Genomic DNA, 57,671 nt, shown 5'->3' with positions numbered 1-57,671 from the left:
GCCTCCGACACCTCGAACACCTGGATCCGTCGGGTGCGGTCGGCGCTGTAGTAGTTGACCACGTCGATCCCGTACTTGGAGCTCACCTCCTCGCGGGTCCAGCCCTCGGGGCGGACGATGGTGAAGCCCTCGGGGTCGGTGAACAGCCGGTATCCGGCGGGCGGTTCGTCGACGAGAGGGGACGGGGCGGAGGCGGTTCCGTCGCCGGCCGGGGCGGACGGCGGCTGCCCCTGCGTGTCGGCCTCCGGGGACCCGGCCGTCGGCGACGGGCTCGCCGAGACCGCCGGCTTGTCCGCCCGCTCGTCGGTGTCGCCCCCCGACCGCGCGGCCAGCGTGGCCACCAGCCCCAGGGTCACGCCGACGGCCGCGGCCCCGCCCACCACCAGCCAGAGCCGCCGCCGGCCGGTGCCCGGAGCGGGCGCGGGCAGCGGGGTGCCCGGCGGGTGGGATCCGGAGGGGTAGGGATCGGCCGGTGTCCAGGGCGGCGGGGTGACCCCGCCGGGAGGCGGGGGCGGTACGGGGCCGGACCACTGAAGGCCGGTGAGGGTCGGCGCCGACGGCGAGACGTCGGGAGCGGCGGGCACGGCGGGAGCGGTCGGCACTCCGGGCGCGGCGGCGCCGGTGCCGTCCGACGCGGGCGCTCCCGGGGCGCCGGGGCCCGCTCCCCCGCCGCTCGGCGCGAGGGGGCCGCTGCCCGGGTCCCCGCCGGAGACCACCGTGGGTGTGGGCCACACGACCGCCGGGGTGCCGCCCTCGCCGGCCGCCGGCTCTCCCGGCGCTCCGGCGCCGGGGCCAGGGCCGGGGCCGGCGCCGGCGCCGGCGCCGGGGCTGGGGGCACCGTCCCCGTCCGCCTCCTCCCACCGCTGGGAGTCCTCGTTCCAGTACCGCGGTCCCCCGGTCATGACATCCCCCTCGTCTCGCTCGCCGCCCGCGTCACATGCCGAGCAGTCCCGCAACGGTAGCGGCCGAAGCCAGCACCGCCGTCAGGGCCTGGGCGTCCGTCAGGAGCTCCCGCACCCTGCGGCGGCGGGGCTCGCCCACCGCACCGGTCCGGTCGATCTCGTCCTCGGTGTCCGCCAGCGCCTCGTCCAGCTGTGCGGTCTGCTCACTCTGCCGCACCCGGGCCAGATCCGCCCGCAATTCACGGACGGCCCGGAGAAGTTCCTCGGCGCTCTCGTCCGCCCGGTCCGGGGCGTGGTGGTGGCTGACCGCCCGGGCGTGGCTGCCGACGGCGAAGGTGCTGCCCGTGACGTCACCGATGCGGACGCCCGGCTCCTCAGGTGTCATCTCTGCTGGGTCCTCTCTGCGGCCCCGGGCCGCGGTGGCCGGCGCGGGCGTGGTCGCCGATGGCGAAGGTGGACCCCTCGACCCGGCCGATGTGCACGGCACCGTTGCTGACGTTGACGATCTTCTGCACGAACTCGCCGGTCTCGTAGCCCGCTTCGGCCAGGGCCCGGCGGACCCCTCGTCCGACGCGGTCCTGGATGCTGCGCAGGTACCGGTCCACGTCCATCGTCTGGAACGTGGATCCGGAGGTCGCCGCCAGTTCCCGTACGGACATCTCCGGCCCCTCGGGGGGCAGGTCGGCGTGACCGTCGGTCAGCAGCCGCCACTGCTCAGCCGCACCCCGCCACAGGGCGACCAGCGCGGGGCCCGCCGAGGCGGGCACCTCACCGAGTGCCGCGGCCGCCCTGGCGAACGCGGGGGCGCTGCGCGCCCGGAGCGCGTCCCGTTCCACGTCCTTGAAGGCGGCCCGCACGGGGGACAGCACATGCGGGGCGATCTCCAGCATGAGCATCCCGCCCTGGGTGTGCACCCGCACGAAGACGGTGACGACCAGTTCCTCCTCCCAGCCGCCGACGCGGATGCGCAGGAAGTGCCGCCGCCGCTCGCCGCCCTCCTCGACGGCCCGCGCGCGGTGCTGCTCGAAGTCCCGCACGGACAGGGGCGCCTCGTCGCGCCGGGCCAGCCCGTCGACGGGCAGGAACACGCACTCGTCGATCTCCAGCCGGCGCAGCCGGTCTCGGACGAGCGCCGGATCGGCGTGCGCGGCGGGCACCCGCAGCTGTTCGAGCATCGGGCGGATCTTGTCCAGGACGGCCCGGTTGCTGAGCGGCTGCTGCGCGGTGTCGGGGACCGGCCGCAGTTCGACGGCGAGCACCCAGGTGTCGCGCCGCGCTCCCGCTCCGCGGAACGGGGCGGCCTCGTCGTACAGGACCAACGGCGCGTGCTGCTCCCGGCGGATGCGTTCCATCACGCGCCGGAACCGCTCGCCGCCGGCCCGCTCGGCGGGGTCGTCGGCGAGTTCCATGAAGCCGCCCTCGGACAGTTCCTCCACGAAGACGCGGGTGTACCGCTCCCGCCGGGTGGCGGCGCACAGTCCGACAAGGGCGAGCGTCCCGAGCCCGATCCAGGCCTGCCAGGGCTCCGCCCCGCCGCCCCCGAGCACCGACGGCAGCTCGTCCAGCGAGTCGGACGTCCCGCCCGAACTGCCGTAGTACGACGACGAGCTGTCGCCGTACGGGGAGGACGAGCCGTAGGTCGCCCCGGAGCCGTTCGAGGAGTCCGGCCCGGACGAGGAACCGCCCCCGAACGCGACGCCCAGCAGCACGGCGAGGGCGGCGACGAACAGGACCCACCCCACGACCAGGACGAGCGGCCGGTAGGCCGGGGCGGGGCGACCGCCCTTGCGTCCGGGGGCGAGCGCGAGCACCGCACCGGCCAGCAGCGGCCCGACCAGCAACCCGCCGCTGAGCGGCAGGCCCACCGCCCAGAGGCCCAGCACGGCGCCGGACCACTTCAGGTGCTCCCGCCGGGCCCGCAGCGCGTGCGCCAGGACCCGGGCCGCGTCGTGACCGAGCGCGGGCGCGGCGATGTGGTGCTCCTTGACGTAGAGCTCGTCGATGACGCGCCGGCGGTACGCGGCGTCCTGGTAGGTCCCGGCGCACATCAGCCGGGTGGCCTCACTGCTGTGCGGCGGAACGGGCGGCGGGTCCGGGGGCGCGGGGCTGCGCGGGTGCGGCGACTGTCGCGGCACGGGAGCGGTGCTCATGCCGATCCTTCGGGAGCATGGGGCCGGAGGTGGCCCGGGGGTGAAGGTGCATCAGCATAGAGGCTGGAGGAGAACGACAGGAATCAGAATGTCAAGATTGTGATCGTGTGATATGCGTCAACCTCTGGCCATAGGTGACCTCGCGCGTCGCGCCCGCCGCTCGCGGACCGCCGACCGCCGAGTGCCGACCGCCGACTACCGACTGCCGACTGCCGACCATTGGTCGCTACCCGTCTTCCGTCTTCCGCCGGAGTACCCGTTCCCGCCTGCCGCCGGAGTGGCCGTTCCGCCCGGTGCCGGGTTCCGTCCGCGCCGCCCGCACCGGCGGAACGGCTGCGGAAACGGCGGCGGAAACGGCGGAGCCCCGCACCGGCCGGAACCGGTGCGGGGCTCTGGACCCGCGGGGACGCGTCGCGCCGGGCCGGGGCCCTGCGCCGCGTCGGATCAGATGAGGCCGAGGCCGCGGACCGCCTCGCGCTCCTCCTCCAGCTCCTTGACGGAGGCGTCGATGCGCGCCCGGGAGAAGTCGTTGATCTCCAGGCCCTGGACGATCTCGTACGTGCCGTCCTTGACGGTGACCGGGAAGGAGGAGATGAGGCCCTCCGGAACGCCGTAGGAGCCGTCCGACGGGATGCCCATGGAGGCCCAGTCGCCCTCGGCCGTGCCGTTGACCCAGGTGTACACGTGGTCGATGGCGGCGTTGGCGGCGGACGCGGCCGACGAGGCACCGCGGGCCTCGATGATCGCGGCACCGCGCTTGGCGACGGTCGGGATGAAGTCCTCGGCCAGCCACTTCTCGTCGTTGACGACCTCGGCGGCGTTCTTGCCGGCGACGGTGGCGTGGAAGATGTCCGGGTACTGCGTCGCCGAGTGGTTGCCCCAGATCGTCAGCTTCTTGATCTCGGAGACCGGGACGCCGGTCTTCTTCGACAGCTGGGTCAGCGCGCGGTTGTGGTCCAGCCGCGTCATCGCGGTGAACCGCTCGGCGGGCACGTCCGGCGCGGCGGCCTGGGCGATGAGGGCGTTGGTGTTGGCCGGGTTGCCGACGACCAGGACGCGGATGTCGTCCGCGGCGTGGGCGTTGATGGCCTGGCCCTGCGGCTTGAAGATGCCGCCGTTGGCCTCCAGGAGGTCACCGCGCTCCATGCCCTTGGTGCGCGGACGGGCACCCACGAGGAGCGCGACGTTGGCGCCGTCGAAGGCCACGTTCGGGTCGTCCGTGATGTCGATGCCCTGCAGGAGCGGGAAGGCGCAGTCGTCCAGCTCCATGGCCGTGCCCTCGGCGGCCTTGAGGGCCGGGGTGATCTCCAGCAGGCGCAGCCTGACCGGCACGTCCGCGCCGAGCAGCTGGCCGGAGGCGATGCGGAAGAGCAGGGCGTAACCGATCTGGCCGGCCGCGCCGGTGACGGTGACGTTCACGGGAGTGCGGGTCATGGCGTTCTCCGTATGACAGCTGGCGGTGGGGCGGTCCCTGCCCCGGGGTGCGGGATCCCGCTTCCGGCTCGTGACCGGCGTCCGCCGTGACGACCGATCACCGGAACGGGAGGACCGCCGACGGATGATCGATCTCTTGGCGTCAAGAGAGATCCAGCGGTCAGGCTATCGCGCATCCGTCCACCCGGACGGCCGGGCTCTCTGTGGCCCACCCCACAGAGCGACGGCGTGGTCCACGCAGCGTGAGCGGTCGCTCCGGTGCCCGCACGGATCGGGCCCACGACGGGAAGAGGCGGCCGCCCGTCCGGGGAGAGGGGGGACGGGGCGGCCGCCGTCGGGGACCGCTGCCGGCTCCCGTGGGGGTACTGGTTCGCCTGCCCCCGGGGAGGCGGCCCATACCCGTCACCACACATCCCCCACGAAGCCCGTTCGAGACCCCCATGCCCGCCCGGCGGACACCGGGGTTCCACGGCACCGGCCGGGCCGGAACCCGGTGGGAGGCGTGTCACCGGCGGGCCGGCCGCCGGCGCGCCGCCCGCGTCACTCGGTGCAGCCCTCCACGCCGGAGGCCAGCACCGCGCAGGCGTTCGCCTGTTCCGCGTTCTTCACGGCCACCATCGCGGTGTACGTGACGGTGTCGCCGGCCTCGGTGATGTCGTTGGTCTGCTTGGCCTTGCCCGCGCTGATCTCGACCGCGTCGCCCTGGGCGGCCTGGGTGATGCGACCCCAGGCGGCGGCGCAGGTCTCGCTGTAGCGGACCTCGACGGTGGCGGTGCCGACGGTGGCCGTCTTGGCCGTGGTCACGAGGTCGCCGCTGCACCCCATGTTCTCCGCGTCCTTGCCGGTGCAGCTGTCACCGCTGCACTTGACCCCGGGAGGCAGGTCCGCGTCGGCGGACGCGCTGGGCGACGGGGACGTGGCGACGGCGTCCTTGTTCTTGGCGTCCTCGATGCTGCTGACGTAGAGCCCGGCGGCGACCACCACCAGGGCGCCGATGGCGCCCGCGACGAACGTCGAGATGCGCCGCTTGCCGCCCGGTCCACCCGGTCCACTTGGACCGCCCGAGCGCGTGCGCCCCGCGGTACCCGCGGGCGGTGCGCTGTGCGCGCCGGAGGACCCGGGGGTGCGCCCGCGCCCCGCGGGCGGCGTGGCGCCCTGGCCGGGACGGCCGTACTGCGACGGTCCACCGGGGCCCGTGACCCCCCAGGAGTTCACGTCGGAGGCACCCTCGGGCCCACCGACGGCGTCCCGGACGTCCGAGGCGGTCGGCTGCGGAGGAACGGACGGCGAGACGCCGGCCGGACCGGCGACACCCGGCCGGACCGCGGCGCCGCCCTTGCGCGATCTGCCGCCGCTCCCGGGCCCGGCGAGTTCGCTGAGCGCCGCGCGCGCCTGGGAGATCCGGATGGCCTCCATGGTCATGTCGTGACGCATCTCCGAGCGGCTCCAGGCACGCTCGGCGAGCTCCCACATGGTGGTGAGGTGCGTCGGGTTGGTGCCGGTGACCTCGGCCAGCGCCACGATCGCGCCTTTGGGCGCGAGCAGGCGGCCGTTGAGATACCGCTCCCAGGACGTCTTGCTGTAACCCGTCCGGTCGGAGACCGACGCGACGCTCAGGCCGCTGCGGTCCACCACCCGCCTGAGCTGGCTGGTGAACTCCCTGATCTGCGGATCGAGTTCCTCAGGCAAGGCCTTCCAACGAGGCATTGCTTCCCCCCTCTTCCCCCCGGTACGTGCTGGTGTTTCCCTCGCGCATGGTGCCCTTTGGCCGAGTCCGGTTCTGGCTACCCACAGGGATGCCGCCAGTGAGGATCTCAGTTCCCGGGGTGGGGGCGCACGGGAGCGTCAGGGCGCGGGCGTGCACCCTCGCACGCCTACTTGCTGGGACCCAGTCTCCCACCGGCGACCCCCTGTTCCGAACGGAACCCGGCACAAGCGCACGGAACGCCCCGCAACTTCCGAATTGTCCGGGACGGGATGACCGCATCCTCTTGACCCCGGAGCCGGGGCCGACCCCGGCACCGGGCCGCGACGGAAGCATCTCGGGAACACACCCGGGTCCACGCTCGGGGGTTCCGCGTCGGCACCCTCCCCGCCCGGACACGAGGCTCTCATGGCCCTCATCGCCCGCCGCGAAGGTCGCGAGGCGGTCCGGGGGATCCGGGGCGCGTAGCGGAACGGTCACTTCCGTGCCACAGCGGCACCACACCCGTTGAACAGGCCGTTCGACGTACCGGAAGGTTGTTCCCGACGGCGGCCCGTCCTTTCACGGGGGTGAGGGCGGGCCGCCGCCGTACGACCCGCCGAGGCCCGGTGTCGGGACCAGGGCGCGGGGAACGGGGAACGGGCGGTGACGGGAGCGTCCCGAACGAGAGGCCCTAGCCGCTGACGGTGAAGTGCAGCAGGTCCTTCAGGAACGGGATCTGCAGTTTGGGATCCGGCTGGACCATCAGCGCCAGCACCACGATCCCGATGCCGAGCACCCCGTACGTGACGATGTCCGTGAACCGGGAGCGCACGGCGAGCATGCCGACGTCCGGCACCACCCAGCGCAGCACGGCGCCGGTGAGCAGCGCCACCCCGATCAGCAGGGTGCCGAGCCGGAACAGATCGGACGCGGTCAGCAGCAACCCCAGCGCGACCAGGAACAGCACGGCCAGGATCGGCCACTGCCGGGCGGGCGCCGGGGCGTCACCGGCAGCCGCCCGGCCACCGCCCTCGGGGCGCGCCGTGTCCCGGGTGAACAGCGGGAAGCGGCGGGTGGCGCGCCGGGGCCGCCCCCGGGCGTCGGGCGCGCTGACGGGGTCCCGCACGACGATCTCCTCGTCGGAGGCGTCCTCCGCGGGAGCGCCGGGAGCCTCGGCCCCCTCACCGCCCCGGGCGCCTTCCCGGGAGCCGTCCGGGGCGCCGTCCGGGGCGCCGTCCTGCGCTCCGTCCTGCGCTCCGTCCCGGGCGAGGGCGTCCTCGCCCTCGGCGCCGGGGCCGTCGGCGGAGCGTTCGACGGCGGCCTCCGTCCGGTGCTCGTCATCACGGGCGCCGGGATGCGCGGCGCGGTCCTCCACGGGCTCGTCGCCGGCGTCACGCACCCGCTCCCCGGCGCCGCGGGTGCTCCGGTCAGCCGACACTGCGCTCCGCCGCCTCGACCACGTTGACCAGCAGCTGGGCCCGGGTCATCGGACCGACGCCGCCGGGGTTCGGGGAGATCCAGCCGGCCACCTCGGCCACGTCCGGGTGGACATCGCCGACGATCTTGCCCTCGGCGCTGCGGGAGACGCCGACGTCCAGCACGGCCGCGCCCGGCTTGACGTCCTCCGCCCGGATCAGGTGCGCGCTGCCCGCGGCGGCGACGATGATGTCGGCGCGCTTGAGGTGGGCCGACAGGTCACGGGTGCCGGTGTGGCACTGGGTCACCGTGGCGTTCTCGCTGCGCCGGGTCAGCAGCAGCGGCATCGGACGGCCGATGGTGACACCGCGGCCGACGACGACGACCTCGGCGCCCTTGATCTCCACGCCGTAGCGGCGCAGCAGGGTCAGCACGCCGTTCGGGGTGCAGGGCAGCGGGGCCGGCTCGTTGAGGACGAGCCGCCCGAGGTTCATCGGGTGCAGGCCGTCGGCGTCCTTGTCGGGGTCCATCAGCTCGAGGATGCGGTTCTCGTCGATGCCCCGGGGCAGCGGCAGCTGGACGATGTAACCGGTGCACGCCGGGTCCTCGTTCAGCTCGCGGACGACCGCCTCGATCTCGTCCTGCGTGGCCGTGGCCGGCAGCTCGCGCTGGATGGAGGCGATGCCGACCTGCGCGCAGTCCCGGTGCTTGCCGGCGACGTACTTCTGGCTGCCGGGGTCCTCCCCGACGAGGATCGTGCCGAGGCCGGGCGTGACGCCCTTCTCCTTCAGCGCCGCCACGCGGGCGGTCAGATCGGACTTGATCGCGGCTGCGGTGGCCTTGCCATCGAGAATCTGGGCGGTCATGACCCCATCCTCCCGGATGACGGGCCCCCGGTTCCAATCAGCCCTGACGACGCACGGCAGCAACGTCCGCGAACGCGCACACCGCGACCGCCGCACCCCCCGTCCGCCCTTGTCCCGGGCCGTTCCGCCGTGCGGCCGGACATGATCGACGATGTTGCACTTGCACAACACCTGCCGCGCGCGGCTGGACAAGTAAGAGAAAGGTCAAGAACGATGAGTCCAGAAGTGCCGCGGGCAGAACCGGGGGGACGGACCGCATCCACAGGACTTCCTCCGAGCCGTGCACGCGTCGTCCCCGCACGAGCGACAACGGAGGAAGGACCGCCATGAGCTTCGGCGACCCGAACAACCCCTACGGGCAGCCGCCCCAGCAGCCGCAGCAACCCCAGCAGGGCTACGGCCACCCCCAGTACCCCGGCGCACCGCAGCAGGGTGGCTACGGGTACCCGGCGGCGCCGGCCTACGGCGGTCCGCCGCCCGCCCACATGCCGATGCCCGGCACCGTGAAGGCCGCCCGCGTCATGCTGTTCGTCCTCGGCGGCCTTCAGGTCGTCGGCGGCCTGTTCATGATGATCGCCTCCAGCTGGTTCACCGAGTACTTCGAGGACGCCGCCAACAGCGATCCGAACCTCTCCGCCGAGGATGCCGACCGGGTCGTCAGCATCGGCGTCGGTGTCATGATCGTGTTCGGTGCGATCGTGATCGGCTTCGCCGTGTGGGCGATCCTCACCGCGGCGAAGTTCGGCACCGGCGGCGGCGGGGTGCGCGTCTCCGCGATCGTCTACGCCTCGTTCACCATTCTGTTCAGTCTGCTCGGCCTGGCGGGTGCCAACGTCTTCTCCCTGATCAGCCTGGTGATGGGCATCCTGATCGTCGTGTACTGCGCCAACCGGAACGGCGCCGCCTGGTTCAACCGGCCCAAGTTCTAGGACTCGGGCGCCGGTTGCGCCCCCGCCCGTACCACCGCACGGGGCCGTGCCTCACCCGTATCCGGGAGGCACGGCCCCGTGCTCGTGTCCCGGGCCGACGGGGCCCCTCGAGGGAGCCGCGTGGGCCCGAGCCCGGGGCGAGCAGCCCCGTACCGCCAGGTCGACGTACCTCCGCCGACCGAGGTGACCTGGGGGGCCGCCCGCCACCGTGAGCAACGCGGACGGCGTCCCCCGAGGCACCGCCGTCCGGGCCGGAGCGCCGCTCAGGCCGTCGGCGTGGCCCGGACGGGCTCCGGGGGCGCGGCCGGCTCGGTCCCGTCGAGGCCGGCCGGGGCGGCGCCGTCGTCCCCGGCCGGCTTCCGGAGGTTGAGCACCACCAGGAACGTCAGCGCGAGGCCGGCGGCGATCGCCCAGGTGGCGGTGGTGACACCGTCCATCAGCCGTCCGGTGTCCTCGGTGTCGCCGCCGCCCACGGCGCCGGCGACGGCGATCAGCACTGCCAGCCCGACGGCCCCGCCGATCTGCTGGCCGGTCGTCGCGATACCGGAGCCGATGCCCTGGTCGGCCGGCCGGACTCCGGTGGTGGCCGCCGCGAACATGGTGGTGAACACGATGCCCTGGCCCAGCGAGAGCACCAGCAGCGCCGGCGCGATCGAAGCGTACGAGGCGTCCTGGCCGAGCGTGAGCGCGAGGACGACGGTGCCGACCAGCCCCATGGTCAGCCCGATGAACAGGGTGGTGCGCACCCCGAACCGGGTGGCCCACCTGCCGCCCACGACGGTGCCGACGAGGACACTGCCGGACGGCAGGACGAAGGCGAAGCCCGTGGTCCAGGCGGAGTATGCCTGCACGACCTGCCAGTACTGGGTGAGGAAGTAGGCCAGCGCGCCGAAGGTGGCCATGAACAGGAACGTGATGCCGGCACCGGTCGACAGGTTGCGGTTGCAGAACAGCCGCAGCGGCACCATCGGGGCCGCGCTCCGGCGCTCGATGACCAGGAACAGCGCGAAGGTGACGACCGCCACCGCGAGCGAGGTCAGAACCTGGCCGGAGCCCCAGCCCGCGTCCGGCCCCTGCACGAGGGCGAACACGAACAGGGTGGAGCCGAGGGTGCCGGTGACGGCGCCCGGCAGGTCGAAGCCGCCGCCGGCCTGCGGGGTGTCGTCGGGCAGCAGCCGCACGGCCACGACCATGGCGGCGCCGGCCAGCAGCACGTTGACGTAGAAGACCGAGGGCCAGCCGAAGGCGTCGGTGAGCAGACCGCCGAGAATCGAGCCGAGCACCATGCCCGAGCCGCCGGCACCGCCCCAGACGGACAGGGCGCGGTTGCGCTCGGCCCCCTCCGCGAAGAGCGTCGTGACCAGGGACAGAGTGGCCGGCGCGAGGAAGGCACCGCCCAGGCCCTGCACGGCCCTGGCCGCGATGAGCAGCCACGGGTCACCGGCGAACCCGCCCGCCAGGGACGACGCGGCGTACAGGAAGAGGCCGAGGACGAACATCCGTTTCCGGCCGAAGAGGTCGGTGGCCCGGCCGCCGAGCAACAGGAACCCGCCGAAGGCAACGGCGTAGGCGGAGACCACCCATTGGAGGTCCTGGGCGGCGAAGCCGAGGTCCGCACCGATCTCCGGCAGGGAGACGAAGACGATGTTGTAGTCGATCGCGATGATCATCTGGGCGAAGGCGAGCAGTGCGAGCACCGCTCCCAGACGACGCGGCCGTGTCGAGTGCATGCCGGACACGCCGGTTCCTTTCTGGTGGCCCGTCAGGGGACGGGGAGGGAGACGAGAGAGACGGGAAGGCGAAGAGAGGGGAAGGCAGCAGGAAGGGCAGAGGGGAGTGAGGGACGGAGGGAGGGAAGGATCGGAGACGGCGAAAGGTGCGGAAGGGGACGGAGGGGCGAGGGAACCGGAGGGAGGGACCGGAGGACGGGAAAGTGAGCGACGGGCGAGGAGCGACGGGTGAGGGAGCGACAGGGGGGCGGAGAACGGGGAATCAGGAGGCAGCGGGCGCGGTCAGGGCCCCACCTGGGCGCTGTGCCTCTGCGGCGTCCCGCTGAACAGGCCGGCGGGGACCGGAGACACGGTGACGGGGCCGGCGGCCGGCCGTTCCGAAGCGCCGCCGGGGGCCTGCCGTTGCCGCTACCGGGTGGAACATCGGGCTGACCACGTGAAGGACATGGCCCCAGGCTCGGCCGCACGCCGGTGCCCTGCCAGTGCGGGCGGAACATAGTGGTCGTGCCAACAGCCAGGAACGGCCACGGAGTACGGGACTCACGCGCCCCCGCGAGCCGCCCGCTGCGCAGCAAGGGCCTGGGCACGGTGACGGGCGGGCGCGCGAACGCGGCCCCGGGCGGGCCAGGGGCGGTGGGCGGGATCCGGCCCGGCAGCGCATCGGGGTCCCGGGACCGCCGGGACCCGGGGGCAGCCGGACGGCGGCCGACGGCGCCGCCGGGGGCGCGGCCACCGTCCCACAGCTCGACGGGACGGGGGTCTGGGCCGGGTGGGCCGACTACCGACGAGCGTGGGGGGAGGGCCCAGTGAGCCCGACCGCACGGCCGCCCGGGACCGGGGTGCGTCGGCCGTGCGAGGGCCGCCCGGGAGCAGCGTCGCCCGGCGGGTGACGAGCCCGGCGCAGGCCGGGGCGGTCGCCCGGCGGACCGCCGAGGCGGTCAACGCGTCCCGCGCACCAGGCCGTCGGAGCCGATGCCGTGCGTCTGCCGCGAGGGCGTGACGTGCGACAGCCTGCGCAGCGCCGCCTCCGTCCCGGTGCCCGGGGTCGGCAGGAACACCGTCAACCGCACCGCGATGCGACGGGTGAAGTCCAGTGTGGCGCGTTCGAAGTGGAGGTCGCCGACGGCCGCGTGGGTGAGCACCTCGGGGCCACAGGAGTCCTCCAGCACCTCGTGCCGCTCCCACAGCCGCTCGAACAGGGGGCTCGTGGCGCGGAGTTCGTCCACCAGCGCGGGAATCGCCTTGTCCTCGACGTGCGGTGCGGCCTGGCCGCGGAAGCGGGCGACGACGCTCGGGGCGGTCTCCTCCCAGTGCGGGTAGGCGGCCCGCACGTGGTCGCTGGTGAAGAACTCGCGCAGGAGGTTGTAGGGCCGGCGGCCTGTGGGGAGTTCGCGACCGGGTCCCGCACCGAGGAGGTCGCCGTCGCGCTCCCCTCCCATGCCGAGCAGCGTCTCGGCCGCCGCGTTGGCCACCACGACGTTCCACGCGTGATCGGCGATGTAGGCGGGATTGGGCCACCAGTTGTCGACGAACGGGCGCATGGCCTCAGCCTCCGGCGGAGCCTGCGGCAGCGGTGGTTCGGCCTGCGCCCCGGCGAGCCGACGCAGGTACAGCCGCTGGTTCTCGCTGAGGAGCAGCACCCGGGCGATGGAGTCCAGCACCTCACCCGACACGTTCTCGGCGCGGCCCTGTTCGATCCAGGTGTACCAGGAGACGCCCACCCCGGCGAGCAGCGCGACCTCCTCGCGCCGCAGTCCCGGCGTCCGGCGCCGGCCGGCGACCGGCAGTCCCACCTGGGCCGGGGACACCTCGGCCCGCCGCGCGACGAGGAAACGGCCGAGTTCGCGGAGGTGAGGAGGCGCCACGCGCCTCGTCGAAGCGCCGTTGCCCATCGGGTGCGGTCCCCTTCCGTGGTGGTGGCGGAGCAGGGGGACGTGCCGGCCGATGCGGCTCCCCCGTGCCGTGTCCACCGCAACAACCCTGCCTCCAGGTTTGTTTCCGCCGCCGGACCGCGCACAGCGATAGGCGGTCCGTCGCCCGGAGGGCACTCGACGGCCTCGGTCGATCTGCCGGGGGCCGGGGTGCCGGAGGGCGCGGGGGAACCCCTGGGCCCAACGGGTGCCGGTTCAGGAAGGAGCAGCCTCCGCGCGGCTCGATCCGGCCCCGTCCGCCTCCCGCAGGGCCGAGCGCAGCACGGCGGCGCCCGTCGGGGTGAGGGTGTGCAGCACGGTCTGGCCGTTGCGGACCGAGGTGACGAGACCCGCGTCGCGCAGCGCGGAGGCATGTCTGCTGGCGGCGGGGGCCGAGATTCCGGCTGCCCGCGCGATCTCGCCGGTCGTGGCGCCTCCGGACGCGGTGCACAGGGCGATCGCACGTGCGCGCCCGAGGAGGTTCGTCAGTGACCGTCCGGGGTCACGGGTGTGCGGGACCTCGGGTTCGTGCAGCAGGGAGTACCAGACGACGGGCGGGAGACCGGGGTCGGCGTAGGCGACCGGCTCGCCCCAGTTGAAGTACGACGGGACCAGTGTGAGCCCGCGGCCGTTCAGATGGAGGTCCCGGTCCTCCGCCTGCCGGGGGTAGGCGACCTCCAGCACGGGCGGACGCCACCGCAGCATGGGGCCCATTCCGGCGAGCATGCCCTCCACTCCCCCGTCGAGCAGTCCCCGGCAGCGTGCCGCCCGCTCTGCCTCGATGCGCGCCTGGACACGCTCCGCATGGGGGGCGATGACGGTCCGGTGGTAGGCGCGCAGCAGCCCCACCAACTGCTTGCGCGCCTGAAGGGCGTCCAGCCGCCGGCTCCAGGCGGGTGCTCCGACGGTCCGGTCGAGGATGCCGACCTCCGTCCTGACCCGTTCCGCGGGCGTGGCGAGGACCGACTCCAGACCCGCGTCCAGACCGTCCACGGCGTCGACCGGGGTGAGGAAGTCCGGGAAGTAGGCGGCCCTCGGGCACAGGGGCAGCAGAACGTCACGCACGGCCCGCTCCAGACCGCTCTCCCGCATCTGCTCCCGTGCGGTGCGATACCACCCGGTGTAGGCCCACCGGCCCTTCCGGGACTGGAGCCTGTGCAGACTCGCGGTGATCTCGAAGAGCGGGTCAGGAGCCGGAGCGAGCCGGGTCCTGGCCAGATCCACGTCGGTGAAGTGAATGCGCAGCATGTCGTTCCCCCCGATGAGCCCGAGTTCCCGCCGCCCGGCGCCTCCGTTGCCGCCCGGCGCGACCGACCGGACGAACGTACGGCGCCCGACTCAAGGTCCGATAAACGAGGGCGCAACGACCCTGGAAATCAAGGCCTTTGACCTGCAGCGCAAAGGCCCGGCTCACCGCGGGTGCCCGGTGTCCGGCCCTCCGTCGGGGAAGCCCGTGAGCCCCTACCATCGCTCCGGAGGGGAGCAGGAGTGGGCGGTCGGGGCCACCGCAGCGAACGGTGCCTTCACCCGACCCGAAGGCCGGCCGGAGGAGTCGTCGTCGCACCGATCCACCTCCTGCGCTGCCTCCTGTTGCGCTGGGGAAAGTTGGCCCCGAGAAATCGGGGAAGGGGGAACGACTCCATGTACAGCATCATCGTCGTGCCGCCGTCGGGCGGTGCCGGGACCGAACAGATCAGACTCGGTGCGGGGGAACGCGTCGGGTTCGGCCGCGCCGGCCGGCACAACGGCCTGGTCATCTCGCACGGGGGAGTGCCGCGGATCGCCGGGGAGATCACCGCGCACCGCACCTTCTGGCTGCTGAGCAACCTCAGTGAGGACCAGACCTACGTGGTGGAGAACCCGGAGGGCGCGGGGGAACACGTCAAGGTCGCGCCGGGCCGGGTGGACGCGCCCGTACCCTTCGAGTTCTCCCGGGTGACGCTGCCCGCCGCGGGCGATCTGCTCACGTTCGACGTCTGGGCACCGCGGCACGCGTTCCGCAGCGCGGAGCGCCACTCACTCGCGGGATCCGCCACCGTGCCGGCGTTCGCCCTGGACCGCACCAAACGGTACTTCGCGGTGCTCACCGCCCTCTGCGAGCGTCGACTGCGGGGTGAACCGAACGCCCCGCTGCCCGCCGTCGAGGAGATCGTGGAGCTGCTGCGCCCCAGTTGGCCCAAGGTCACCCGCTCCGCCGTCTACTGGAACATCGACTACCTTGCCGTCAAGTTGCGGCTGCGGCCGGGCCCCGAGGAGGCGGCCGGGCACGGCCGTCGTGTACACGGCAAAAAGGAGTCGCTGGCCTCCCTGGCGCTCCGTTTCGACCTCGTCCGCGAGGACGACCTGGTGGTCCTCGCGCCCGCCCCGAGCGGGGTGGCACGGTGACCTCGGGCCCGTACGCGGTCACCGTGCCGAAGGGCTATCGGATCGGCGCGTGGGAGGTGCGCGAACCGCTCGCGTCCGGCGCGTTCGCCACGGTCTACCACGCGGTCCGGCGCGCCACGCAAGAGCGCGGCCTGCCGCGCCGGGCGGCGCTGAAGTTCCTGCCGACCGGCACCCGTACCCCGCGCCAACTGCACCACCTGCGCGATCTGGCGGAACGCGAGGTGAAGGTGCTGCGGCGGCTCCGCTCACCGCGGCTGATCCGGATGTACGACACCCTGACGGTCGACGATCCGGACCGTCCGGAGCTGGACGGCGCCACCGTTCTGGTCCTGGAGCGGGCCGAGGAGTCGCTCGACGCGGTACTGGACCGGTCCGCGGTCCCCGAGGCCGCACCCGCCCTGCTGGCCCAGATCGGTGAGGGCCTGCACCAACTGCACCACGCCGGCTGGGTGCACGGCGACCTGAAGCCGGCCAACGTGCTGCTGATGGCGGACGGTTCGGTACGGCTCGGCGATTTCAACACGGCGGCCGAACTGGAGGGCACCCACGCCTACGCCCCCGCGTTCGCCACCCCGGACTACACACCGCCCGAACTCCTCTGGCCCGAGATCGACGAACGCGGCACACGCGTCCGGCCGTCGGCCGACGTCTGGGCCTTCGGTGTCCTCGCCCACCTCACCCTCACGGGAGCACTCCCACTGCCCGGCGGCACCCCGGAAGCCCGCGCCGACGCGGCGATGCGCTACGCGCGCGGCCGGGAGGAGCTGCGCCTGTCCCCCGAACTCCCCGGCGCGTGGCGGGACATCGTCCGTGACTGCCTGGCTCCCCGGAGCGCGGACCGGATCACCGCGAAAGCCCTGCTGCGTCGCGTCGAGCAGGCCGCCGGCGTCTCCGGATCACCCCGCCTGCCCAGGCTCCGCCCCCGCTTCCGGCACCGTCATCCGGTCCTCACCGCTGTCCTGACGGCGGCCGCGCTCGGGACGACCGTGACGGCGGTCGACGTCCACGGTCACGTCACCGCGCAGGACGGGACACCGGTGTACGCGGCCCTGCCCAAGGAGCACGCGTTCCCCACCGGGCCCACCGGCAACGTGGTCTACGGCTACCACCACTGCCCGCAGGACAGCATCTGCTTCTTCAGCGAGCACAACGGCAACGGCCTGATGTGCGCCTGGCACGGCGACGACGCGGACTGGCTCTCCGGGGAGACGACCTGCGACTGGGCCGCCGGCGCCCCCGTACGCTCCGTCTTCAACAACCTCGACGACGACCGGCCCGACCCGGCGGTGGCGTACTTCCGCAACACCGGGTTCCGCCCCGCCGACGCCGACCGCCGCCGCACGGCCCAGCGCACCGGCTGCACCCCGGTGAACAGCATGGGCAACCTGGCGGGCACGTACGCCCCACGCTCGCACAGACTCATCGACAGCTGCTCGTCGTTCACGGCAGTGCTGGACTATCTGACGCCGTGGTGATTGCCGGAGGGAGACGGCGAAGGGGGCGGGGCGTGCGCGGCTCCTCCCACCGTCCCTATAACTGTGCAGGTTCCCCCGGCCCCCGGCCCTGCCCATCATGACTACGGCACAACGGTGGACAAGGAGAAGACGGGGGAGGACATGAAGAGGACGCACGGATCGCGTATGACAGCGGGCGCCGTCGCCGGGCTGACCCTGGTGTCGGGTCTGGGTATCGGGGTCGCCACGGCGGCACCGGCCGCGGCGTACGCGGGCTACTGCAACGACAGTTACGCGACGGTGCAGAGGAAGCTTTCCGGCACCACGTGGACGGCCTATCTGCCCGGCTACAGGGGCAACAGGGACTGCACGATGGGCAGCGGAGCGCAGAGCTCCTCCGTCGGCCTGCTCCAGCGCTCCCTGAACATGTGCTACAGCGAGGCCACCGGCCACAGTCTCAAGGTCGACGGGATCTTCGGCACCAAGACCAAGAACGCCCTCGCGGCCGCTCAGCGGCGCGAGGGAATCACCGGTGACGGCATCTACGGCAAGGACAGCCGCAACCACCTGAAGTGGGAGTTCACCCGCCACACGTCGACGCGCTGCGCCAGGATCTGACCCGGCCGGGGCCGGGACCACCCACTCGGACTTGAGGAGACACATGAGGGAAACCCGCATGCTGCGCGCCAAGGCCGGTGTCGCGGCCGGTGCGATGCTGCTGGCCGGACTCGGGGTGGCCGGTACGGCCACCCCGGCCGGCGCCGCCACCGGTTGGTGCAACAAGACGCTCGGCCGATTCATCAACGGGGGCAACGGCCACGAACTGGCCAACATCCCCGGCTATGGCAACACGGACAACTGCATCACCGGGCGGGGTGCCGTCGGCTCGCACGTGAAGGCGATCCAGAAGGCCCTGCGGCACTGCCACAAGCGGTCCGCGGTAGAGGTCGACGGCGACTTCGGACGGATCACGGAAAGTGAGCTGAAGATCGTTCAGGCCTCTCTGGGCCTCGCCAACGACGGTGTGTACGGCCCCAAGACCCGCGACAGGCTGAGGTGGCGGAGCACGAACGGCCACTGCGCGACTCTGCCGTAGCAGCCGACCCGGCATGGCCCGCCACATCGGAGAGGGCGATCCGGTCACGCACCGGCTCATCCGGATCGCGGACGAACGTCGTACGAACACACCGACAGCCGGCAGAGGACACTCATGACACACAGAAAGCGCATCGCCGGACTCCTCGCGGGGGCCGGCCTGGCCATCGGCGCCCTGCTCGGGACGGCGGTGCCGGCCCAGGCGTACTCGCCCAACCCCCGTATCCAGCCCATCCCCTACGACACGGACTCGTGTCCGTGCAGGCACCCGGACTCCTACGACGGCACCTACTTCAAGCACGACCCCGGAGGGGTCGCCATGAAGATCCTCCTTGATCAGAAGGGGGCCTGGGTCGGCAAGGTGGAGTTCCACCCCTATGGCGAAATGCTCTGGGTCTACGACACCGCGAACGACGACGACAGCTACTACGTGACCGTGTCCTACTACAACGAGGCCGGGCGCAAGGTCCGCATCGGCGGGGTGATGTCGGCGGGAACCTCCTCCGCCGCCGTGGACTACAACACGTACGACCTGGACATCGCCGAGGGCAGGCAACTCATCATCGACCTCTACGACGACTCGGGGCTCAAGGACCGCATCTCCTCGGTGCGCAGCGCCGTGGCCTAGAGCTCAGGTCCCCCCGTCCGGCCGGGTCCACGGCGGCCGGACGGGAGGATCCCGTGCTGTCAGTGGAAGAAGTGGCGCGTCCCCGTGAAGTACATCGTCACGCCCGCCTTCTTCGCGGCCTCCACGACCTGCTCGTCGCGGACCGAGCCGCCCGGCTGGACCACGGCCTTCACGCCGGCCGCGGTGAGGATCTCCAGGCCGTCGGGGAAGGGGAAGAAGGCGTCCGAGGCGGCGAAGGAACCGGCGGCGCGCTCGGCGCCGGCCCGTTCGACGGCCAGCTTCGCGGAGTCGACGCGGTTGACCTGGCCCATGCCGACGCCGACGGAGGCGCCGTCCTTGGCGAGCAGGATCGCGTTGGACTTCACCGCGCGGCAGGCCCGCCAGGCGAAGGCCAGGTCGGCGAGGTCGGACTCGTCGAGCGCCTCGCCGGTGGCCAGCGTCCACTGCGCCGGGTCGTCGCCGTCGGCCTGGAGACGGTCGGCGACCTGGAGCAGGGCTCCGCCGTCGATGGGCTTGACCTCGACGGGCGCGGTCGGGCCGCCGGGGGTGCGCAGGACGCGGATGTTCTTCTTCCTGGTGAGGGCCTCCAGCGCGCCCTCCTCGTAGTCCGGCGCGACGATGACCTCGGTGAAGATCTCCGCGACCTGTTCGGCCATCTCCCGGGACACCGGCCGGTTGACCGCGATCACCCCGCCGAAGGCCGACAGCGGGTCGCAGGCGTGCGCCTTGCGGTGCGCCTCGGCGACATCGGCGCCGGTCGCGATGCCGCACGGGTTGGCGTGCTTGATGATCGCGACGGCGGGCGCGTCGTGGTCGTACGCGGCACGGAGCGCGGCGTCCGTGTCCGTGTAGTTGTTGTACGACATCTCCTTGCCGTGCAGCTGCTCGGCCTCGGCGAGACCCCCGGTGCCCGACACGTACAGCGCGGCCGGCTGGTGCGGGTTCTCGCCGTAACGGAGGGTGTTCTTCCGCTCCCAGGTGGCGCCGAGGAAGTCGGGGAACCGCGACTCGTCCACCGGGGCGTAGTCGGAGGCGAACCAGCTCGCGACGGCGACGTCGTAGGCGGCCGTGTGCTGGAAGGCCTCGGCGGCGAGCCGCTTGCGGGCGGTCAGGTCGAAGCCGCCGTCACGGACCGCGGCGAGGACGTCGCCGTACCGGCCGGGGCTGGTCACCACGGCGACGGAGGGGTGGTTCTTGGCGGCGGCGCGCACCATCGACGGGCCGCCGATGTCGATCTGCTCCACGCACTCGTCGGGCGTGGCCCCCGAGGCGACGGTCTCGCGGAACGGGTACAGGTTGACGACCACCAGGTCGAACGGCTGCACGCCCAGCTCGTCGAGCTGCTCGCGGTGGGAGTCCAGGCGCAGGTCGGCGAGGATGCCGGCGTGGACCTTGGGGTGCAGGGTCTTGACGCGGCCGTCCAGGCACTCGGGGAAGCCGGTGAGCTCCTCGACCTTGGTCACGGGGACGCCCGCGGCGGCGATCTTCGCGGCGGTGGACCCGGTGGAGACGAGCTCCACCCCGGCCTCGTGCAGGCCGCGCGCGAGGTCCTCGAGGCCGGTCTTGTCGTAGACGGAGACGAGCGCCCGTCGGATGGCCCGCTTGTTGCTCTCGGCGGTCACTGGATAACTACCTTTCGTCCCTCAATGCGATAGCCGTTGCGGGCGAGCCGCCCCACGACCTCGACGAGCAGCCTTCGCTCGACGTCCTTGATGCGCTCGTGCAGAGCGCTCTCGTCGTCCCCGTCCCGGATCTCCACCACGCCCTGCGCGATGATCGGACCGGTGTCGACGCCGTCGTCGACGAAGTGGACGGTGCAACCGGTGACCTTGGCTCCGTAGGCGAGCGCATCCCGCACCCCGTGGGCACCCGGGAAACTGGGCAGCAGCGCGGGGTGGGTGTTGACGAACCGTCCCCCGAAGCGGGCGAGGAACTCCTTGCCGACGATCTTCATGAAGCCCGCGGACACCACGAGGTCGGGCTCATGGGCGGCGACGGCCTCGGCGAGCGCCGCGTCCCACGCCTCCCGGCTCGGGTGGTCCCGCACACGGCACACGAAGGTCGGCAGCCCGGCCCGCTCGGCGCGGGCCAGTCCCTCGATCCCGGCCCGGTCGGCGCCCACGGCCACGACCTCGGCCCCGTAGGCCTCCGCCCCGGTGGCGGCGATCCCGTCGAGGAGTGCCTGAAGGTTCGTACCGGATCCGGAGACCAGCACGACGAGACGCCGGGGGCGTTCGGCCACGGGCTCGGCAGCCACGGTGGGGCCCTTTCTCGGGGAGCGTCTGCACGGTCGACGGCACAGCGCTTGTCCATTCCTACGAATGCTTCGGGCCCCCGAATACGGGGAAGCCTACGAAGCGGCCGACCGTCAGCAACGATACCGGCACACCGGGCGGCCCCCGCGGGACGGGGGCGTGGCCGGAAGGTAGCGTCTGGGAAGAGCTGATCCGGGAACGCGTGGGGCACACGGGGAACGCCACCCGCGCGCCGAGCGTTCACGGAGAGACGGACCCGGGCCGGAGTGCCCTCGGGCACGCTCCAGCTCAGTCGTAGTCGATGCGCCGTGCGCGGCCCCCAGCGCCGCACCACGCCGTACTTCATAAAGGGGAAGACGCTCACTTGATGCCGGACCGCAGCCCGCGATTCCTCATGTTCCCCACGTTCCCCCAGCAGTCGCCGCAGGGAGGGGAGCGTGGCGCCGTGCTGCTGCGGGAGCGCCCCTCCTCTCCGCCCGACGTGCCCCGGGGCGGGGGCGACGGCGACGACGGGCGCCGTGACTCCGGCGGCGGGCGGGGTTCCGGGGGCGCCCAGCAGGACAACCCGTTCGCACCGCCGCCGGAGGGCACGCCCGACCAGCCCTGGCAGCCCCGGCACCCGTCCGACGACGAGGGCCGCGACGACTCCCGCGGCGACGGCGGCCGTTCGCTGTGGGGCCGGCAGTGGAGCGACCGGCAGCCCGGCCGTTCCTCCGGCGGTTTCGGCGACCGGCCGCGCGGCCCGGAGAACCAGGGCGGCGGACCGCAGGGCCCATCCGGCATGCGCTGGGACCCGACGGACCCGGCCCAGCGCCGGGCGCGCTACGCCCTGCTGTCCGGCATGTGGGCCTTCTTCTTCGCCCTGTTCAGCTGGCCGTACGTCGCCCTGCTGCTGGGCTCCCTCGCCCTGTACTGGGGCATCAGCGCGCTGCGCGCGAAGCCCGGCTCCGGTGACCAGGACTCGACGGCCGTGGAGCCGCCCAAGGGCCGCCCGCAGACCACGGCCGCGGTGAGCGGCCTGGTCACGGCCTCACTGGCGCTCGCCCTGGTGGCCGCCTCCTTCACGGCACAGTTCGTCTATCGCGACTACTACACGTGCACCAACGACGCCCTCACCGAGGTCGCCAAGGAATCCTGCAACGAGCTCCTGCCGGACCAGCTGCGCGGGCTGCTGGGCATGGAGGAGTGACGACGCCAGGCGTCACCAGGTCCAACGTCACGGCTTCAGGCGTCAGGCGTCAGCAGGTCCAGCGTCACGACGTCAGGCACCACGAGGTCACGAGGTCAGGCATCACGGCGTCAGGCGTCACGACGTACGACGTGAGGGCGTCCGGCCCACGGTCGGCCGTCGGCCGACGGGTCGGTGGCGCTGCCCACGCCCAGAGGCGTTCGACACCGCCCCCTGTGAACCCTCCCCCGCTAGTGCCAACGCCGTGAAGTTGCGGCCGTGGCACTAGCTCCCCGTGCCGTCCGGGGCTTCTCCGGGATCCGACGTGTCCGGGGGAGCCGCGGGGGCCGCGGGGCGCGGAAGGTCCGAGGGGTCCGGGGGATGTGAGAGGTCCGAGGCGTTCGAGGTGTCGGTGCCCGGGTGGGCTGCCGGTCGAGAGGGCGGCGGGGCCTGGGGTACCGGGGCCAGGTCGGACACGGGGTTCGCCGGGACGGCATGGCCCCCGACCGGTGTGCCCCGGGCGCCGGTGGTGTCCATGTCCCGGACACTCCCTGGGCCAAGGACGGGCCGCCCGGCGCCCGCGGCGTCGTCCGTGCGGGCCGAGGCGGAGGCCCGGTCCGTGCCGGACTCCCGGCCGGCCGTCCCGGGGGCCGACGGGCCCCGGTCGCCCGGGGACGGGTCCTGGGCAAGGGGGTGCGCCTCCACCGTGTACGGCAGGAGAACGGCGTCCTCCCACAGCCGCGCCTCCCGGTCCTTCTCGGTTGCGGCGGTTCCGTGGGCAGAAGTCCTTTTGGCATCGGACGGGCTCCGCGACCACGGCATCCGGAACGTCCGCCGACCCGTGCGGCTCCGCTCGCCCGTGAGGGACTCCTGCGGAGCCCCGGTCCGCGGCCTGCCGATCCGGGGGCTGCTCGGCGCCTCCTCCGCCCGCGCGGCGCGCGAGGTACGGCCCCGCCAGGCCCGAACGGCCAGTGCCGTCACGCTCCCCACCAGTCCGGTCCACAGCAGGGCCGCCCCTCCGGCCTGCCACCACACAGGGCCGAAGCGGGAGAGCCGGTCCGTCCCCAGCGGGCCGCCCGCGAGGGCGGCGAGCACCGCGACCAGGGACCCGCAGAGCACGGCCGCGAGCAGGGCCGCGCCCACTGTCCGCCGCGCAGAGCGGACACCGGTCGGCCCGTGCGCCGACCGGGCCGCCGCACCCACCGTCCCGTGTGCCCTCGTGGACGACTGGTTCCACTGCCTCGATTGCTTCCACTGCTGCGACTGTCGCGACTGCTCGGAGAACCTCGTGTGGATCGAGGGCTCGGGTGGCTCACCCGGCGCGCGCACCGGCGTCCGCGCGCCGGCCGGCCCAGCCGCGTCCCGTCCGACGTACCACCCCGTCACCATCCCGGCGGTGAGCGGCACGGCCCCGGCCGCCCAGTTCAGCCAGGTACCCGCCCCGGGGTCCGGCACCGCCGCCAGCAGCGGGAACGGCGGCAGCAGCGGCACCGGGGCGGAGGAGAGCGGCGTCACGGGGGCACCCGCGCCGAGCAGAAAGCCCGGGCCGAGGGCGTACGCCGCGGCCCACACGGCGGCGTTCGGCACCAGGGTGACCGCGAGCAGCAGCACCGCGAACCGGCCCGACCAGCCCTCGGTCACCCGCAGCAGCGCGCCCTGGGTCTCGGAGCCGTGCAGAGCCAGGGAGACCGTCAGCAGCAGGGCGCCGCCCGCCACCAGGACGGCCGTGCCGGCACCGGCCGCCCGCGCGGCGACGCCGGGGCGCCCGTCCGGGCCGAGGACGAGATGACGCATCCGTCGGGGCACCACCGCGCCCAGCGCCCGCGCCGGCGGCCCGCTCGGGCTGCCGTAGGCGGACCACACCCCCGCACCCGCCGCCAGCACCACGACCAGGGGCACGCACAGCGCCACCGACTCCCACTGCGGCCGAAGCCCGCCGCCCCTGGCATACAGCGCGGCCGGGGCGGCGACGGCGAGGTATCCGACGACGACGCCCGCCCAGGCGGTCCGCCCGGGCACGAGGGGAGCCTCGCCGCCCACGTCGTGGTCGGTGGCGTCCCGGGCCGCCCGGTGCAGCAACCACACCGGAAGCGCGAGCAGCAGCAGCGGGGGGAGCCCCACGGGGGCCGGGACCCCGGTGAGCGTGTCGGTGCGGACCAGGTCGGCCCCGTGCGCCAGGAGCCACAGCGCCGCCGCGGTGTGCAGAGCGCCGTCGGGGCCACTGTCCGGGTAGGGCGAACTGATCCACAGCAGCATCACGAGCACGGCGAACGCGGCGAGCCCCAGCCCGGCCGCGAGGGCTCCCCCGAGCATCCCACCGGCGAAGCCGGGCGAACGGTCACGCAGCCGGTGGAGCAGACGGACCCGCGGGGAGCGACGAGCAGTGGAGTGGATCACGCCCGCCATGCTCCCAACGACACGCGCTTTTCCGTCGTAACGGGCGAAGCCCGGCTGTGTCGCTCAATATACGTTTATGTCATTTTTCGTACGGAGGGATGGCGCCCCGTGCCGCGAAGTCCTGCCGCCCCACTGCCCGCCCCCGAGGAACGCCGACGCCTGCGCGTATCCGGCTCCCTGACCCAGGCTCAGCTCGCCGCCCGTCTGGGCGTCAGCCGGGAGACCGTGCGCGGGTGGGAGTCCGGCCGCACGACCCCACGCGGCCGGAAGCGGCAGGAGTACGCGAGCCTGCTCGCCGACCTGGCGGAGCGGGCCCGGCCCGAACCCGTGCTCGCCTCCCCCACCGCTTCGGGCGGTTCGGATGCGAGGGTCGCTTCGGCTGCGCTGGGTCCCTCGGCCACTGCGAGAGCGTCGGATGCGCCGTTCTCCGCGGGTGGTGGGTCGGATGCTGTGGGCACCACCAGCGCTGCGAACACCACCAGCGTCACGGGTGCCGCGGACACCACGAGCGTCGCGGGTGCCGCGGACACCGCGAGCGTCGCGGGTGCCGCGGACACCATGAGCGTTGCGGGTGTCGCAGGTGTCGCAGGTGTCGCTGGTGCTGCACATGCTTCAGGCGGCGCGGGGGCCGTCGAGGTCGCGCCCGGTGACCGTCGCCAGGGCGCCCCGGTCAGCCGCGAGAGCGGCATGAACGGCATGAACGGTGAGGACGGCGGGGACGGCGGGGACGGCGAGAACTGCGAGGACGGTGGGAGCAGGGAGAAGGAGGAGGCGCCCACTCCGCGGGAGACACGGTCGGCACGCCAGTCCGGGAAGGACCGCAAGAACCGGAGGTACCGGAGGGGCCCACGCGGGCGGGGCGGGTACGAGGACAGGGAGGGGACGGAGGAAACCGGCACGCCCGGCGGAGCGGTGACGGTCCGTCCGGAGGAGCCGGAACCGGCTGCCCTCGCTGACGGCCGGAGTGCCGGACCCGGCCGGTCCGGTCGAGGACCCGCACCCGCACCCGCACTCGCGTCCGGGCCGCGGTCGGGCGGTGAGCGGAACACCGGGAGCCGGACGACGTCCGGCGGCAGGGCCGAGACCGGTGGCAAGACCGAGACCGGCGGCAGGACCGAGACCGGCGGCAGGGCGAACTCCGTTGGCAGGATGAACCCCGGTGGCAGGTCGGAGACCAGGAGCGGGGCGGAACCCGGACTTACCTGGGGGACGGACACCGCCGGGAGGACAGTGCCCGCCGACGGCGCCCAGCCCGCCGGAGGGAGCGGTGCCGGGAGGGCAGTGGTCGCCGGCGGCGCCCAGCCCGCCGGAGGGAGCGGTGCCGGGAGGGCAGTGGTCGCCGGCGGCACGGAGACCGCCGACGGACCCGGGGGGACGGAGCCGGCGGGGAAACGGGGACCGGGACGTCTGCGCGACCCCGTGGTGGTGGAGCCGGACCCCGGCCCCGACGCCGCCCGGGACGCGGAGCGGAACCCGCACGCGCTGACGCCCGCTCAGGCCTTCGACGCCCTCTACGCTTTCTGCGCCCCCGCCCTCGTCAGGCAGACGTACCTGCTCACCGGCCGCCGCGAACTGGCCCGCGAGTCCGTGGAACGCGCGTTCCAGCTGGCCTGGGAACGCTGGCCCGAGGTGGCCCGCGACCGCGACCCGGCGGGCTGGGTGCGCGCCTCCGCGTACGAGTGGGCGCTCTCGCCCTGGCACCGTTTCCGGCCCCGCTATCGGCACCCCGAACCGCCCCCCTCCGATGCGGCCGACCGCGCGCTGATGGACGCCCTGATGGCGCTGCCCGCCCCGCACCGCCGCACCCTCGTGCTGTACGACGGCGTCGGCCTCGACCTGCCAGAGACGGCCGCCGAGACCGAGGCGAGCACTCCCGCGGCGGCCAACCGGCTGCTGCACGCCCGTGAGACCGTGGCGCAGCGGCTTCCCGAACTGTCCGATCCGCAGGCGCTGCACGACCGGCTGGCCGAACTGGCCTCCGCCGAGCGGCTGCGGGCCGCCCAGCCGCCCGCGGTGCGCGACGGCAGCGAGCGCCGGGCCCGCTTCTGGACCCGCGCTGCCATCGCCTTCACGGTCGCTCTGATCGGCACCACCGCGCTGACCCTGCGCACCGCCCCCACCCACTACGAGCCGCCGGTGCCGCCCGGTGAGACGGTGCAGGGCGTCCCGCCGCACGTGGCCCCGGGCCCGCTGTCGGACAAGCAGCAGAAGCTGCGCAGCAAGCTGCGCAAGGAACTGCTCCACGGACCCGAGCGGCTGGCCCCGCAGTCACGGTGACCTCGGGCCCCGGGACCGCACGGTGCCGGGAACGACGGTGGGCCCGTCCTCCCGAGAGGGGGGACGGGCCCAGCCGTGTGGTCCTGCCGCGGGTCAGCCCGCGAGGATCTCCCGGGCCAGCTTGGCCGTCTCGGTCGGCGTCTTGCCGACCTTGACGCCGGCGGCCTCGAGGGCCTCCTTCTTGGCCTGGGCGGTGCCGGAGGAGCCGGAGACGATGGCGCCGGCGTGGCCCATGGTCTTGCCCTCGGGCGCGGTGAAGCCCGCGACGTAGCCGACGACCGGCTTGGTCACGTTCTCCTTGATGAAGGCCGCGGCCCGCTCCTCGGCGTCGCCGCCGATCTCACCGATCATGACGATCAGGTCGGTGTCGGGGTCGTCCTGGAACGCCTTCAGCGCGTCGATGTGGGTGGTGCCGATGATCGGGTCACCGCCGATGCCGACGCAGGTGGAGAAGCCGATGTCGCGCAGTTCGTACATCATCTGGTACGTCAGCGTGCCGGACTTCGAGACCAGGCCGATGCGGCCCGGCTTGGTGATGTCGGCCGGGATGATGCCGGCGTTCGACTGACCGGGCGTGATCAGACCGGGGCAGTTCGGACCGATGATGCGGGTCTTGTTGCCCTTCTTGCCGGCGTACGCCCAGAAGGCGGCGGTGTCGTGGACCGCGACGCCCTCGGTGATGACCACCGCAAGCGGGATCTCGGCGTCGATCGCCTCGATGACCGCGTCCTTGGTGAACTTCTCCGGGACGAAGATGACCGTGACGTCGGCGCCGGTCTTCTCGATGGCGTCCTTCACGGAGCCGAAGACGGGCACCTCGGTGCCGTCGAAGTCGACGCTGGTGCCCGCCTTGCGGGGGTTCACGCCGCCGACGACGTTGGTGCCCGAGGCCAGCATGCGCCGGGTGTGCTTCTGGCCCTCGGAGCCGGTCATGCCCTGGACGATGACCTTGGATTCCTTGGTGAGGAAGATAGCCATGGTGTGTGTGACCTCGTCCCTTACTTTGCGGCAGCAGCCAGCTCGGCGGCCTTGTCGGCCGCGCCGTCCATGGTGTCCACGCGCTGCACGAGCGGGTGGTTGCGGTCGTCGAGGATCTTCCGACCGAGCTCGGCGTTGTTGCCGTCGAGACGGACGACCAGCGGCTTGGTGACCTCCTCGCCCTTGCCCTCGAGAAGCTCCAGCGCCTGCACGATGCCGTTGGCGACGGCGTCGCAGGCGGTGATGCCGCCGAAGACGTTGACGAAGACGGACTTGACGTCCGGGTCGCCGAGGATGATCTCCAGACCGTTGGCCATGACCTCGGCCGAGGCACCGCCGCCGATGTCGAGGAAGTTGGCGGGCTTGACGCCCTTGTGCGCCTCACCGGCGTAGGCGACGACGTCCAGGGTGCTCATGACGAGACCCGCACCGTTGCCGATGATGCCGACCTCGCCGTCGAGCTTGACGTAGTTGAGGTTCTTCTCCTTGGCGGCGGCCTCGAGCGGGTCGGCGGCGGCCTTGTCCTGGAGTTCCTCGAACTCGGGGTGGCGGAACTCGGCGTTGTCGTCGAGGGACACCTTGCCGTCGAGGGCGATGACCTGGCCGGAGGCGACCTTGGCCAGCGGGTTCACCTCGACGAGGAGGGCGTCCTCCTTGACGAAGACGTCCCACAGGGTCACCAGGACGTCGGCGACCTGGTCCGCGACCTCGGCCGGGAACTTCGCGGCGGCCGCGATCTCCTGGGCCTTGGCCTTGTCCACACCGTCGATGGCGTCGATCGCGATCTTGGCGACGGCCTCGGGGCGGTTGGCCGCGACCTCCTCGATGTCCATGCCGCCCTCGACGGAGGCAATGGAGAGGAAGGTGCGGTTGGCACGGTCGAGGAGGAAGGAGACGTAGTACTCCTCGACGATCTCCGGAGCGGTCTCGGCGATCATCACCTTGTGGACCGTGTGGCCCTTGATGTCCATGCCGAGAATGTCCGTCGCCCGGGCGACGGCCTCGTCCGGGGTGGCGGCCAGCTTGACGCCGCCTGCCTTGCCTCGACCACCGACCTTCACCTGGGCCTTGACGACCGACTTGCCGCCCAGACGCTCGGTGATCTCGCGCGCCGCCTCAGGCGTGTCGATGACTTCACCGGCCAGCACCGGTACACCGTGCTTGGCGAAGAGGTCCCTCGCCTGGTACTCGAACAGGTCCACGCGCTTCCGTCCCTATCAGTGATCTCGCGGTTCGTTGGATGCGTGGGCGTGCCGCGAAGGGCAACGTGACGTCCGCTCTGTCACAAGGGAGGCGCACACGGTGTCCGAGCGCGCGGCATGTCCGCCTCGCAGGTTATCCCCGCATCCCTGGCCACCCTAAATCGCGGGTCACACGTGAGCGGTGATACCTGTCACATGATGCCATTCTGTACGGCACGCGGTGCCGCCGACGAGGGCCCCACCGGGCTGGGGTTGACCCGGTGAGGCCCGCTGTACAGCCCGGAGGGGGCGGTGTGTCCCCCGCCCTCCGGGATGCCGGGGACTCGGCCCCCACCCCAATGGGAACCGCTCGCCCCGTCCGCAGGACCCCGACCCGACGGGTTCCGATGGCTTCGGCCGTTCGGGCTCCGGCATCCCGCGGAACTCTTTGTTACCCGAAAGTCAGCTCCGGGTCGCACCAGGGGCCGGCGGGCGGCTGCGGGAGAGCCGCGGGAGCTGCGGGCAGCGCAGCCTGTGAGCGTCGAGAACAGGAACGTCCCCGCACCGCTCCCTGCCGCTGCCCCAGCCCTTGCTCCTGATCCTGCTCCTGCTCCTGCTCCTGCTCCTGCTCCTGCTCCTGCCGTTCACCCTGACCCGGCCGACCGTCACGGCACTCTGACAGAAAAAGCCCGCGGGGGAAGGTGCAGGGCGAGGAGAGGGAGGGCGCGGAAGCGTTCGGCACGGGGAGGGTGGTGCGCGGAAGGGCGCGCGGCGGGGGGTCAGCGGCGAGGGCCGCGGCCGTGGAGGGGGTAGGCGCCGGATGGCGGTGTCGGCGGGACGTCGTGGCGCTGGTCGGCCGGTCCTTCCCGGGCGTGGGCGTTGCCGGGCTTGGGCGGCCCCCGGGACGGTGACCGGGCTTGGGCGGTCCTCGGGGCGGTGCGGGTGACCATCGGTGGCCCGGTGGCCGGCGGGACGGGGTGGGCTGCGTGGAGGGGTGAGACCGGAACGGGAGGAGACGGAACGGGAGGAGGCGGAACGGCCAGACCAGGTCAGGCTGGGGGCCGGAGCCCTGCCCCCGGGCCGCCCGGCTCACCGAGCCCGCCCGGCGGAGGCAACGGGTCGCGGCCCGGGTCGAGCGCTCGGCAGACCGTAGGCGCTCGGCCCTGAGCATGGTTCCGGAGGCGACGAACCCGGCCCCTCTCTACGGGGCGGTCACCTCGGTTCTCCGGCCACTCAACAGCTCACTCGCTGTGACGGACATGCGCTGCCACCCACCCACCTCGGTCCAGGTCGGCAGCCGGACGCCCTCTCTCTTCTGCCCGGCCCCGTCCTCGGTCCGGTCCACCCCTCGGTCGGACCGCGTACCCGGTCCGACCTCCGTTCCCAGCCCCACCCCGTTCCCAGTCCGACCCCGTGGCCTGGTCCGAGCCCGTGGCCTGGTGCGGGCCCGTGGCCTGGTCCGGGCCCTTTCCGGTCCGGATCCGCTCCGCGTCCGACTCCGTCCGCCGAGGCGTAGGAAGCCGGTTCCCGGGCGGTCGTCCCCGCGCACCCGAGGACGACTCTGCCCGGCCGAGTCACCGCACGGGCTCCGGCCACGGAGAACCCCCCGTGTCCGGTATCGGAAGGGGCCGCTTCTCGATGGCCGCCGCCATCACGTCGGGGAAGAGGTCCGGGGTGCAGGCGAAGGCAGGCGTGCCCAGGGCAGCCAGGGCCGCCGCGTGCTCCCGGTCGTAGGCGGGCGCCCCCTCGTCGGAGAGCGCGAGCAGCGTCACGAACTGCACACCCGACGCCTTCATCGCCGCCACCCGCTTGAGCATCTCGTCGCGGATCCCGCCCTCGTAGAGGTCGCTGATCAGCACCACCACCGTCTCCGCCGGGCGTGTGATCCTCGACTGGCAGTACGCCAGCGCCCGGTTGATGTCCGTACCGCCGCCCAGCCGGGTGCCGAACAGCACGTCGACGGGGTCGTCGAGTCGGTCGGTGAGGTCCACGACCGCCGTGTCGAAGACGATCAGCCGGGTGTTGACCGCCCGCATCGAGGTCAGGACCGCGCCGAACACCGATGCGTGGACGACCGAGGCCGCCATGGACCCCGACTGGTCCACGCACAGGATGATCTCCTTGCGCACCGACTGCGCGGCCCGGCCGTGGCCGACGAGACGGTCGGGGACCACCGTGCCGTATTCCGGCAGATAGTGCCTGAGGTTCGCGGCGATGGTGCGGTTCCAGTCGATGTCGCGGTGGCGCGGCCGGCGTATGCGAGCGCTGCGGTCGAGGGCGCCGGTCACAGTGGCCCGCGTACGGGTCGCGAGGCGTTGTTCCAGTTCGGCGACGACCTTGCGGACCACCGTCCGGGCCGTCTCCCGCGTGGTGTCCGGCATGGCCTTCTCCAGCGACAGCAGGGTGCCGACGAGGTGCACATCCGCCTCCACCGCCTCCAGCATCTCCGGTTCCAGCAGAAGGGAGGCGAGGCCCAGGCGGTCCATGGCGTCGCGCTGCATGACCTGGACGACGGGGGTCGGGAAGTAGGAGCGGATGTCACCCAGCCAGCGCGCCACCGACGGTGCCGACGCGCCGAGCCCCGCCGCACGGTCGTGGCCCGCCCGCGGCGCCTCGCCCGTGCCGTACAGGGCGGCGAGCGCGCCGTCCATGGCGCTGTCCTGGCCGGACAACGCATATCCGGTGCCGTCCGCGACGTCTCCGCCCAGCACCAGCCGCCATCTCCGCAGCCGCTCCTTCGCGGGGTCGTCGTGCGGTTCCATCCGGACTCTCCCTTCTACCGGTCCTCTCCGGTCCCCCTCCGCGGGGACTACGGGTGCTGCGGGTACTGCGGGTCCCGTGGTCCTCCTGATCCTCCTGGTCCTCCTGGTCCTGCCGCGGGCGGGACGTCATGGCGTCACGCCCGCCGGTTCCGCCCGCGGGTCCTCGCTGCCCGCGCCGCGCCCGTTGCCCTCGCCCTCGCCCTCTGTGCCGTGCCCGTGTCTTCCCCCTCCACCGTGCCTGCGTCCATCCGCTTCACCGCCCGGGTCGCGACTGCCGAGGAGCAGTCGGACGACCGGGAGCACAGCGTCGGCCCGTCCCCGGTCGAGGCCCGGTGCGCGTCCCGGAACCCCGGGTCCGGCCCCGGCGGTGGCCGCGCGGGCGGGTGCTCCCGGTCCGCGTCGGGCGAGTTCGCCGAGCGTGCGGCGTACTCCCGGCTCGTAGGCCGAGAACGTCCGTCTCAGCAGGGGCAGGACATCGGTGAACGCCTCTGCCGGCACGCCGGTCAGCCAGATGTCGACGAGGGAGCGCAGCCGTTCGTCATGGACGAGGAGCATGCCGCCGCCGGAGCCGCCGCCCAGGAAGCCCTCGATCCACCCGGCGGCATCGGCCGGAGGCGTGCCCGGGGACAACACGAGGCCCATCAGCCGTGCCGCCTCACCGGACTCCAGGGCACCGCCGTCCAGCAGCAGACGGACCGCTCGCCCGCGGAGGAGGCCGGGCACGGAGTCCCTCCCCGACAGTGTCCGCAGCACCGCCTGCCAGCGTCTGCGCAGGTCGCCGTGGTCGGGTGCGGGCTCCTCCCCGAGCAGGCCGAGCGCGCTCTGCACCGCCTCCAGGTGGTCCCGCATCTCCTCGGCGGCGTCGGCGTCCAGGGATGTGCAGGCCGGGGGCAGGCCGACGAAGACTCGCTCGGCGAGCCCCGCGGCGACCCCGGCCAACGCCGCCGTGTCCGTGCCCCGGACGTCCCCGTAGCGCAGGGCGCGCACCAGCGCGGGCAGCGCCTGGGCGAGGTGGCCGACGTCCGTGTCGAGTGCTGCCCGGTCGGTCAGGACCCGCGTCACCGTGGGCAACGCGTCCGGCAGTCCGGCGAGCAGGCACTGCTCGGCGAGACCGGTCACCTCGGCCAGCCCGCGCGCGGCGACCGCGTCGGCCTCGGCCTTGGCACTCGCGGCGGCGAGCACGGTCGTCCCCCACATCCCCGCCTCGGCGACCCGCACGGACAGCTCGGGCTCCCAGCGCAGCCGCCAGGTCTCGCGGAAGGTGCCCGTGCTCCCGCGCGAGGCCGCCGGGTCACCCCAACCGACGCCGAGCAGCCGCAGCCGGTGCAGCATTCTGCTGCGGTCGGCGTCGGTGTCCTTGCGCAGATCGAGTTCCAGCTCGCGGGCGGCCGCCTCGGGTTTCAGCCGCAGCCGCCGCTGGGTCCGGGTGAGATCGCGCTGCAACGGCACGGCGGGTGCCGCGGGCGGGACCGCGCCCAGCACGTCCCCGACGACCAGCCGGTCGTGCACCAGGGTCAACGGTATGTCGGAGCCGTCGCACAGCACGGCCCGCACGGCGTCGGTGGTCTCGCTCAGACCCGCCAGCGGCCGGCCGCGCATCGCCGCCAGGGCCCCGGCCAGCCGCGCGGCCTCGATGACGTGCGCGGTGGAGACGATCCGGTCCTCGGCCCTCAGCAGACCGGCCACCTTGGTCATCCAGCGCTCGACCGGGCGGTCCTGGGCGGCGAAGAGGTGTCCGTACCAGCCCGGCGAATCGATACCGGCCCCGTATCCGCTGCTCCGGGACAGCCGGCGGTGGGTCCACGGGATCCAGGTGAGGTCCACCCTCGTCCGGGGCAGCCCCTTCAGCAGGGCCCGGTCGGCGGCGACGGTGGTCCTTCGGCGCAGGGCGGGCACGTGCCATGCCCCGCACACCACGGCCACGTCGTCCCCGGCCTCCCGCCGGGCCGCCCGGATGCTGAGCCGCATGTGCGCCTCGCGCAGGAGGTCCCGGTCGTGTCCGCCGCTGCCGTGGGTCTCCCGCAGGGCCGTCATGGCCTCCTCGAGTGCGGTGAACGGCGCGAACGGGTCCCCCTCGCGCCCGCTGCGGTGTTCGACGACGTCCTCCCACCACCGTTCGGCGTCGTCGTACCCGGCGGCGCGGGCCAGCTCGCCCAGCGGGTCGATCCGCACCTGGTCGCCGGGGGCGGTCTCTCCGTCCAGGCCGGAACCGCTGCTCCCCCTGGCCTCTCCGCCGCTGTCCCCACCCGGGCCGGTGGCGTCCTCGCCGGTCTCCCTGCCTCGCCCGCCCTCACACTCCTCGGCGTCCGCGTCGCTCCCGGCGTTCTTCTCCTTCCTCTCGTTCCTGTCCCCCTTCTCCCTTACGTTCTTCTCGTTCTTCTCGTTCTTCACGGCCGCCCGGTCCCCCCTGCCTCCCCGGTCACCGGCCTCCCCCCGGCCGGCCGGACGGTCCTCCTCGTCGGTTTCCCACGCCAGGGTGTGGGCGGCCGGCAGGTCGATGAAGCGGGCGGGTACGCCGTGTTCCAGGGCCCACCGCAGAGCCACCCACTCAGAGGAGAACTCGGCCAGCGGCCAGAACACCGACCGCCCGGGCCCGTCCACGGCATGGGCCAGCAAGGCGACGGGCGGGCTCATGTCCGGGTCGGCGGCCAGCGGGAGCAACGCGTCCGCCTCGGGCGGTCCCTCGATCAGGACGACGGCGGGCCGGGCCGCCTCCAGGGCCGCGCGGACCGCTCGCGCCGACCCCGGTCCGTGATGACGGACGCCCAGCAGCAGGGGACCTGCCGGCCGGCCGAGGCTCTGTCGGCCATCGCCTGTCATCCCGTCCCCCAGCTGCCCGTCGTCCCGCCGCCCATCGGTGTGTGCGCGTCCGACGGGCCGGCCGGGCGACGGTGTTCGGTGCGGCCGCCGCTCATGCGCCGGCCTCCCGGCAGGCGCGGTAGAAGTCCGTCCAACCGTCCCGTTCGCGGATCACGGTCTCCAGGTACTCCTGCCAGATGACCCGGTCGGCCGCCGGGTCGCGCACGACGGCGCCGAGCAGGCCGGCCGCCACATCGCCGGCCCGCAGCACCCCGTCGCCGAAGTGGGCGGACAGGGCGAGCCCGTTGGTGACCACGGAGATGGCCTCCGCCGTGGACAGGGTGCCGCTGGGCGACTTGAGTTTCGTGCGGCCGTCGGTGGTGACCCCGTCACGCAGTTCGCGGAAGACGGTGACGACCCGGCGGATCTCGTCGATGCCGTCGGGCATCAGCGACAGGTCGAGGGAACGTCCGATCTGGTCCACCCGCCGCGCGACGATGCCGACTTCCTCCTCCGGCGTGCCCGGGAGCGGCAGCACGACGGTGTTGAACCGCCTGCGCAAGGCACTGGACAGGTCGTTGACGCCGCGATCGCGGTCGTTGGCGGTGGCGATGAGGTTGAAGCCGCGGACGGCCTGCACCTCCTCGCCCAGTTCCGGTATCGGCAACGTCTTCTCGGACAGGATGGTGAGGAGACTGTCCTGCACGTCGGCCGGGATACGGGTCAGTTCCTCGACCCGGACGGTGGCGCCCCGCGTCATCGCGCGCATCACGGGGCCGGCCACGAGGGCGTCACGGCCGGGGCCGTGGGCGAGGAGCCTGGCGTAGTTCCAGCCGTAGCGGAGGGCTTCCTCCGGCGTGCCGGCGGTGCCCTGGACCAGCAGGGTCGAGTCGCCGCTGATCGCCGCGGCCAGGTGCTCCGACACCCAGGTCTTCGCCGTGCCGGGCACGCCGAGGAGCAGCAGCGCACGGTCCGTGGCGAGGGTGGTGACCGCGACCTCCACGATGCGCCGCGGCCCCACGTACTTGGGGGTGATCACCGTGCCGTCGGGCAGGGTGCCGCCGAGGAGGTACGTGGCGACGGCCCACGGCGAGAGCCGCCAGTTCGCCGGCCGGGTGCGGTCGTCCTGGGCGGCCAGCGCGGCGAGTTCACCGGCGAAGGCGTCCTCCGCGTGTGATCGCAGCACCGGCGGCGTCGGCGGGTCCGGTGCGGAGGCGGAGCCGCCGGGCGCCGGGGCGGCGGGGAACGCGTCGGTACGCGCGTCCGTTCCCAGGAGCGCGGGGCCGTTCCGGCGCGGGGCGCCGGACGTCGGTTCAACGGGTGCGGACATGGCTGAGTCGTCCCCCTCCAGCTCGGCCGGTTCGGATCTGTCACCACCGTGCACCACGCCACTGACAATCGCCCCGGCCTGTGGATACTCCCGTGCACCACCTGTGGACAACTCCGCGACAAGGCCGTTGTCAGTGGCGGTGCGTACGGTCGGGTGCATGAGTCAGCAGGGGGCGGACCGCACTGCGGATCAGCAGGCTCCACCGGTTTCTGACCAGGCGTCGGGACCGGTGGGCGGTGAACCGGGTGCGCCCGGTGCGTGGTCGGAGACGGGGTGGTCGGACGACGGTGTGGTGTGGGGGTTGTACGGGGGGACCGGGACCGGCGGCGGCGCGCAGCATCGGACGGCCATCGACACGGGGGCCGTCTCCGCGCCCGCGTACCGGTGCAGTTGCCCGAGCCGCCGGGAACCGTGCCGGCACGCGGCGGGCCTGCTGGCGCTGCGGTCCGCGGGCGACGGGCCGGTGCCGCGGACGGAGGCGCCCGGGTGGGCGGCGCGTTGGGCGGCGGACCGGCGCGGCCGGGAGGATGAGCCGGGCGCGAGTTCCGCGGAGGGCGGGGCCGCCGCGGAGGGCGCGAGCGCCACGGAGAGCCGTGCTGTCGCGGCCGGGCCGGCCGATCCGGAGGCGGCCCGGCGCAGGGCTCGGCGGCGGGCGGAGCGCGTCACGGCGGGGGTCACGGAGCTGGAGCAGCGCCTGGCGGACCTGTTGCGCGGTGGTCTGGCCGCCGCCGAACGGGCTGGGGCCGGTGCGTGGGAGGAGGCGGCGGCCCGCATGGTCGACGCCCAGGCACCGGGACTGGCCGCCCGGGTGCGGGAGCTGGCGGCGATACCGGATACCGGGCCGCAGTGGCCGGTGCGGCTGCTGGAGGAGTGTGCGCTGCTGCACCTCCTCGTCCGGGGCTGGCTGCGCCGTGAGCTGCTGCCCGACGGCCTCGCCGCGACGGTCCGCTCCCGCGTCGGCCTGCCCGCGTCGGCGGACGGGCCGGGGGTGCGCGACCACTGGCTGGTGCTCGCCCGGTACGACACGGCGGACGCCCGTCTGACGACCCGTCGCATCTGGCTCCACGGCATCGCGTCGGGCCGCACGGCCCTGCTCCTCTCCTACGGTGCGGCCGGCCGGGCGCCGGAACTGTCGCTGCCGGTGGGGCTGGCTCTGGACGCGGAGCTGGCCGCCTATCCGGGCACGGGACAACAGCGGGCCGCGCTGCGCGAGCGGTTCGGGGCCCCCGAACCGGCGACTGCACGGCCCCCGGGCGTCACCACGGCCGGGGCGGCCCGTCGGTACGGCGATGCGCTGCGGGACGACCCGTGGCTGGACGGCGTGCCGGTGACCCTGGACCGGGTGGTTCCGGTCCCGGACGGCGCCGGCTGGCAGCTCGCGGACGCCGACGCGGACACGGCCCTGCCGCTCACCCCTGCGGCGTGCTCCCGCTCCGGGCTGTGGCGGCTGGTGTCCCTGGCCGGCGGGACGCCGGTCCGGGTCTTCGGGGAGTACGGCCACCAGGGATTCACCCCTTTGGCGGCGTGGCCGGAGGGGCCCGGCGAGGTGGTCCCGCTGTGCTGACCCGGCCCTCTGCCGGCGAGCACTCCAGGCCCATGTGCCTCAGGCATGGCACGCGCCACACGGGACACCCGGCACCCGTGAGTCTTCGACCGCTCCGGGACATCCGACGGAAGGGAAGCTCATGAGCAGGATCTCCGCCGCCGCGGACCCGGCCGGCCACCCGACCGGTGCCCCAGCCGGGTCCTCCACCCGGCCCTCCGCTGTCGAGGCCGGGGCTGCCCGGCCCGGTGGGGTGTCCCCGGCGTCGCCCGCCGCTCCGGCCACCGGGCCGGAAGCCTGGGACGAACTCGTCACCACCGCTCTCCTAGGGACCGACCGTCGCACGCCACCGGGCGTCCCACCCGGGCCGGGGGCACCGACGGCCCTGCTCGACGCGGCGGCCGGGGTCACCCTGGGGCGGCGTGCGGGTCTGCTGCCCGCCAGGGCGGCCGAGCGGCCCCGGCCCGCACCGCCGGACCCGCGGCCCGTACTGCCCCCGGCCGCCGCCCGGCGCCTCGAAGCACTGCTGTCCGACCGTCCAAGCCCTTCCGGGGGCCGCCGCGGGGCCGCCCCCGATCTGCGGGAACTCCTCCCCCAGTGGCTCGCCGCCGCGAACGACCGGGGCTTCGCGGCACCGCCCGCACTCCTCCCCGCCCTGCTGGACGCCGCACGGGGACGGACGGACCTGCGCCCGGCGGCGCTGCGCTTCGCCGGCCCCCGTGCGCTGTGGCTGGCGCGGCTCAACCCCGACTGGCGTTTCGCCCTGCGGGCGACACCGGGCGGAGCACTCGCCCGGTCGGGCCCCGAAGATCCGGCGGCTTACCAACGGCTGTGGCACGAGGGTTTGTTCGCGGAACGGGTCTCGCTTCTCGCCGCGCTGCGCTCCCGGCGGCCCGCCGCCGCCCGGGCCCTACTGGTGGGAACCTGGGTCACGGAGCGGGCGGAGGACCGCCTGATGTTCCTGGACTCGCTGCGCACCGGGCTCGGGCCCGACGACGAAGAGTTCCTCGAACAGGCCCTGGGCGACCGCAGCCGCAACGTCCGGGCGACCGCGGCCGACCTGCTGTCGGCACTGCCGGGGTCGGCGTTCGCGGGCCGGATGGCCGTGCGGGCGGCGGCCTGCGTGGCCATGGACCACACCCGGGACACGCCGACGATCGTCGTGGAGGCGCCCCACGCGTGCGACGCGGACATGGAACGCGACGGCATCACCGCCAAACCACCCGCCGGGCGCGGCGAACGGTCCTGGTGGCTCGGCCGGTTGGTGGAGTCGGCACCGCTCACCGCCTGGCCGCACCGGCTCGGCGGGCGGACACCGCGGGAGATCGTGAAGCTGCCTGTGGCCGACGACTGGCAGGGGGAACTGCACGCGGCCTGGTGCCGGGCAGCGGTACGGCAGCAGGACCCCGACTGGTCACGGGCCCTGCTGGGCGACCCCTCGGCACCGGAGGCAGGCGGCCCGGGCGCGGTGTCGCTGGCCGAGCGCGCCCGGCTGCTCGCCGCCCTGCCCCCGGACGAACGCGCCGCGTGGGTGGCCGGGTTCATCGAGACCCACGGCCTGTCGGAGGCGTTCCAGCTGCTCGGAGTCTGCGCGGTCCCGTGGGACGAGCCACTGGGGCGTGCGGTGGTCGACGCACTCGACATCGCCCGGGACGCGGGAAACTACCCCTGGAGCTTCAGCGGGGTCATGGGCCTGGCCGAACGCTGCCTCGACCCCGGCGAAGCCGACCGGCTCGACGCGCTGCTGGCGCTTCCGGAGGAGCCCGAGGACGCTTCCCCGGGGGCCGGTGGCTACTGGGCGGAGGCGTTCCAGCGGCTGGTCACCACGCTGCGCCTGCGGGCCGCGATGCTTCGGGAGCTGGGTCCGGCGCGGCCGGTCCCACTCGCGTCGGCCCCGCACACGGACGGCGCCCCGTGAACCGGCCCGGTGCCGTACGGGTCGACGGGCCGCGCGCCGAGACGGCCCGCCGGGCACCGCCCTCGCCCGGGACGCCCGGCGGGACGGCCGCAGCCGGCCCTGGAGTGCGCGGCGGCACGGAGGAACGGACCTCCGCGGAAGGCGTCGACGGCGCCCCGACCGGCTCCGGCGGTGTTCCCCAGGTCCGGGGGCTACGCTTCGGCGGGCTGCCGTGCGTTCGCGCGCACCCAGTCCACGATGGAAGCCGTCGTCGCGCCCGGGGTGAAGATCTCCGCGACGCCCTTCTCCTTCAGCGGGGCGATGTCCGCCTCGGGGATGATGCCGCCGCCGAACACCAGGATGTCCGCCGCGTCGCGCTCCCGGAGCCGCTCGATCACGGCGGCGAAGAGCGTGTTGTGCGCACCGGAGAGGATGGACAGCCCGATGGCGTCGGCGTCCTCCTGGATCGCGGTGTCGACAATCTGCTCGGGAGTCTGGTGGAGCCCGGTGTAGATGACCTCCATACCGGCGTCCCGCAGGGCCCGCGCGATCACCTTGGCCCCGCGATCGTGGCCGTCGAGCCCCGGCTTGGCCACCACCACGCGGATCGGACCGGCTGCCACACCCATCACTGCCTCCATGAACCGATTACATCCATCCGTACCGACAAGTACCGCACACATCCGTCATGGCGTACACCTCACGCACGTCGCGTTGACCGCACCGGTCGCGTGTGCCGCACGTGCCTCCGCCCGCTGCGCCGGGCGCACGACCGGGACACGGACGCCCCGGCCGAGCCCGGCCGGGGAGTGAACGAACGTTATCGCCAGCATCCCGCAACCGGCCGTTTCACGGTGCACAGCGAGGGGGAAATCACACACAGGGACATGTTCACCGCGCAGCGTTCCCGAGCCGCCGGCTCCGGACCCCACGTGCTCGTGCGACACGCGGACATCAGTGGGAACATGCGCATAAGGGATCCGCGACGAGGTCGCCGTCGTACCGCGACCGTCCGACGTGACGCGTGCGCGCCGCGTCGGCCCCCGTCGTCGCGTCGCCCCATGAGGGCACACGGGGGACACGGTCGTCCTTCCGCGTGCCGACAGGAGGTCGGCCCATGAAGGTCACCCAGGCAGCTCTTCCCTTGCTTCCGCTGTGCCGGCGTCTTCTGCCGACCCGGCTCGCGGATCTCTCCCTGGCCCTGTTGAAAGCCACCGCCCTGGAGCTCGCGATCCTCGCGGGCCACCTCCTCCTCTATCCCGCCGGCATCGTGCAGGAACGGCGGGACGCCCGCCCCGCACTGCCGGCCCCCGAGGGCACCGCACAGCTGCCGGTCGAAGCCAAGCCGCCGGTCGTGCTGCTGCACGGGTTCATCGACAACCGCTCCGTGTTCCTCCTGCTGCGGCGCAGTCTCGCCCAGCACGGCAGGCAGCAGATCGAGTCGCTCAACTACTCCCCGCTCACGTGCGACATCCGCACCGCCGCCGAACTGCTGGGCCGCCACATAGAGGAGGTGTGTGAGCGCACCGGCAGCGACCGGGTCGACGTCGTCGGGCACAGCCTCGGTGGTCTGATCGCCCGGTACTACGTGCAACGGCTGGGCGGCGACACCCGGGTGCGCACGCTGGTCACGCTCGGCACCCCGCACTCCGGCACGCGCGTCGCCCCGCTCGCCAACGCGCACCCCATCGTGCGCCAGATGCGTCCCGGCTCGGAGGTGCTCGAGGAGCTCACCCGGCCCGCGCCGGGCTGCCGCACCCGGTTCGTCGCCTTCTGGAGCGACCTGGACCACATCATGGACCCACTGGAGACGGCCTGCATCGAGCACCCGGACCTGGCGGTGGACAACGTGCGGGTGAGCGGCGTGGGGCACCTCGCCCTACCCGTGCACCCGGCCGTGGCGACCGGCATCCGGGAAGCCCTGGACACGGCGCAGCCGGGAGAACCGACGGCGGGCCGGGCCGGCGGCATGACGGTGGCCTGACGTCTGCTCCGGCACCACTTCTGCGCCGTTCGGTCCCGCGTCATCCCGACTGCTCAGCGGCCGGGGCCGAGGGCGGACCGGCGCAGGGCCGCACAGGGGACCGCGTCGCACCGGAGTCGGACCGGCGCAGGACCGGACGTCGGACAGGGGTCGGACCGGCCACGGACCGGCCTCGACCATGCGTAGGACCGCACACCGGCGGCGCCTCGGCCTCCTGCCGACCCCACCCTGATGCGACGCCGGCCGGTTGCCGCTCCGCACCCCGGGGCGCCCGACACGCCCGAGGCACATGCCACCCGGCGGTGGCATTCCCTCCGGCCCAGCGTTCGGACAACAGCCGCCCCGCAGGGCCGACTTGTCACTGCCGACCCCATCCTCAACTCGAACGCATTTCGAACGCAGAGCCAAGACCTCGTGTGGGCGCCGCCAAAACGCAACCGAATGCCCGTTTCCTGCGAGCCTGAAACCTGCGGAAGATTGTCGCGCCCGCATACCGCCGGGTACAGTCGCCGCACTGCTCTGGCAGCCACCGTTGTCGAGGCGAAAGAGAAGTTGGTGAACGACCGTCACCCGTCGGGGACCATCCCCCCGGCTCCGGCTTCCGACGCCGCCTCGGTGCCCTATGCGCCGTACGGCACACAGGAGGGCCAGTACGGCGACTTCACCACGTACGGCGGCTACGACGCCACCGGTTTTGCCTCCGCACCCCCTGCCACCGGCACCTTCGCCACCGACCCGCTCTTCGGTGACCTGCCCGGCGCCGGCCCGGCCGCGGACACCTACGACACGGGTCAGTGGACCGGTGACGCCCAGGGCAATGGCTCCTACGACGCCTACGCGGCCCAGCACTACGCCGCCTACGACACGGGCCTCCACGACGCGACCGGCTGGGCCACCGGCGGGCAGCAGACGGCCGTGATCCCCACGCAGGCCGACGCCCCCGACACCAGCGGCCAGTGGGACGCCTCCGCCTGGCTGCAGCCCGACCCGTCCGGGTTCCCTTCCTCCGAAGGAACCCAGCAGTGGGACTGGGGCACGCAGACCTTCGACTCCGGCGCGTACGACGCCACCCAGTGGAACTCCGACGGCACCGCGAACGACGCGTCCGACCCCTACGGGACGCAGGCCGAGAACTACGGGACACGGGCCGAGGGCTACGACGAGCAGGCCACCACCCCCTACGAGCAGTCCGGCACCGCGCGGTTCACCGAGGACGAGCCGGACGGCGACGCCGGTACCGCGCACCCGGCGGACGGTCCGGGCGACACCGGTGAACTGCCCGCCGTGAGCCTGCTGGACGACCAGGAGGAGGTCGCCCCGGCGCCGCTCCCCCGCACCGGCTCCCGGAGCGGCAACCGCTCCCGCCGCCGCACCCCCCCGAAACGGTCCGCGCTGCTCACGGTCGCCGTGCCGTCGGTGTGCGTCATGGGAGTGGCCGGCGTCGCGGCAGCCTCGGTCGTCGACCTGAGCGGGGAGACCGGCGGCCAGGAGACGAACACCACCGCCGCGGACGCCCAGCCGGTGCAGCCGTCCGCCGCCAACATCAAGCTGGACACCCAGCTGAAGAGCCTCACCGCCGGGGCCGACGACTTCGCCGACCGGGCCAGTCGCACGCAGGAACGCATCGACCTCGAGGCGCAGCAGGAGGCCGACCGCAAGCGCGCCGCCCAGGAGGCCGCACGCAAGGAGCGGCTGCGCCCCAAGTTCGCGCTCCCGGTGGCCCTCCACGGGCTCAGCGCCTTCTACGGCCAGGCGGGCACCAACTGGATGTCCGTGCACACCGGCATCGACTTCCCCGTGCCGTACGGCTCGACCGTGATGGCCGCGACGGACGGCACCGTCCGCACACAGTTCAACGTCAGTTACGGCAACATGATGATCGTGACGGCGAAGGACGGTACGGAGACGTGGTACTGCCACCTCTCCAGCTACAAGGTCGCCCCCGGCACGACCGTGAAGGCCGGCGACCCCATCGCGTTCTCCGGCAACTCGGGCAAGTCCACCGGCCCGCACCTGCACTTCGAGGTCCGGCCCGGCGGCGGCTCCACGATCGACCCGCTCGCCTGGCTGCGCAGCCACGGCCTCAACCCGTCGTGACGCACTGACCGCCGTCCCACCGCCCCGCCACTCGTCGGCCCCTCTCGGCCCGTGAACCCCGCCGCACCGGCGACGCCCACGGGCCGCTCCCCCGTCGGGGCCTGCCCAGGGCCTGTCGTTCGGATCATTCCGGCGTCGCAGGCTCCGGCACGCGCATCTGCGGTATTGCCGTCGGCCGGCGATGTTCCGCGTCGCCGCCCTCCTCCGCCTCGCGGCCGCACCCGCCAACCCGCTCGGGTCGGCGGCAAGGAGCCGTGGGCCGGGTCGGCGTGATCCGAACGACGGGCCCTACAGCTTCTCCACCGGCGCGTACCGCAGCAGCAGCCGCTTGGGCTTGGTGTCACCGAAGTCGATGGTCGCCTCGGCGTTGGAGCCGGTGCCCTTGACCCCCACCACGGTGCCGAGCCCGAACTGGTCGTGCGTGACACGGTCCCCGACGGCCAGCGACACCACCGGCTTCTCCGCCGTCCGCCGGGTGGCGAACCCGGAGGCACCCGAGGCCGACGAACGCGACCGCGAGGAGGACAGCGACGCCGCGATCCCCGACGCCGGACCGGAGGAGGCCGGTGCGCTCGCCCCGGTGCGCTTCCACTCCAGGTGCGCGGCCGGGATCTCCTCCAGGAACCGCGAGGGCGGGTTGTAGGACGGCTGCCCCCACGCGCTGCGCAGCGTCGAGCGGGTGAGGTACAGCCGCTCGCGCGCACGGGTGATGCCGACGTAGGCCAGGCGCCGCTCCTCCTCCAGTTCCTTGGTCTCGCCGAGGGCGCGCATGTGCGGGAACACGCCGTCCTCCATGCCGGTGAGGAAGACCACCGGGAACTCCAGGCCCTTGGCGGTGTGCAGGGTCATCAGCGTGATGACGCCCGAGCCGTCCTCGTCCTCGTCGGGGATCTGGTCGGAGTCGGCGACCAGGGCGACCTGCTCCAGGAAGTCGGCCAGCGTTCCGGTCTCCCCCTCGGCGCGCTCCTGCTCGAACTCCAGGGCCACCGCGGCGAGTTCCTGGAGGTTCTCGATCCTGGTCTCGTCCTGCGGGTCGGTGGACGCCTGCAACTCCGCGAGGTAGCCGGTCCGTTCGAGGACCGCCTCCAGCACCGTTGCCGGGCCCGCACCGGACTCGACGACCGTGCGCAGGTCCTCCATCAGCGTGTTGAACCGCTTCACGGCGTTCGACGAGCGCGCGGCCATGCCGTACGCCTCGTCGACGCGCTTGAGCGCCTGCGGGAAGCTGATCTTCTCCCGTTGGGAGAGGGCGTCGATCATGGCCTCGGCACGGTCGCCGATGCCCCGCTTGGGCACGTTGAGGATGCGGCGCAGCGGCACCGAGTCCTCGGGGTTGGCGAGCACCCGCAGGTACGCCAGGACGTCCCGGACCTCCTTGCGCTCGTAGAAGCGGACCCCGCCGACAACCTTGTAGGGCAGCCCGACGCGGATGAAGACCTCTTCGAAGACACGGGACTGGGCGTTGGTGCGGTAGAAGACGGCGACGTCGCCCGCCTTGGCCTCGCCGGCGTCCGTGAGCCGGTCTATCTCGTCGGCGACGAACTGTGCCTCGTCGTGCTCGGTGTCGGCGACGTACCCGGTGATCCGCGCGCCCGCGCCGGCGTTGGTCCACAGGTTCTTCGGGCGGCGGGACTCGTTGCGCTCGATGACCGCGTTGGCGGCGCTGAGGATGGTCTGCGTGGAGCGGTAGTTCTGCTCCAGCAGGATCGTCGTCGCGTCCGGGTAGTCCTCCTCGAACTGCAGGATGTTGCGGATCGTCGCACCGCGGAAGGCGTAGATCGACTGGTCGGCGTCGCCCACCACACACAGTTCGGCCGGCGGGACCTCGGCCTCGGGCGGCACGTCGACGGGGTGCTCCGCGGTGCCGACGAGTTCGCGGACCAGGGCGTACTGCGCGTGGTTGGTGTCCTGGTACTCGTCGACCAGGACGTGCCGGAAGCGGCGGCGGTAGTGGTCGGCGACGTCCGGGAAGGCACGCAGCAGGTTGACCGTGGTCATGATCAGGTCGTCGAAGTCCAGCGCGTTCGCCTCACGCAGCCGGGACTGGTAGAGCGCGTACGCCTGGGCGAGGGTCTTCTCGAAGCCGTCGGTCGCCTGAGCGGCGAAGTCCTCCTCGTCGATCAGCTCGTTCTTCAGGTTGCTGATCTTCGCGCTGAAGGACTTGGGCGGGTACCGCTTGGGGTCGAGGTCCAGGTCGCGGCAGACCAGCGCCATCAGACGCTTGGAGTCGGCGGCGTCGTAGATCGAGAACGACGAGGTGAAGCCCAGCTTCTTGCTCTCCCGGCGCAGGATGCGCACGCAGGCACTGTGGAACGTCATGACCCACATCGCGTTCGCCCGGGGGCCGACGAGCTGCTCGACGCGCTCCTTCATCTCGCCCGCGGCCTTGTTCGTGAACGTGATCGCGAGGATCTGGCCGGGGTGGACGCCCCGCTCGCCGAGCAGGTGGGCGATGCGGTGGGTGAGCACCCGGGTCTTGCCGGAGCCGGCGCCGGCCACGATGAGCAGGGGGGAGCCGGAGTGCACCACGGCGGCGCGCTGGTTGTCGTTGAGCCCCTCCAGGAGGGCGGCGGAGTCCATCACGGGGCGGGGGGCGCCGTCCCGGTAGTAGGCGTCACGGTCCGGCGGCACGTCGAACTTCCCGCCGAACAGGTCGTCCGGAACCGGCTCCGGTCCGTGCTCGTCCTCGGGCGGCGGCGGGGGCTCGTCCACGGGGCCGCGCTGGGCCTGGAGGTCCGCCAGGAAGCTGTCGTCAAAGAGGCTGCTCATCGCTCTCCGAGTCTAGGCCGCCCCACCGACAGCCCGGGGCCGCCCCGGAAACATCACGCCGTTCCGGCGCCGGCTCCGAGACCCCACCACCGGCCCGCCCCATGTTCGGACACCCGCGCACCCTGCAGTGCCGTGCGATCACCGACGGTGACCACTTCGATCAGGTCACGAAAATGTATCGGGCATATCACCCATCAACCTTCACAAGGGCCACATCAGTTGGCTACGGTGCGGGCGGGCCGCTCGTCCCCCGTCGGCGAACCTCGCCGGCTCGCGCGGCCCCCGCCGAGTCCGTCACTGTCCGTCAGGTCAGCCGGAGCCGGGGTTCCACCGAGACCATGGGGTGAATCGGCCCACTCCCCCGCGGAGCGGCCGTAGGGCAACCCTTCCGAAGTACCCGCCCGAACCCTCCCCAGTGCCGGCACGGCCTGGGCGGGGACCCCCGCCGTTCACCGTAGGGCGGAGTTCTGGAAGGAGTCGCCTCCCTTGGCGTCGCACCGCAAGTCGCGCACCCCGGGCTCGCGCGTGGCAGGCATACGCACCCCTGCTCTGGCCACCGCGGCCCTCACTTCTGTGGCCCTGCTCTCCCAGACGGCCGACGCCGCCCCGGCCGACGACGGCAAGCCCAGCCTGGAAGAGGTCGAGAAGAAGGTCGGCGACCTCTACCGCCAGGCGGAGTCGGCGACCGAGAAGTACAACGCCGCCAAGGAGAAGACCGCCAAACAGCGCGAACGCGTCGACACCCTCCTCGACGACGTGGCCCGGCGCACCCAGAAGCTGAACGACGCGCGGGAGCAGCTGGGGTCCTACGCCGCCGCCCAGTACCGCACCGGGGCCGGCGTCCCGGACACCGCCACCTTCCTGCTCGCCGACTCGCCGCAGGACTTCTTCGACCGCAGCCGGCACCTGGACCGGATGACCGGCCGCCAGAAGGAGGCGGTCGACGACTACGTCACCCAGCAGTCCGAGACGATGAAGAAGCGCCGGGAGGCCACCGAGAGCCTGGCCGCGCTCACCGAGTCGCAGAACGACCTGAAGACGGCCAAGGCCACCGTCCAGAAGAAGCTCGCCGACGCCCGCGAGCTGATGTCGAAGCTGACCGCCGAGGAGAAGGCCCGGCTGGCGGCGATCGAGAAGCAGAAGCAGGAGGAGGCGGCCCGCAAGGCCGCCGAACTCGCCGAACAGCAGGCCGAGCGCCAGGAGGCCCGGGAGGAGTCCCAGCCGGACCGCGGCGGTCAGGGGGACCCCGGCTCCTCGGGCTCCTTGGGTTCCACCACCGCCCCTCCGGCCTCGTCCGACTCCGGGTACGCCACCAAGGCGGAGAAGGCCCTCGCGTTCGCCCGCGCCCAGATCGGCAAGCCGTACGTCTGGGGTGCCACCGGCCCCGGCTCCTACGACTGCTCCGGCCTGACCCAGGCCGCGTGGAAGGCCGCCGGCGTGGTCCTCCCGCGCACCACGTACGACCAGGTCAAGGCCGGGACGACCGTGCCGCTGTCCCAGGCGCAGCCCGGTGACCTCGTCTTCTTCTACGACGACATCACCCATGTGGGCCTCTACATCGGCAACGGCAAGATGATCCACGCCCCGAAGCCCGGCACCTTCGTCCGCGAGGAGTCGGTGTTCTACGACGGCGAGTCGTCCATCCACAGCGTGGTGCGTCCCGCCTGACCCGCCTGGGCTGACGCACCCGAGGCCTGACGCACCCGGTCCGACTCACGCGAGGCCCGCCCGCACCCCGGGCCGGTCCGCTACGGCCCCGAACCGCTGCGCCCCCGGTCCGCCAGGGCCGGGCGGCGGGCGTTCGGTCCCCCGTGCGCGCCCCGTCGATCACCGCGCGGTGTGCTCTTCTAGCATTCCGCCCATGCCCCGCGCCTCTGCCTCCCCTGTCCGCGCCTGGTGGGCGCAGCGTTCACCCGCGGCCGGAGCCGCCGTGATGGCCACCGGCATCGTGTCGGTGGCGCTGCGCCTGGCGGGCTACGAGGTCCTCTCGCGCGTCACCCTGGTGCTGGCCTGCGCCGCGTGGTCGGGGCTGGCGGCGGAGTTCGTCCTGCGACTGCTGCGAGAGCGCGAACGCTGGGTCGCGGAAGCGGCGACGCCGGGCGCCCTCACGGCCGTCGCCGCCACGACGGTGATCGGCGCGGGCTTCGCCGCCCTGGACCTGCTTCGCCTGGCCGAGGTGATGCTGGCACTGGCCACCGTGCTCTGGCCGGTGCTGCTCGTCCTGGTCGTCAGCCGCTGGCGGCGGCGCATGCCCGGAGCGGTCTTCCTGTGCTGCGTGGCCACGGAAGGACTCGCCCTCCTCGGTGCCACACTCGCCGCCGCCGAGTCGGCGGCCTGGCTCGCGCGTGCGGCCATGGTGCTGTTCTGGTTCGGGCTGGTGCTCTACGCGCTCGCCCTGTTCCACTTCGACTGGCGGCAGGTGTTCGAGGGGGCGGGCGACCACTGGATCGCCGGGGGCGCACTCGCCATCTCCGGGCTCGCCGGCGCGCGACTGCTCACCGCCGACGGCCCCCACCTGTACCTGTGGAACGAGGACGGCAGCGGCGTGCTGCGGTTCGCGACGGTGAGCCTGCTGGTCCTGGACCTCGCCTGGTACGTGGTCCTGCTCACCGCCGAGATCGTGCGGCCCCGGCTGGGCTACGACACCCGGCGCTGGTCGACCGTGTTCCCACTGGGCATGACGGCGGCGGCGACGCTGTCCGCGTCCGCCGTCGTCGGTGCCCCGTGGCTGGAGCACCTGGGGCACGTGCTGGTGTGGGTGGCGGTGGCCGTGTGGCTGGTGGTCGCCGCCGGAGCAGCCGGCTCCGCGCGGTCGGCGTGGACCTCGTCGCCCGCGCGGGAGGCGATCAGGTCCAGAGGACGGCGATGAAGATGTTCGCCGTGGTCAGCAGACCCACCAGGCCGAACAGCCCCTTGTCGACCTTCTCGTCGTCCCGCTTCACGTAGACCAGCCCCAGGATCACGATCAGCAGAGCGAGCTTGATACCGATCTTGATGTGGTTGACGGTGTGGTCCTGGGCCTCGTTGAGGCCGACCAGGATGACACCGGTGACCAGCATCGTCACCGCGCCGTGCAGCATCGCGGGGCTGAAGCGGGCGGTGCCCTCGCCCATCGCCTTCATCTGTGTGAGGAAGCCGCCCAGGAGCGATGCGATACCGATGATGTGCAGGCCGACGAAGAGGTGGATGAGTACGTCCATGAGGCCGGAGCCTAGCCAGACCCGTCACAGCTCCCGGCACCGGGCCGGGCAGGAGGACGGGGCCGCGGCTCCGGGTCGCACAGCGGGGGTCGCGGGACGCGACATCGCCGGGTGGAATCGCCGGGCGGGACGGTCGCGGTGGTGGATCGATCGCGGTGCGGCCTGGCAGCTGGGGCACGGTCGGACCACATGCCGAATCCCCGTCCGTCCTCTCCCCTCTGCGGCATAGCAGCCGGGCCCCCGCATGCCACGGGTCTTCCCCGCATCGGTCAGCGGACTCGGTGAAGGCGTCGGGGATGCGCGGAGATCACGGTCGCATCCGATCGTCCGCCGGTCCGTCGGCATCACTTCCGCGCAACTCCGGGGCGGTCCTGCTCGGCGGGCCTAACGTCCTTGAACCAGGTGACCGGCGCATCACCGCCACCCGTACCAGGGGCGGTGCCGGACATCACCGCAGAGAAGGTCCGGCGGCGGCCCGCTCCCCCTGTGCACACCGCCGCCGGACACGCGGAACGGATCCGCCTCGCCTCGAACCGGCCCGCGAGGACCGCAGACCGGCTCGCGTCCAGCGCCACCGGCTGCGGTCCTCACGGGCCGGGTGCGCGGTCAGGGGCGTGGAGCACGGCAGCGACGCGGCAGCGGCAGCGGCAGCGGCAGGCAACGGGTGTGGCTCGGTGACGGAACCGGAGCCCTCGGGCTTCGGCTCCCGGGCTCCCGGCCTGCCCGGCCGCCTACGCGGAGTCGCGCGGAGAGGGCGCGGTCGTGGCGCGCCGCGGCTCAGACCAGCCGGCGCGCCGTCGCCCAGCGGGTCAGCTCGTGCCGGTTGGACAGCTGCAGCTTGCGCAGGACCGCCGAGACATGCGACTCGACCGTCTTCACCGAGATGAACAGCTGCTTGGCGATCTCCTTATAGGCGTATCCCCGGGCGATGAGCCGCAGCACCTCGCGCTCCCGCTGGGTGAGGCGGTCGAGGTCCTCGTCGACCGGCGGGGCGTCGGTGGAGGCGAAGGCGTCCAGTACGAAGCCGGCCAGGCGCGGTGAGAAGACGGCGTCGCCCTCCTGCACGCGGAAGATGGAGTCGACGAGGTCGGTGCCGGTGATCGTCTTGGTGACGTAGCCGCGGGCTCCGCCGCGGATGACACCGATCACGTCCTCGGCCGCGTCGGACACGGACAGGGCGAGGAAGCGGACGGGCTGCTCGCTGTCGCCCATCAGCGGGGCACAGCGGCGCAGCACTTCGACACCGCCGCCCCCGGGCAGGTGCACGTCGAGCAGCACCACCTCGGGCCGGGTGGCCGTGATCACCGTGACCGCCTGGTCGACGTCGGCGGCCTCGCCCACGACCTCCACACCGGTCTGCTCGGTCTGCCCGATCTCGGCCTGGACACCGGTGCGGAACATGCGGTGGTCGTCGACCAGCACGACCCGCACGTGGCGCCGCCCCGCGGCGTCGGCCGGTGACGCGGATCCGGTCGCCTCCACCGCCTCCGCCGGTCCGGTCGACCGGTTGGCCTCGTTCGGCTCGCTCATGCCTTCTCCGCCCTCTCCATCTCCAGCTCGACCTCCGTGCCGCCGTCCGGCACCGCGCGCAGGCGCGCCGTGCCGCCGTTGCGTTCCATGCGGCCGATGATCGATTCTCTGACGCCCATGCGATCGGCGGGTATCGCGTCGAGGTCGAAGCCCGGACCGCGGTCCCGTACGGACACGAACACCGTCCGCCCCTCGACCTCGGCGTAGACCTGCACGGCACCCCCTTCGCCACCGTACTTGGCGGCGTTGACCATCGCCTCGCGCGCGGCCTGCATCTGCGCACCGATCCGCTCGTCGAGGGGGCAGTCCCCGACGACGACGACCTCCAGGGGAACACCGTGCTGGTCCTCCACCTCGGCGGCGTTGCGCTTCACCGCCTCGGCGAGGGTGGTGGGCTCCTCGTCCTCGTCCTTGCCGTTGCCCTCCGGCTTGTAGAGCCAGGCACGCAGGTCGCGCTCCTGCGCACGGGCGAGGCGGCGGACCTCTCCGGGACTCTCGGCGTTGCGCTGGATCAGCGTGAGGGTGTGCAGCACCGAGTCGTGGACGTGGGCGGCGACCTCGGCCCGTTCCTGCGCCCGGATCCGCATCAGCCGTTCCTCGGACAGGTCCTGGGTCATGCGCACGAGGTAGGGCCCGGCGAGCAGCGTGATGCCGACGAGGACCGCGAGCGCCGCCTGGAGCACCGGGCCGAGGTGGGCACCCGAGCCCTGGAGGACGAATATGCCCGAGACGCCCGCCGTCACCAGCAGGACACCGGCGCCGGCGCGCAGCAGGGTGACCGTACGCCGGCGGCGCCCCACCTCGACCCAGCGGGCCCTGCGGGCGTTGTCGGCCTGCCGCCAGACCAGGGCGACGCCGGCCCCGGCCAGGACGGTCGGCCAGAGGTAGGCACGGGCACCATTGGTGAGATCCACGCTGCCCACGAAGACCATCGCCACGACGACCATGAGGAGCAGGGCGACGATCTGGCCCTTGTCCGGTCTGCGCGTGACCAGTCTGCGGCGGCCGTCCGCCGAGACCTCGGTGGCGACCAGGGACGGCGGCCGGTGCGCCTCCACACCGCCGATGCCGAGGGGGACGAAGAACCAGAAGGCGGCGTACAGCAACGCGCCGAGACCGTCGGCCATGAACAGGCCGACGAAGACGAGTCGGACCCAGACCACGGGCAGCCCGAGGTGCCCGGCCAGCCCCCGCGCCACTCCTCCGAGCCAGCGACCGTCGCTGCTGCGGTAGAGCTTGCGCGGCGGCCTCGGCTCGACGACTGGCGCTGCTGCGGCTTCCGACATGTCAATGATGGTCACACGCTCGTCGGCACGGGGGCATCAGGGTAAGTCCCCGAGACTCCCCTGATCTCCGGGTACGGCTCCCCGCGGCGTGCCCCCGGACTTCCACCGGGGGCTGAAATCAGGGTCGCACCAGGGTCGTCCCGACTGCCGTCGGGACGGCTCGCCCGTCACCATGGACGCATGACAGATCACCAGCACGCCGCGACGGGTCCGGGACCCGGCTCCGGCCCGCGCCCCTCCCCGGGTGCCGGGCCGCAGGATGCCGCGTCCGCCGCGGATGCGCCCCGCGCGCCCGGGCCCGCGGGTGCGCACGGCGGGAGCGGGAAGGGCGAGGGCGGCGGTCCGAGCGCCCCGCCGGGCTACGCGGCCGGACAGGCCGCCGGCCCGGCCTCCCCTCCGGCGGCGGAGGGGGACGAGCCGCCGCACCGTTTCCGGCGCGACCGTGACCACAAGCTGCTCGGTGGCGTCTGTTCCGGCCTCGGCCGGCAGTGCGACATGGACCCGGTGATCTTCCGGATCACCCTCGCCGTGCTCTCCGCGACCGGCGGCGTGGGACTCATCTTCTACGGCTTCGCCTGGCTCCTCGTCCCCTACGAGGACGAGGAGGAGAACGAGATCCGCAGGCTGCTGACCGGCCGGGTCGACGGCCACGCCCTGGCCGCCGTCCTCTTCGCCCTGGTCGGCTGCGGTGTCTTCCTCACCATGCTGAACAACGGCGGCGTGCTGAGTTTCGCCGTCATACTGTCCATCCTGCTGGCCGGCGCAGGGTACTGGTCCCGGCACCGCGGCGCCCCGGGCCCGGACCCCCTGGCCGCGCAGGCGGTCGCGGACGCTCCACCGGAGCCGCAGGCACCTCCGGTGGCCACCGCCTACCCGTCCTGGTGGCGCGACCCGATCGTCAAGGACGGCCGGCACGTCGGTGCCACCGGCTACCTGTGGGGCCCGTGGGGCGCAGGCGCCCATGACGCCACCGCGGGCGTGTCCATCGGTCTCGCCCCCAACCTGCACAAGTCCCCCGACCTTCCGCCGCAGCCGCCGAGACAGCGGGGGCCCCGATGGATCGGCGGCTGGATCTTCCTGCTCGCCCTGCTCGCGGCCGGTCTGGGCACGGGCCTGACCTGGCACGAGCACCCCCTCGGCACGAGCCTGCAGACGGGCCTGGCCGCCGCGCTCGCCGTCTTCGGCCTCGGCATCGCCGTCAGCGCGTTCCTCGGTCGTACCGGGGCGGGATCCATCATCCTGGCCGTCATCACGGCCGGGCTGCTGGCAGGAGCGTCCGCCCTGCCCAAGGACATCGGCACGGACTGGATGCGCACCACCTGGGAGCCCGCCTCGGTCGCACAGATACGCCCGGCCTACGACCTGGGCACCGGCACGGGCACGTTGGACCTGTCGGGCGTCCGGGTGCCCGAGGGGAAGACGGTGTCCACCCGGGCGGAGGTCGGAGTGGGGCGCGTCCACGTGATCGTGCCCGACGACGTGACCGTGCGGCTGACCATCGAGGTGGGCATCGGCGACATTCAGCTCCCCGGAGAGAAGAAGCAGGACGTCGACGTGGCCCCGGGCAAGCACGAGGAGGTCACTCTCGATCCGCCCGCCGGCGTCGAGAAGGGGGGCACACTGGAGCTGGATCTCCAGGTCGGTGCCGGACAGGCGGAGGTCAGCCGTGCCACGTCATGAGTTCCAGCCGGGGAAGCTGATCGCCGGCGCCAGCCTGGTCGCGGCAGCGACCCTCTTCCTCGGGGATGCGGGCGGGGCCTGGGACACTCCCTGGTTCGTGTTGTTCCCGGTCGTCGGGGGCGGCTTGTGCCTGGCCGGCTCCGTGGCCCTGGTGACCGGCCGGATACGCCGGCGCCGCCGTACGGCCGGCAACGGTCCGGGCGTCGACGCCGCACCTCCCGGACGGCCCGTTCGGGGGTGACCTGCCCTCTCCGGTGGTCCGCCTCCGGGTCGCCCGGCGACCTGCCCGGCGGGTGTCCGCGAGGCGGGGGCGGTCTGGCCGAAGGTGTCCGCAGGGTCCGATCGCCCGCTCAAGAGGGCGGGCTCCCGAGTCGGGAGGGCGGGCCCGGTAGTCGGGAGGGCAGGCTCACGAGTCGGGAGGGCGTGAAACCGTCGTCCGGAGCGCCTGACCGTGGTTCGGAGGGCGTGCCCCGCCGATCCGGACGGCCTGACCGTGGATGCGGAGGGCCTGCCCCGCCAACCCGGACGGCCTGACCGTGGTTCGGAGGACGTGCCCCGCCGATCCGGACGGCCTGACCGCCGGTCCAGAGGACATGACTGTGGCGTCGCGAGGCCGTATCGCCTGATCGTGGATCCCGAGAGCGTGCCCGGGAGTCCGGATGGCCTGGCAGCGGATCAGTTGTACGGGTCAGGTGTAGTCGGCGGATCCGCGCCTGCGCCGCGCCCGGAGAAGGGCGTCCAGGGAGAGCACGGGCGCGCCGGCCAGCACGAGTGGGATCCACGCCATCATGTAGGGGAGGTCGTTGCCGTAGTAGTAGGGGTCAGAGGCCCAGCTCACCGTCAGCCACAGGCTCAGGGAGATCAACACGCCGCCCAGCGCGGCAAGGCGGGTGAGGAGGCCGACCAGGACTCCCAGGCCAACGGCCAGTTCCCCGAAGGCGATGGCGTAGCCGAAGCCCACCGGGTTCTTCAGGGAGAGGTCGATCAGGGCAGGGATGGCGGAGGAGTCCCGGACGGCCCGCATCATGTCGCCGATCGATCCGGCGCCCGAGTCCTTCAGGAAAGCGCTGTCCGTGAGCTTGTCCAGCCCCGCGTAGACGAAGGTGACGCCCAGAAAGATCCGGAGGGGAAGGAGTGCGTAACGGGTGGCCGTGTCCCGCCAGTCACCGCCGCGGTCCAGGTGGGAGGAGTACGTTTCCGTGCGCCTGCCGTGAGTCATCGCTGCCTGCCGCCTCTCACCGCCTGTCGAGACCCCCTCAACAGACCATACGTACGACAATCCACCACGGCTCAACCGTGACTGCCCAGTATTTACGGGAGATCAACAGCAAACCGACAGGTCCACGCGGCGGAAGCAGGGAGGGAGGCGAGAGCTGAACGAGGGCGGACGGAGCCGCGAACAGAGGTACGGCACCGGCCCGGCAGCGAGTGCGGGCGGGCCGAGGACCGGTTCCCCTCCCAGAGCCTGACCGGCCCGCTCGTCCCTCCCGTCGCCGAGCCGGGTCGGGCAGCGGCGGTGAAGCCAGGTGGCGTTTCCGGGAGACTCGGCCCGGGTCACTCCGTCACGTCGATCGCGTAGCGGTTCGTTTCCACGCCCGCTGCCGTCACCACCTGGACCTCCACCCGGCCGGGCTCCACCTCCGCCGGGACCGGCACGGTGAGGAGGGTGTCCGTCGGGTTGTCGAAGCCTCCTGTGACGGGCACCAGAGGTACGTGCACGTTCACGGCGCCCACCCGGACGACCATCCGGGACAGCCGCTCGGCGCCCTGGGAACCCGGTGGGACGAAGCCGGTGCCGCGGATCTCGATGTCGTCCCCGGTCCGGATGGGCGCGTCCAGGGCCCCGGCCTCACGTGCCCGGACGACCGAGAGGATCACCGGCCGTCCGACCTCGGCATACTTGCCGGCGAGATAGGTCGCCGCCGACACCAGCACGACCGCCGCCAGCCCCCACGGCAGGTCCGGCAACTGGTCCGGGCGGCGGGCCAGCCGTACCGCCGCGAACACCAGGGCCACGGCGCTGATCACCACGTACTGGATGTCCGCGAAGCTGCCCCGCCCCGCGTCGTCGGTCAGGAGGTCCGCCGCCCGCGGCCGGTCCGCGCGCACCTTCTGCAACCGCTGTCCCAGGACCCGCAGCCCGATCACCCGCCGGACCAGCACGGCGATGCCGCACACCACGGCGAGGACGGTGACCACACCGGCTCCGCGGGCGAGTTCGAGTCCCGCGATCAGCGCGTCGCGCTCCGCGGGGCCGGACGCGGCCGCCAGTCGGCCCGCGAGGACCAGCACCGCGTAGGCGAGGAACAGCACCCAGGCCGCTGCCACGGCACGGGAGGTGGAGAGACGGTTGTCCTCGCCGATCACCGGGGCCAGCGCTCCGCCACGCGCCCGGTGGAACCACGACGCGGCGGAGAGCGTCCCGGCCACCACCAGCGCGGCCACCAGCCCGGCCGAGCGTGCGCCGGTCCACCCTGCACCGATCGCCGTCAGCGCCTGGACCAGGAGCAGCACCACGACGCCGGCCCACACCGTCACGACCGTCCGGTGCCACAACCGCGCCAGCCAGGCCGCGCCCTCGGCGCGGCTGCGCTGGGCGACCAGCTCGGCGGCCTGCGTCAGCTCCTCGGACACCCACTGCCGGGAGGCCGACGCCGAGTGCGCCACCGCGGCCGGCAGCCCCTGACCGGCGGCGAACTCGTCCCTGCGCAGCAAGAACGCCGCGACCGCACGCCGGTGCCCCTCACGCGCGCCGTGCGGGCAGTCCCCGCAGGTACAGCCGCCATCGTGCGCGCCGGGGCCCACGCCGCCCTCTCTCGCCTCCTGCACCGCCACGCCCGAAGCCCGCCTCTCCCGCACCCGCGTTCCCACGCCCGCCCGCCGCCCGGCGCAACTCCCCGGCGACGACAGCGAATTGTGCCCTACAACAGGGCTCGATCGAGCAGCAGGTGTGGTCAATGAGGGTGAATCTCAAGGCGTGATGTTGACCCATCGGGCCGTGGCCCCGGCGGCCGTGCGCCGGACGGGCCCGCCCCACGGACGGGCCCGCACCGGCGCCACAGGTCGTGAGCGACTCGACCGGCAGGTCAGGCGCCCGGCGTCCCTGTCCGTCCGGTGCAAACCCGGGCCCGAGGCCAACCGAATGCGCCCGGGGCCAACCGAACGCGCCCGGGAACAGTCGAGCAAACAGCCGGACGGGCCCCGGAGCAGCATGACGGGCCGGGGAGCAACCGGACGGGCCCGGGAGCAGCTGGACGGGCCTGGGACCCGGCCGCCCTCTCGGGCGTCCCCGCAGACGCCGAGAGATCCGTGGGCCCCCACTCCCGCAGATCCGTAACCAGCCGCTCCCGCGGTCCGTGGCCCTTCCGACAGGTCCCTGGCCCCAAACTCCTCAGCCCCGTGGCCTTCCGCAGGTGTGCGGCCCGCCACTCCCCCAGATCCGCGCCGCCCCCCGCAGGCACCCCCGCCCCGCCGCCCCGCCGCTCCGTGACCTGCCTCCGCGGCCACCACTACTGCAACAGGTCAGGCTCGCTGCGGCTGATGTCCTGCCACAGCGGCTGATAGTTGATCCAGGCCACCAGGTCTCCGCCGACCTGCTCCCGGGTCGCCACCGCCTGCCGGTGGCCGATGTGGACCGGCCTGCCCGCGGCCTTCGCCGTGAGCTGGACCTGGGCGGACCGTTCCATCGACAGGAACCACCAGGCGGCCGCGTCCACCGAGTCACCGACCGTCAGCAGCCCGTGATTGCGCAGCACCAGCGCCTTGTGGGAGCCCAGGACGGACGCGATGCGCCGAGCCTCCTCGGCATCGACCGTGACACCGCTGTAGGCGTCGTACAGTGCCTGGTCCTCGTAGAAGGCGCAGCTCTCCTGGCTGAGCGGCTCCAGCAGGTCGCCTAGGGCGGCGAGCGCGCGGCCGTGCACCGAGTGGCAGTGGGCGACGGCGACGACGT

The 57,671-nt window shown here is 73.2% G+C and carries 42 protein-coding genes and 1 pseudogene (2 of these 43 cut by a window edge); 17 read left to right on the top strand and 26 right to left on the bottom strand.

All coding sequences use genetic code 11. The features are described 5' to 3' along the window. The 7 genes from AB0F01_RS07335 to AB0F01_RS07305 all read right to left on the bottom strand — a co-directional run. Positions 1-902, bottom strand: the 5' portion of a protein-coding gene (locus tag AB0F01_RS07335) for a hypothetical protein (protein WP_362090784.1). The gene continues 325 nt to the left of window position 1, outside the view; the window shows 902 of its 1,227 coding nt (coding positions 1-902); its start codon is at positions 900-902; its stop codon lies off the left edge, out of view. Positions 903-933: 31 nt separating this feature from the next. Continuing rightward, positions 934-1,287 carry a hypothetical protein gene (locus AB0F01_RS07330; RefSeq protein WP_362090782.1) on the bottom strand — a complete coding sequence of 118 codons (354 nt, stop codon included), beginning with the start codon at positions 1,285-1,287 and terminating at the stop codon, positions 934-936. After that, positions 1,277-3,052, bottom strand: a complete 1,776-nt coding sequence (locus tag AB0F01_RS07325) for a hypothetical protein (protein WP_362090780.1) — start codon at positions 3,050-3,052, stop codon at positions 1,277-1,279. The genes AB0F01_RS07330 and AB0F01_RS07325 overlap by 11 nt, the downstream gene beginning before the upstream one ends. Before the next feature lie 444 nt (positions 3,053-3,496). Further along, complete coding sequence (locus AB0F01_RS07320) at positions 3,497-4,486, bottom strand: malate dehydrogenase (RefSeq protein ID WP_362090778.1); 990 nt, start codon at positions 4,484-4,486, stop codon at positions 3,497-3,499. Between the two features lie 540 nt (positions 4,487-5,026). Then, positions 5,027-6,193, bottom strand: a complete 1,167-nt coding sequence (locus AB0F01_RS07315; protein ID WP_362090776.1) for a DUF2690 domain-containing protein — start codon at positions 6,191-6,193, stop codon at positions 5,027-5,029. A gap of 671 nt (positions 6,194-6,864) precedes the next feature. Then, positions 6,865-7,572 carry a DUF3017 domain-containing protein gene (locus AB0F01_RS07310; protein ID WP_362090774.1) on the bottom strand — a complete coding sequence of 236 codons (708 nt, stop codon included), beginning with the start codon at positions 7,570-7,572 and terminating at the stop codon, positions 6,865-6,867. A 28-nt stretch (positions 7,573-7,600) separates the two neighbouring features. After that, on the bottom strand, positions 7,601-8,455 hold the full coding sequence (locus AB0F01_RS07305; protein WP_362090772.1) for a bifunctional methylenetetrahydrofolate dehydrogenase/methenyltetrahydrofolate cyclohydrolase: 855 nt from the start codon (positions 8,453-8,455) through the stop codon (positions 7,601-7,603). 326 nt (positions 8,456-8,781) lie between these two features. Here AB0F01_RS07305 and AB0F01_RS07300 point away from each other — a divergent pair, with 326 nt between their 5' ends. Beyond that, positions 8,782-9,384, top strand: coding sequence for a hypothetical protein (locus AB0F01_RS07300; protein ID WP_362090770.1), 603 nt, complete (start codon positions 8,782-8,784; stop codon positions 9,382-9,384). A gap of 263 nt (positions 9,385-9,647) precedes the next feature. On the opposite strand, the gene AB0F01_RS07295 is transcribed toward AB0F01_RS07300, so the two are convergent. From AB0F01_RS07295 to AB0F01_RS07285, 3 genes are all read right to left on the bottom strand, one after another. Next, positions 9,648-11,114 carry an MFS transporter gene (locus AB0F01_RS07295; RefSeq protein WP_362090768.1) on the bottom strand — a complete coding sequence of 489 codons (1,467 nt, stop codon included), beginning with the start codon at positions 11,112-11,114 and terminating at the stop codon, positions 9,648-9,650. Positions 11,115-12,052: 938 nt separating this feature from the next. Beyond that, positions 12,053-12,979 (bottom strand): helix-turn-helix transcriptional regulator, encoded by a 927-nt coding sequence (locus AB0F01_RS07290; RefSeq protein WP_362090766.1) that lies wholly within the window; start codon positions 12,977-12,979, stop codon positions 12,053-12,055. Positions 12,980-13,240: 261 nt separating this feature from the next. Then, complete coding sequence (locus AB0F01_RS07285) at positions 13,241-14,272, bottom strand: MarR family transcriptional regulator (RefSeq protein WP_362090764.1); 1,032 nt, start codon at positions 14,270-14,272, stop codon at positions 13,241-13,243. A gap of 393 nt (positions 14,273-14,665) precedes the next feature. On the opposite strand from AB0F01_RS07285, the gene AB0F01_RS07280 reads away from it, so the two are divergent. From AB0F01_RS07280 to AB0F01_RS07260, 5 genes are all read left to right on the top strand, one after another. Further along, positions 14,666-15,409 (top strand): FHA domain-containing protein, encoded by a 744-nt coding sequence (locus AB0F01_RS07280; protein WP_362090762.1) that lies wholly within the window; start codon positions 14,666-14,668, stop codon positions 15,407-15,409. Next, positions 15,406-16,884 (top strand): serine/threonine-protein kinase, encoded by a 1,479-nt coding sequence (locus AB0F01_RS07275; RefSeq protein ID WP_362090760.1) that lies wholly within the window; start codon positions 15,406-15,408, stop codon positions 16,882-16,884. Before AB0F01_RS07280 ends, AB0F01_RS07275 begins: the two co-directional genes overlap by 4 nt. 165 nt (positions 16,885-17,049) lie before the next feature. Beyond that, positions 17,050-17,481, top strand: coding sequence for a peptidoglycan-binding domain-containing protein (locus AB0F01_RS07270; RefSeq protein ID WP_362090758.1), 432 nt, complete (start codon positions 17,050-17,052; stop codon positions 17,479-17,481). A 43-nt stretch (positions 17,482-17,524) separates the two neighbouring features. After that, positions 17,525-17,959, top strand: coding sequence for a peptidoglycan-binding domain-containing protein (locus tag AB0F01_RS07265; protein ID WP_362090756.1), 435 nt, complete (start codon positions 17,525-17,527; stop codon positions 17,957-17,959). Between the two features lie 114 nt (positions 17,960-18,073). Beyond that, positions 18,074-18,586, top strand: coding sequence for a hypothetical protein (locus AB0F01_RS07260; RefSeq protein ID WP_362090754.1), 513 nt, complete (start codon positions 18,074-18,076; stop codon positions 18,584-18,586). A gap of 59 nt (positions 18,587-18,645) precedes the next feature. On the opposite strand, the gene purH is transcribed toward AB0F01_RS07260, so the two are convergent. Next, positions 18,646-20,208, bottom strand: a complete 1,563-nt coding sequence (gene purH / locus AB0F01_RS07255; RefSeq protein WP_362090752.1) for a bifunctional phosphoribosylaminoimidazolecarboxamide formyltransferase/IMP cyclohydrolase — start codon at positions 20,206-20,208, stop codon at positions 18,646-18,648. Further along, a complete protein-coding gene (gene purN, locus AB0F01_RS07250; protein ID WP_362090750.1) occupies positions 20,205-20,843 on the bottom strand; it encodes a phosphoribosylglycinamide formyltransferase in 639 nt (212 codons plus the stop codon). Before purN ends, purH begins: the two co-directional genes overlap by 4 nt. Positions 20,844-21,208: 365 nt before the next feature. On the opposite strand from purN, the gene AB0F01_RS07245 reads away from it, so the two are divergent. Further along, positions 21,209-22,030, top strand: coding sequence for a hypothetical protein (locus tag AB0F01_RS07245; protein WP_362090748.1), 822 nt, complete (start codon positions 21,209-21,211; stop codon positions 22,028-22,030). A 264-nt stretch (positions 22,031-22,294) separates the two neighbouring features. Here the strand turns inward: AB0F01_RS07245 and AB0F01_RS07240 are convergent, their stop codons facing one another. Beyond that, the gene (locus AB0F01_RS07240; RefSeq protein WP_362090746.1) at positions 22,295-24,415 is read right to left on the bottom strand and encodes a DUF6350 family protein; all 2,121 of its coding nucleotides are present in this window, start codon (positions 24,413-24,415) and stop codon (positions 22,295-22,297) included. Positions 24,416-24,514: 99 nt separating this feature from the next. On the opposite strand from AB0F01_RS07240, the pseudogene AB0F01_RS07235 reads away from it, so the two are divergent. Then, positions 24,515-24,715: pseudogene (locus AB0F01_RS07235) on the top strand (helix-turn-helix transcriptional regulator); the annotation flags it as partial. A gap of 921 nt (positions 24,716-25,636) precedes the next feature. After that, positions 25,637-26,683: an RNA polymerase subunit sigma-24 gene (locus tag AB0F01_RS07230; protein ID WP_362092481.1), complete on the top strand. Its 1,047-nt coding sequence runs from the start codon at positions 25,637-25,639 to the stop codon at positions 26,681-26,683. A gap of 93 nt (positions 26,684-26,776) precedes the next feature. Here the strand turns inward: AB0F01_RS07230 and sucD are convergent, their stop codons facing one another. From sucD to AB0F01_RS07205, 5 genes are all read right to left on the bottom strand, one after another. Then, complete coding sequence (gene sucD / locus AB0F01_RS07225; protein ID WP_362090744.1) at positions 26,777-27,661, bottom strand: succinate--CoA ligase subunit alpha; 885 nt, start codon at positions 27,659-27,661, stop codon at positions 26,777-26,779. A 20-nt stretch (positions 27,662-27,681) separates the two neighbouring features. Continuing rightward, on the bottom strand, positions 27,682-28,863 hold the full coding sequence (sucC, locus tag AB0F01_RS07220; protein WP_362090742.1) for an ADP-forming succinate--CoA ligase subunit beta: 1,182 nt from the start codon (positions 28,861-28,863) through the stop codon (positions 27,682-27,684). Positions 28,864-30,416: 1,553 nt separating this feature from the next. Beyond that, complete coding sequence (locus AB0F01_RS07215; protein ID WP_362090740.1) at positions 30,417-31,604, bottom strand: VWA domain-containing protein; 1,188 nt, start codon at positions 31,602-31,604, stop codon at positions 30,417-30,419. 126 nt (positions 31,605-31,730) lie between these two features. Then, a complete protein-coding gene (locus AB0F01_RS07210) occupies positions 31,731-34,424 on the bottom strand; it encodes a DUF5682 family protein (protein WP_362090738.1) in 2,694 nt (897 codons plus the stop codon). 91 nt (positions 34,425-34,515) lie between these two features. Beyond that, positions 34,516-35,733, bottom strand: a complete 1,218-nt coding sequence (locus AB0F01_RS07205) for an AAA family ATPase (RefSeq protein WP_362090736.1) — start codon at positions 35,731-35,733, stop codon at positions 34,516-34,518. Positions 35,734-35,890: 157 nt separating this feature from the next. Here AB0F01_RS07205 and AB0F01_RS07200 point away from each other — a divergent pair, with 157 nt between their 5' ends. Continuing rightward, entirely contained in the window at positions 35,891-37,297 is a 1,407-nt protein-coding gene (locus AB0F01_RS07200) for an SWIM zinc finger family protein (RefSeq protein ID WP_362090734.1), read from the top strand. A gap of 121 nt (positions 37,298-37,418) precedes the next feature. Further along, positions 37,419-39,194: a DUF5691 domain-containing protein gene (locus AB0F01_RS07195; RefSeq protein WP_362090732.1), complete on the top strand. Its 1,776-nt coding sequence runs from the start codon at positions 37,419-37,421 to the stop codon at positions 39,192-39,194. 191 nt (positions 39,195-39,385) lie between these two features. Here AB0F01_RS07195 and AB0F01_RS07190 read toward each other — a convergent pair whose 3' ends face one another. Continuing rightward, positions 39,386-39,802 carry a cobalamin B12-binding domain-containing protein gene (locus AB0F01_RS07190; RefSeq protein WP_362092479.1) on the bottom strand — a complete coding sequence of 139 codons (417 nt, stop codon included), beginning with the start codon at positions 39,800-39,802 and terminating at the stop codon, positions 39,386-39,388. Positions 39,803-40,290: 488 nt separating this feature from the next. On the opposite strand from AB0F01_RS07190, the gene AB0F01_RS07185 reads away from it, so the two are divergent. After that, complete coding sequence (locus AB0F01_RS07185) at positions 40,291-41,157, top strand: alpha/beta fold hydrolase (protein ID WP_362090730.1); 867 nt, start codon at positions 40,291-40,293, stop codon at positions 41,155-41,157. Between the two features lie 555 nt (positions 41,158-41,712). After that, entirely contained in the window at positions 41,713-43,254 is a 1,542-nt protein-coding gene (locus AB0F01_RS07180; protein WP_362090728.1) for a M23 family metallopeptidase, read from the top strand. Between the two features lie 288 nt (positions 43,255-43,542). Here AB0F01_RS07180 and pcrA read toward each other — a convergent pair whose 3' ends face one another. Beyond that, on the bottom strand, positions 43,543-46,023 hold the full coding sequence (pcrA, locus tag AB0F01_RS07175; RefSeq protein WP_362090726.1) for a DNA helicase PcrA: 2,481 nt from the start codon (positions 46,021-46,023) through the stop codon (positions 43,543-43,545). A 486-nt stretch (positions 46,024-46,509) separates the two neighbouring features. Between pcrA and AB0F01_RS07170 the strand changes: the two genes are divergently transcribed. After that, positions 46,510-47,691, top strand: a complete 1,182-nt coding sequence (locus AB0F01_RS07170) for an NlpC/P60 family protein (protein WP_362090724.1) — start codon at positions 46,510-46,512, stop codon at positions 47,689-47,691. Positions 47,692-47,884: 193 nt separating this feature from the next. Continuing rightward, complete coding sequence (locus AB0F01_RS07165; RefSeq protein ID WP_362090722.1) at positions 47,885-48,892, top strand: tellurite resistance/C4-dicarboxylate transporter family protein; 1,008 nt, start codon at positions 47,885-47,887, stop codon at positions 48,890-48,892. Here the strand turns inward: AB0F01_RS07165 and AB0F01_RS07160 are convergent. The 3 genes from AB0F01_RS07160 to AB0F01_RS07150 all read right to left on the bottom strand — a co-directional run bounded on the left by AB0F01_RS07160 (position 48,870) and on the right by AB0F01_RS07150 (position 52,039). Further along, positions 48,870-49,223 carry a hypothetical protein gene (locus AB0F01_RS07160; protein WP_362090720.1) on the bottom strand — a complete coding sequence of 118 codons (354 nt, stop codon included), beginning with the start codon at positions 49,221-49,223 and terminating at the stop codon, positions 48,870-48,872. The two genes, AB0F01_RS07165 and AB0F01_RS07160, sit on opposite strands and share 23 nt — an antisense overlap. Before the next feature lie 777 nt (positions 49,224-50,000). Further along, entirely contained in the window at positions 50,001-50,753 is a 753-nt protein-coding gene (locus AB0F01_RS07155) for a response regulator transcription factor (RefSeq protein WP_362090718.1), read from the bottom strand. Then, on the bottom strand, positions 50,750-52,039 hold the full coding sequence (locus AB0F01_RS07150; RefSeq protein ID WP_362090716.1) for a PspC domain-containing protein: 1,290 nt from the start codon (positions 52,037-52,039) through the stop codon (positions 50,750-50,752). Before AB0F01_RS07150 ends, AB0F01_RS07155 begins: the two co-directional genes overlap by 4 nt. Positions 52,040-52,219: 180 nt before the next feature. On the opposite strand from AB0F01_RS07150, the gene AB0F01_RS07145 reads away from it, so the two are divergent. After that, complete coding sequence (locus AB0F01_RS07145; protein WP_362090714.1) at positions 52,220-53,719, top strand: PspC domain-containing protein; 1,500 nt, start codon at positions 52,220-52,222, stop codon at positions 53,717-53,719. After that, the gene (locus AB0F01_RS07140) at positions 53,706-53,960 is read left to right on the top strand and encodes a hypothetical protein (protein WP_362090712.1); all 255 of its coding nucleotides are present in this window, start codon (positions 53,706-53,708) and stop codon (positions 53,958-53,960) included. Before AB0F01_RS07145 ends, AB0F01_RS07140 begins: the two co-directional genes overlap by 14 nt. 447 nt (positions 53,961-54,407) lie before the next feature. On the opposite strand, the gene AB0F01_RS07135 is transcribed toward AB0F01_RS07140, so the two are convergent. The 3 genes from AB0F01_RS07135 to AB0F01_RS07125 all read right to left on the bottom strand — a co-directional run. Further along, positions 54,408-54,938 (bottom strand): DoxX family protein, encoded by a 531-nt coding sequence (locus AB0F01_RS07135; protein WP_362090710.1) that lies wholly within the window; start codon positions 54,936-54,938, stop codon positions 54,408-54,410. A gap of 335 nt (positions 54,939-55,273) precedes the next feature. Further along, positions 55,274-56,554 (bottom strand): hypothetical protein, encoded by a 1,281-nt coding sequence (locus AB0F01_RS07130; RefSeq protein ID WP_362090708.1) that lies wholly within the window; start codon positions 56,552-56,554, stop codon positions 55,274-55,276. Positions 56,555-57,228: 674 nt separating this feature from the next. Continuing rightward, on the bottom strand, positions 57,229-57,671 hold the 3' portion of the coding sequence (locus AB0F01_RS07125; RefSeq protein WP_362090706.1) for a class II aldolase/adducin family protein. Its footprint extends 352 nt past the window's final position; the window shows 443 of its 795 coding nt (coding positions 353-795); its start codon lies beyond the right edge, outside the window — the gene reads right to left on this strand; its stop codon occupies positions 57,229-57,231.

Origin of the sequence: Streptomyces sp. NPDC029526, assembly GCF_040637405.1 — a bacterium.
Taxonomy (GTDB): Bacteria; Actinomycetota; Actinomycetes; order Streptomycetales; family Streptomycetaceae; genus Streptomyces.
This window is presented reverse-complemented; position numbering and strand designations above follow the sequence as displayed.

Bases quoted from the DNA above. Each gene is read 5' to 3' on its own strand.
- AB0F01_RS07330 (WP_362090782.1), bottom strand. From the start codon at position 1,287: ATGACACCTGAGGAGCCGGGCGTCCGCATCGGTGACGTCACGGGCAGC.
- AB0F01_RS07325 (WP_362090780.1), bottom strand. From the start codon at position 3,052: ATGAGCACCGCTCCCGTGCCGCGACAGTCGCCGCACCCGCGCAGCCCC.
- AB0F01_RS07320 (WP_362090778.1), bottom strand. From the start codon at position 4,486: ATGACCCGCACTCCCGTGAACGTCACCGTCACCGGCGCGGCCGGCCAG.
- AB0F01_RS07315 (WP_362090776.1), bottom strand. From the start codon at position 6,193: ATGCCTCGTTGGAAGGCCTTGCCTGAGGAACTCGATCCGCAGATCAGG.
- AB0F01_RS07305 (WP_362090772.1), bottom strand. From the start codon at position 8,455: ATGACCGCCCAGATTCTCGATGGCAAGGCCACCGCAGCCGCGATCAAG.
- AB0F01_RS07300 (WP_362090770.1), top strand. From the start codon at position 8,782: ATGAGCTTCGGCGACCCGAACAACCCCTACGGGCAGCCGCCCCAGCAG.
- AB0F01_RS07295 (WP_362090768.1), bottom strand. From the start codon at position 11,114: ATGCACTCGACACGGCCGCGTCGTCTGGGAGCGGTGCTCGCACTGCTC.
- AB0F01_RS07285 (WP_362090764.1), bottom strand. From the start codon at position 14,272: ATGCTGCGCATTCACTTCACCGACGTGGATCTGGCCAGGACCCGGCTC.
- AB0F01_RS07280 (WP_362090762.1), top strand. From the start codon at position 14,666: ATGTACAGCATCATCGTCGTGCCGCCGTCGGGCGGTGCCGGGACCGAA.
- AB0F01_RS07270 (WP_362090758.1), top strand. From the start codon at position 17,050: ATGACAGCGGGCGCCGTCGCCGGGCTGACCCTGGTGTCGGGTCTGGGT.
- AB0F01_RS07265 (WP_362090756.1), top strand. From the start codon at position 17,525: ATGAGGGAAACCCGCATGCTGCGCGCCAAGGCCGGTGTCGCGGCCGGT.
- AB0F01_RS07260 (WP_362090754.1), top strand. From the start codon at position 18,074: ATGACACACAGAAAGCGCATCGCCGGACTCCTCGCGGGGGCCGGCCTG.
- AB0F01_RS07245 (WP_362090748.1), top strand. From the start codon at position 21,209: ATGCCGGACCGCAGCCCGCGATTCCTCATGTTCCCCACGTTCCCCCAG.
- AB0F01_RS07240 (WP_362090746.1), bottom strand. From the start codon at position 24,415: ATGGCGGGCGTGATCCACTCCACTGCTCGTCGCTCCCCGCGGGTCCGT.
- sucD (WP_362090744.1), bottom strand. From the start codon at position 27,661: ATGGCTATCTTCCTCACCAAGGAATCCAAGGTCATCGTCCAGGGCATG.
- AB0F01_RS07215 (WP_362090740.1), bottom strand. From the start codon at position 31,604: ATGGAACCGCACGACGACCCCGCGAAGGAGCGGCTGCGGAGATGGCGG.
- AB0F01_RS07210 (WP_362090738.1), bottom strand. From the start codon at position 34,424: ATGACAGGCGATGGCCGACAGAGCCTCGGCCGGCCGGCAGGTCCCCTG.
- AB0F01_RS07205 (WP_362090736.1), bottom strand. From the start codon at position 35,733: ATGTCCGCACCCGTTGAACCGACGTCCGGCGCCCCGCGCCGGAACGGC.
- AB0F01_RS07200 (WP_362090734.1), top strand. From the start codon at position 35,891: ATGAGTCAGCAGGGGGCGGACCGCACTGCGGATCAGCAGGCTCCACCG.
- AB0F01_RS07195 (WP_362090732.1), top strand. From the start codon at position 37,419: ATGAGCAGGATCTCCGCCGCCGCGGACCCGGCCGGCCACCCGACCGGT.
- AB0F01_RS07190 (WP_362092479.1), bottom strand. From the start codon at position 39,802: ATGGGTGTGGCAGCCGGTCCGATCCGCGTGGTGGTGGCCAAGCCGGGG.
- AB0F01_RS07185 (WP_362090730.1), top strand. From the start codon at position 40,291: ATGAAGGTCACCCAGGCAGCTCTTCCCTTGCTTCCGCTGTGCCGGCGT.
- pcrA (WP_362090726.1), bottom strand. From the start codon at position 46,023: ATGAGCAGCCTCTTTGACGACAGCTTCCTGGCGGACCTCCAGGCCCAG.
- AB0F01_RS07165 (WP_362090722.1), top strand. From the start codon at position 47,885: ATGCCCCGCGCCTCTGCCTCCCCTGTCCGCGCCTGGTGGGCGCAGCGT.
- AB0F01_RS07160 (WP_362090720.1), bottom strand. From the start codon at position 49,223: ATGGACGTACTCATCCACCTCTTCGTCGGCCTGCACATCATCGGTATC.
- AB0F01_RS07155 (WP_362090718.1), bottom strand. From the start codon at position 50,753: ATGAGCGAGCCGAACGAGGCCAACCGGTCGACCGGACCGGCGGAGGCG.
- AB0F01_RS07150 (WP_362090716.1), bottom strand. From the start codon at position 52,039: ATGTCGGAAGCCGCAGCAGCGCCAGTCGTCGAGCCGAGGCCGCCGCGC.
- AB0F01_RS07145 (WP_362090714.1), top strand. From the start codon at position 52,220: ATGACAGATCACCAGCACGCCGCGACGGGTCCGGGACCCGGCTCCGGC.
- AB0F01_RS07135 (WP_362090710.1), bottom strand. From the start codon at position 54,938: ATGACTCACGGCAGGCGCACGGAAACGTACTCCTCCCACCTGGACCGC.